Annotated in this window: 56 protein-coding genes and 1 pseudogene (2 of these 57 only partly in view); 32 read left to right on the forward strand and 25 right to left on the reverse strand. The window is 63.1% G+C overall.

Annotated elements, in window-relative coordinates; translation table 11 throughout:
* The 11 genes from ABIE40_RS26120 to ccoN all read right to left on the reverse strand — a co-directional run.
* Positions 1-639, reverse strand: partial view of a CBS domain-containing protein gene (locus ABIE40_RS26120; RefSeq protein ID WP_112712139.1) — the 5' portion only. The gene continues 51 nt to the left of window position 1, outside the view; only the first 639 of its 690 coding nucleotides appear in the window; it begins with the start codon at positions 637-639; its stop codon lies off the left edge, out of view.
* A 99-nt stretch (positions 640-738) separates the two neighbouring features.
* Entirely contained in the window at positions 739-1,458 is a 720-nt protein-coding gene (locus ABIE40_RS26125; protein ID WP_199625344.1) for a response regulator, read from the reverse strand.
* A gap of 108 nt (positions 1,459-1,566) precedes the next feature.
* Positions 1,567-1,722: a cbb3-type cytochrome oxidase assembly protein CcoS gene (ccoS, locus tag ABIE40_RS26130; RefSeq protein WP_112712143.1), complete on the reverse strand. Its 156-nt coding sequence runs from the start codon at positions 1,720-1,722 to the stop codon at positions 1,567-1,569.
* Entirely contained in the window at positions 1,719-4,007 is a 2,289-nt protein-coding gene (locus ABIE40_RS26135) for a cation-translocating P-type ATPase (RefSeq protein ID WP_199625345.1), read from the reverse strand. Before ABIE40_RS26135 ends, ccoS begins: the two co-directional genes overlap by 4 nt.
* Positions 4,004-4,489, reverse strand: a complete 486-nt coding sequence (locus tag ABIE40_RS26140; RefSeq protein WP_199625346.1) for a FixH family protein — start codon at positions 4,487-4,489, stop codon at positions 4,004-4,006. Before ABIE40_RS26140 ends, ABIE40_RS26135 begins: the two co-directional genes overlap by 4 nt.
* On the reverse strand, positions 4,486-6,054 hold the full coding sequence (gene ccoG / locus ABIE40_RS26145) for a cytochrome c oxidase accessory protein CcoG (protein WP_199625347.1): 1,569 nt from the start codon (positions 6,052-6,054) through the stop codon (positions 4,486-4,488). The genes ABIE40_RS26140 and ccoG overlap by 4 nt, the downstream gene beginning before the upstream one ends.
* A gap of 183 nt (positions 6,055-6,237) precedes the next feature.
* Complete coding sequence (locus ABIE40_RS26150; protein WP_199625348.1) at positions 6,238-6,423, reverse strand: hypothetical protein; 186 nt, start codon at positions 6,421-6,423, stop codon at positions 6,238-6,240.
* A gap of 9 nt (positions 6,424-6,432) precedes the next feature.
* The gene (gene ccoP / locus ABIE40_RS26155) at positions 6,433-7,296 is read right to left on the reverse strand and encodes a cytochrome-c oxidase, cbb3-type subunit III (RefSeq protein WP_199625349.1); all 864 of its coding nucleotides are present in this window, start codon (positions 7,294-7,296) and stop codon (positions 6,433-6,435) included.
* A gap of 1 nt (position 7,297) precedes the next feature.
* Positions 7,298-7,450 carry a cbb3-type cytochrome c oxidase subunit 3 gene (locus tag ABIE40_RS26160; protein ID WP_112712153.1) on the reverse strand — a complete coding sequence of 51 codons (153 nt, stop codon included), beginning with the start codon at positions 7,448-7,450 and terminating at the stop codon, positions 7,298-7,300.
* Positions 7,451-7,459: 9 nt separating this feature from the next.
* Positions 7,460-8,194, reverse strand: coding sequence for a cytochrome-c oxidase, cbb3-type subunit II (gene ccoO, locus ABIE40_RS26165; protein WP_130283685.1), 735 nt, complete (start codon positions 8,192-8,194; stop codon positions 7,460-7,462).
* A gap of 8 nt (positions 8,195-8,202) precedes the next feature.
* Positions 8,203-9,825 (reverse strand): cytochrome-c oxidase, cbb3-type subunit I, encoded by a 1,623-nt coding sequence (gene ccoN, locus ABIE40_RS26170; protein ID WP_112712157.1) that lies wholly within the window; start codon positions 9,823-9,825, stop codon positions 8,203-8,205.
* A gap of 240 nt (positions 9,826-10,065) precedes the next feature.
* Here ccoN and ABIE40_RS26175 point away from each other — a divergent pair, with 240 nt between their 5' ends.
* From ABIE40_RS26175 to ABIE40_RS26210, 8 genes are all read left to right on the forward strand, one after another.
* On the forward strand, positions 10,066-10,797 hold the full coding sequence (locus ABIE40_RS26175; protein ID WP_112712159.1) for a Crp/Fnr family transcriptional regulator: 732 nt from the start codon (positions 10,066-10,068) through the stop codon (positions 10,795-10,797).
* A gap of 16 nt (positions 10,798-10,813) precedes the next feature.
* Entirely contained in the window at positions 10,814-12,739 is a 1,926-nt protein-coding gene (locus ABIE40_RS26180; RefSeq protein ID WP_199625350.1) for a hybrid sensor histidine kinase/response regulator, read from the forward strand.
* A gap of 103 nt (positions 12,740-12,842) precedes the next feature.
* On the forward strand, positions 12,843-13,286 hold the full coding sequence (locus ABIE40_RS26185; protein WP_199625351.1) for a pseudoazurin: 444 nt from the start codon (positions 12,843-12,845) through the stop codon (positions 13,284-13,286).
* Between the two features lie 116 nt (positions 13,287-13,402).
* Positions 13,403-13,879 carry an adenosylmethionine decarboxylase gene (speD, locus tag ABIE40_RS26190; RefSeq protein WP_199625352.1) on the forward strand — a complete coding sequence of 159 codons (477 nt, stop codon included), beginning with the start codon at positions 13,403-13,405 and terminating at the stop codon, positions 13,877-13,879.
* Complete coding sequence (locus ABIE40_RS26195; RefSeq protein WP_354541144.1) at positions 13,879-14,781, forward strand: fused MFS/spermidine synthase; 903 nt, start codon at positions 13,879-13,881, stop codon at positions 14,779-14,781. Before speD ends, ABIE40_RS26195 begins: the two co-directional genes overlap by 1 nt.
* A 53-nt stretch (positions 14,782-14,834) precedes the next feature.
* Positions 14,835-14,984 carry a hypothetical protein gene (locus ABIE40_RS26200; protein ID WP_354541145.1) on the forward strand — a complete coding sequence of 50 codons (150 nt, stop codon included), beginning with the start codon at positions 14,835-14,837 and terminating at the stop codon, positions 14,982-14,984.
* A 3-nt stretch (positions 14,985-14,987) separates the two neighbouring features.
* A complete protein-coding gene (locus ABIE40_RS26205) occupies positions 14,988-15,815 on the forward strand; it encodes a hypothetical protein (protein ID WP_199625354.1) in 828 nt (275 codons plus the stop codon).
* A 10-nt stretch (positions 15,816-15,825) separates the two neighbouring features.
* Positions 15,826-16,182, forward strand: coding sequence for a hypothetical protein (locus tag ABIE40_RS26210; RefSeq protein ID WP_199625355.1), 357 nt, complete (start codon positions 15,826-15,828; stop codon positions 16,180-16,182).
* A 355-nt stretch (positions 16,183-16,537) separates the two neighbouring features.
* On the opposite strand, the gene ABIE40_RS26215 is transcribed toward ABIE40_RS26210, so the two are convergent.
* Positions 16,538-18,337 carry an IlvD/Edd family dehydratase gene (locus tag ABIE40_RS26215; RefSeq protein WP_199625356.1) on the reverse strand — a complete coding sequence of 600 codons (1,800 nt, stop codon included), beginning with the start codon at positions 18,335-18,337 and terminating at the stop codon, positions 16,538-16,540.
* Between the two features lie 106 nt (positions 18,338-18,443).
* On the opposite strand from ABIE40_RS26215, the gene ABIE40_RS26220 reads away from it, so the two are divergent.
* Entirely contained in the window at positions 18,444-19,370 is a 927-nt protein-coding gene (locus ABIE40_RS26220; RefSeq protein ID WP_130283667.1) for a LysR family transcriptional regulator, read from the forward strand.
* A 26-nt stretch (positions 19,371-19,396) separates the two neighbouring features.
* On the opposite strand, the gene ABIE40_RS26225 is transcribed toward ABIE40_RS26220, so the two are convergent.
* Complete coding sequence (locus tag ABIE40_RS26225) at positions 19,397-19,651, reverse strand: BON domain-containing protein (protein WP_112712175.1); 255 nt, start codon at positions 19,649-19,651, stop codon at positions 19,397-19,399.
* 142 nt (positions 19,652-19,793) lie between these two features.
* On the opposite strand from ABIE40_RS26225, the gene ABIE40_RS26230 reads away from it, so the two are divergent.
* Positions 19,794-20,285, forward strand: a complete 492-nt coding sequence (locus ABIE40_RS26230; protein WP_199625357.1) for a cytochrome b — start codon at positions 19,794-19,796, stop codon at positions 20,283-20,285.
* A 6-nt stretch (positions 20,286-20,291) separates the two neighbouring features.
* Here the strand turns inward: ABIE40_RS26230 and ABIE40_RS26235 are convergent, their stop codons facing one another.
* Both ABIE40_RS26235 and ABIE40_RS26240 read right to left on the reverse strand, forming a co-directional pair.
* Entirely contained in the window at positions 20,292-20,786 is a 495-nt protein-coding gene (locus tag ABIE40_RS26235; RefSeq protein WP_199625358.1) for a hypothetical protein, read from the reverse strand.
* Between the two features lie 113 nt (positions 20,787-20,899).
* Positions 20,900-21,403: an NUDIX hydrolase gene (locus ABIE40_RS26240; protein ID WP_199625879.1), complete on the reverse strand. Its 504-nt coding sequence runs from the start codon at positions 21,401-21,403 to the stop codon at positions 20,900-20,902.
* A 406-nt stretch (positions 21,404-21,809) separates the two neighbouring features.
* On the opposite strand from ABIE40_RS26240, the gene ABIE40_RS26245 reads away from it, so the two are divergent.
* Entirely contained in the window at positions 21,810-22,049 is a 240-nt protein-coding gene (locus ABIE40_RS26245) for a hypothetical protein (RefSeq protein ID WP_199625359.1), read from the forward strand.
* On the opposite strand, the gene hemN is transcribed toward ABIE40_RS26245, so the two are convergent.
* Entirely contained in the window at positions 22,050-23,402 is a 1,353-nt protein-coding gene (hemN, locus tag ABIE40_RS26250) for an oxygen-independent coproporphyrinogen III oxidase (protein WP_199625360.1), read from the reverse strand. It lies immediately after the preceding gene.
* Between the two features lie 184 nt (positions 23,403-23,586).
* Between hemN and ABIE40_RS26255 the strand changes: the two genes are divergently transcribed.
* Together ABIE40_RS26255 and ABIE40_RS26260 are read left to right on the forward strand one after the other, a co-directional pair.
* Positions 23,587-23,931, forward strand: coding sequence for a hypothetical protein (locus ABIE40_RS26255; RefSeq protein WP_199625361.1), 345 nt, complete (start codon positions 23,587-23,589; stop codon positions 23,929-23,931).
* A 42-nt stretch (positions 23,932-23,973) separates the two neighbouring features.
* On the forward strand, positions 23,974-24,534 hold the full coding sequence (locus ABIE40_RS26260) for a threonine transporter RhtB (RefSeq protein ID WP_199625362.1): 561 nt from the start codon (positions 23,974-23,976) through the stop codon (positions 24,532-24,534).
* A 1-nt stretch (position 24,535) separates the two neighbouring features.
* On the opposite strand, the gene ABIE40_RS26265 is transcribed toward ABIE40_RS26260, so the two are convergent.
* Positions 24,536-25,615: a LacI family DNA-binding transcriptional regulator gene (locus ABIE40_RS26265; RefSeq protein WP_199625363.1), complete on the reverse strand. Its 1,080-nt coding sequence runs from the start codon at positions 25,613-25,615 to the stop codon at positions 24,536-24,538.
* A gap of 170 nt (positions 25,616-25,785) precedes the next feature.
* On the opposite strand from ABIE40_RS26265, the gene ABIE40_RS26270 reads away from it, so the two are divergent.
* The 4 genes from ABIE40_RS26270 to ABIE40_RS26285 all read left to right on the forward strand — a co-directional run bounded on the left by ABIE40_RS26270 (position 25,786) and on the right by ABIE40_RS26285 (position 30,341).
* Positions 25,786-26,769, forward strand: coding sequence for an ABC transporter substrate-binding protein (locus ABIE40_RS26270; protein ID WP_199625364.1), 984 nt, complete (start codon positions 25,786-25,788; stop codon positions 26,767-26,769).
* A gap of 81 nt (positions 26,770-26,850) precedes the next feature.
* On the forward strand, positions 26,851-28,344 hold the full coding sequence (locus ABIE40_RS26275) for a sugar ABC transporter ATP-binding protein (protein WP_199625365.1): 1,494 nt from the start codon (positions 26,851-26,853) through the stop codon (positions 28,342-28,344).
* Between the two features lie 7 nt (positions 28,345-28,351).
* Positions 28,352-29,347 carry an ABC transporter permease gene (locus ABIE40_RS26280; RefSeq protein WP_502944819.1) on the forward strand — a complete coding sequence of 332 codons (996 nt, stop codon included), beginning with the start codon at positions 28,352-28,354 and terminating at the stop codon, positions 29,345-29,347.
* A 10-nt stretch (positions 29,348-29,357) separates the two neighbouring features.
* On the forward strand, positions 29,358-30,341 hold the full coding sequence (locus ABIE40_RS26285; protein WP_199625367.1) for an ABC transporter permease: 984 nt from the start codon (positions 29,358-29,360) through the stop codon (positions 30,339-30,341).
* On the opposite strand, the gene ABIE40_RS26290 is transcribed toward ABIE40_RS26285, so the two are convergent.
* Positions 30,338-31,063 (reverse strand): SDR family oxidoreductase, encoded by a 726-nt coding sequence (locus ABIE40_RS26290; RefSeq protein ID WP_354541146.1) that lies wholly within the window; start codon positions 31,061-31,063, stop codon positions 30,338-30,340. The genes ABIE40_RS26285 and ABIE40_RS26290 overlap by 4 nt on opposite strands.
* A gap of 236 nt (positions 31,064-31,299) precedes the next feature.
* Between ABIE40_RS26290 and ABIE40_RS26295 the strand changes: the two genes are divergently transcribed.
* From ABIE40_RS26295 to ABIE40_RS26320, 6 genes are all read left to right on the forward strand, one after another.
* Complete coding sequence (locus ABIE40_RS26295) at positions 31,300-32,358, forward strand: LacI family DNA-binding transcriptional regulator (protein WP_199625369.1); 1,059 nt, start codon at positions 31,300-31,302, stop codon at positions 32,356-32,358.
* Positions 32,355-33,659: an ABC transporter substrate-binding protein gene (locus ABIE40_RS26300; protein WP_199625370.1), complete on the forward strand. Its 1,305-nt coding sequence runs from the start codon at positions 32,355-32,357 to the stop codon at positions 33,657-33,659. The genes ABIE40_RS26295 and ABIE40_RS26300 overlap by 4 nt, the downstream gene beginning before the upstream one ends.
* Positions 33,660-33,752: 93 nt before the next feature.
* Positions 33,753-34,598: a carbohydrate ABC transporter permease gene (locus ABIE40_RS26305; RefSeq protein ID WP_076845981.1), complete on the forward strand. Its 846-nt coding sequence runs from the start codon at positions 33,753-33,755 to the stop codon at positions 34,596-34,598.
* Positions 34,595-35,428, forward strand: coding sequence for a carbohydrate ABC transporter permease (locus ABIE40_RS26310; protein WP_130283643.1), 834 nt, complete (start codon positions 34,595-34,597; stop codon positions 35,426-35,428). The genes ABIE40_RS26305 and ABIE40_RS26310 overlap by 4 nt, the downstream gene beginning before the upstream one ends.
* Positions 35,429-35,441: 13 nt before the next feature.
* Positions 35,442-37,532: an ADP-ribosylglycohydrolase family protein gene (locus ABIE40_RS26315; protein WP_199625371.1), complete on the forward strand. Its 2,091-nt coding sequence runs from the start codon at positions 35,442-35,444 to the stop codon at positions 37,530-37,532.
* Between the two features lie 10 nt (positions 37,533-37,542).
* Positions 37,543-38,601 carry an ABC transporter ATP-binding protein gene (locus tag ABIE40_RS26320; protein ID WP_199625372.1) on the forward strand — a complete coding sequence of 353 codons (1,059 nt, stop codon included), beginning with the start codon at positions 37,543-37,545 and terminating at the stop codon, positions 38,599-38,601.
* A 5-nt stretch (positions 38,602-38,606) separates the two neighbouring features.
* Here ABIE40_RS26320 and ABIE40_RS26325 read toward each other — a convergent pair whose 3' ends face one another.
* The gene (locus tag ABIE40_RS26325) at positions 38,607-39,539 is read right to left on the reverse strand and encodes a glycoside hydrolase family 25 protein (protein WP_199625373.1); all 933 of its coding nucleotides are present in this window, start codon (positions 39,537-39,539) and stop codon (positions 38,607-38,609) included.
* Positions 39,540-40,035: 496 nt separating this feature from the next.
* Between ABIE40_RS26325 and ABIE40_RS26330 the strand changes: the two genes are divergently transcribed.
* Positions 40,036-40,356 carry a hypothetical protein gene (locus ABIE40_RS26330; RefSeq protein WP_112712207.1) on the forward strand — a complete coding sequence of 107 codons (321 nt, stop codon included), beginning with the start codon at positions 40,036-40,038 and terminating at the stop codon, positions 40,354-40,356.
* A 4-nt stretch (positions 40,357-40,360) separates the two neighbouring features.
* On the opposite strand, the gene ABIE40_RS26335 is transcribed toward ABIE40_RS26330, so the two are convergent.
* Both ABIE40_RS26335 and ABIE40_RS26340 read right to left on the reverse strand, forming a co-directional pair.
* Complete coding sequence (locus tag ABIE40_RS26335; RefSeq protein WP_199625374.1) at positions 40,361-41,713, reverse strand: sigma-54-dependent transcriptional regulator; 1,353 nt, start codon at positions 41,711-41,713, stop codon at positions 40,361-40,363.
* Positions 41,710-43,563, reverse strand: a complete 1,854-nt coding sequence (locus ABIE40_RS26340; RefSeq protein WP_199625375.1) for a sensor histidine kinase — start codon at positions 43,561-43,563, stop codon at positions 41,710-41,712. Before ABIE40_RS26340 ends, ABIE40_RS26335 begins: the two co-directional genes overlap by 4 nt.
* Before the next feature lie 221 nt (positions 43,564-43,784).
* Between ABIE40_RS26340 and ABIE40_RS26345 the strand changes: the two genes are divergently transcribed.
* A complete protein-coding gene (locus tag ABIE40_RS26345) occupies positions 43,785-45,110 on the forward strand; it encodes a dicarboxylate/amino acid:cation symporter (protein ID WP_199625376.1) in 1,326 nt (441 codons plus the stop codon).
* A 70-nt stretch (positions 45,111-45,180) separates the two neighbouring features.
* Here ABIE40_RS26345 and ABIE40_RS26350 read toward each other — a convergent pair whose 3' ends face one another.
* Entirely contained in the window at positions 45,181-45,792 is a 612-nt protein-coding gene (locus ABIE40_RS26350) for a TetR/AcrR family transcriptional regulator (protein ID WP_199625377.1), read from the reverse strand.
* 99 nt (positions 45,793-45,891) lie between these two features.
* On the opposite strand from ABIE40_RS26350, the pseudogene ABIE40_RS26355 reads away from it, so the two are divergent.
* The 3 genes and pseudogenes from ABIE40_RS26355 to ABIE40_RS26365 form a co-directional block, all read left to right on the forward strand.
* Positions 45,892-46,200 (forward strand): annotated as a pseudogene (locus ABIE40_RS26355) (SDR family NAD(P)-dependent oxidoreductase); the annotation flags it as partial.
* Complete coding sequence (locus ABIE40_RS26360) at positions 46,145-46,723, forward strand: SDR family NAD(P)-dependent oxidoreductase (RefSeq protein ID WP_354541161.1); 579 nt, start codon at positions 46,145-46,147, stop codon at positions 46,721-46,723. The pseudogene ABIE40_RS26355 and the gene ABIE40_RS26360, both read left to right, overlap by 56 nt.
* 139 nt (positions 46,724-46,862) lie before the next feature.
* A complete protein-coding gene (locus tag ABIE40_RS26365; RefSeq protein ID WP_199625379.1) occupies positions 46,863-47,441 on the forward strand; it encodes a Rossmann-fold NAD(P)-binding domain-containing protein in 579 nt (192 codons plus the stop codon).
* Between the two features lie 6 nt (positions 47,442-47,447).
* Here the strand turns inward: ABIE40_RS26365 and ABIE40_RS26370 are convergent, their stop codons facing one another.
* From ABIE40_RS26370 to treZ, 3 genes are all read right to left on the reverse strand, one after another.
* A complete protein-coding gene (locus ABIE40_RS26370; RefSeq protein ID WP_130283621.1) occupies positions 47,448-48,275 on the reverse strand; it encodes an endonuclease/exonuclease/phosphatase family protein in 828 nt (275 codons plus the stop codon).
* 90 nt (positions 48,276-48,365) lie between these two features.
* The gene (locus ABIE40_RS26375) at positions 48,366-49,829 is read right to left on the reverse strand and encodes a phospholipase D-like domain-containing protein (protein WP_199625380.1); all 1,464 of its coding nucleotides are present in this window, start codon (positions 49,827-49,829) and stop codon (positions 48,366-48,368) included.
* Positions 49,830-49,906: 77 nt separating this feature from the next.
* Positions 49,907-51,682 (reverse strand): malto-oligosyltrehalose trehalohydrolase, encoded by a 1,776-nt coding sequence (treZ, locus tag ABIE40_RS26380; RefSeq protein WP_199625381.1) that lies wholly within the window; start codon positions 51,680-51,682, stop codon positions 49,907-49,909.
* Positions 51,683-51,963: 281 nt separating this feature from the next.
* Between treZ and ABIE40_RS26385 the strand changes: the two genes are divergently transcribed.
* From ABIE40_RS26385 to ABIE40_RS26400, 4 genes are all read left to right on the forward strand, one after another.
* On the forward strand, positions 51,964-52,224 hold the full coding sequence (locus ABIE40_RS26385; protein WP_130283617.1) for a DUF2934 domain-containing protein: 261 nt from the start codon (positions 51,964-51,966) through the stop codon (positions 52,222-52,224).
* Positions 52,225-52,266: 42 nt separating this feature from the next.
* Positions 52,267-52,551, forward strand: coding sequence for a hypothetical protein (locus ABIE40_RS26390; protein ID WP_210340980.1), 285 nt, complete (start codon positions 52,267-52,269; stop codon positions 52,549-52,551).
* Between the two features lie 6 nt (positions 52,552-52,557).
* Entirely contained in the window at positions 52,558-52,728 is a 171-nt protein-coding gene (locus ABIE40_RS26395) for a hypothetical protein (RefSeq protein WP_165402756.1), read from the forward strand.
* A gap of 154 nt (positions 52,729-52,882) precedes the next feature.
* Positions 52,883-54,306, forward strand: the 5' portion of a protein-coding gene (locus tag ABIE40_RS26400) for a hybrid sensor histidine kinase/response regulator (RefSeq protein ID WP_199625382.1). Its footprint extends 1,300 nt past the window's final position; only the first 1,424 of its 2,724 coding nucleotides appear in the window; the start codon lies at positions 52,883-52,885; its stop codon lies beyond the right edge, outside the window.

A 54,306-nucleotide genomic window follows, 5' to 3' on the forward strand; every position in this document is an offset into this window, starting at 1 on the left:
ATCCCGGTAGCCGCCAAGCCCGAGGGCTTCGACGAGGGTGCGGACGGCCTTGCGTTTCAGGTCGGATTCCACCTGTCCCTCCAGCGTCACCTGCCCGTTACGCACGGAGACCTGCACCTTCTGCGGCGTCAGGCCGAGATCGGAACGCAGCCGCGTGCGCACCGCGAGACGGATCGCCTCGTCCTCGCGCGGCAGCGCCGTTGTCGAGGCGTCGAGGATCATGCCGAGGATATCGCTGCGGCTGACGATGCCGACCAACCTGCCGTCTTCGACGATCGGCAGCCGCTTGATACGATGCGCCTGCAGGCTTTCGGCAATATCGGCCACTTCGCTGTCCGGACGGGCAACGATGACATCCTCAGACATCACATCCCTGACCGACCAGCCGTGGCTGGCGATATAGCGTTCGAGATCGGTCTCGGACATCACTTCCGCAGTCCGCGCCATGCGTGGCGAAACGCGGATCTCCCGGCGCAGCAGCAGATCGCCCTCGGTCAGCATGCCGCAAACCCGGCCCTCGTCATCGACGACAGGAAGACCGCTGACCCGCTTCTGCATCATGACGGCCACGGCGTGACGGATGCCGACTGCCGGGCTGATCGACACCACGTCTGTGGTCATAATGTCCTTTGCCTGCATGCCGGTGCCTCACTCGCCCTGAATATCGATGGCGTCGAGGTTAGCGGGCGTCGGAAGGCACCGCTTTGATCTCTGTCAAATGCGCGCATTGGCCGCGCGCTATTGCGGCCTGCCGGTGAAGACATAGCCGACGCCGCGCACCGACTGGATCAGCGCCGGTTCCTTGGGGTCGGTTTCGATCTTCTTGCGCAGCCGAACGATCTGGGCGTCGATTGCCCGGTCGAAGGCTTCGAGATTGCGGTTTCTGGTCTGATCCATCAGCGTTTCGCGCGACAGAACCCGGCCGCGATTGCGCACGAAGACGAGCAGCATGTCGAATTCGCCCGTCGTCAGCGCCACGTCGTCCCCGCCGGGAGAGGTCAGCCGCCGCCGGGCGACATCGAGCCGCCAGCCATCGAACTGCAGCACTTCCTCTTCGCCACCCGCCGGCCGAACGGTCTGATCGGCAGGCACGCGGCGCCGGAGCACGGTGCGCAGCCGCGCCAGCAGTTCGCGCAGGTGGAAGGGCTTGGCGATATAATCGTCGGCACCGATCTCGAGGCCGACCACCTTGTCGGTGACGTCGTCCTGACCGGTCAGCATCAGCACGGGCACATCGGACGTGGCGCGCAGCTCCTTCAGCAGCTCCAGCCCGTTCTCGCCATTGGGCAGAACAAGGTCGAGGAAGATCGCGGCATAGCTGCCCTTGGCAAGCTCGGAGCGCATCGCGGCACCGTTGCCGACGGCGCTGACCCTGTATCCGTTATCCTCGAAATACCGAACGAGCATCTGCCTGATCCGGGCGTCGTCGTCGACTACCAGAATGCGATCTGCTTCCATGTCACCCGTTCGTCCCGCTTCCATGCTTTCCATCAGAGATAACGCAGGTTTAGCGGCGGCGCTACCATGCGCGCGACAGCGATTGCGACCATGGACAGAAAAGGTTGCTTAGGCCGGCGGATTGGCATCGTCATCGGCAATCGCCCGCCAGGCGGCCCCTTCGAGATCCTCATACTGGCCGCTCTTCAGCGACCAGAGAAAAGCAGCAAGTCCGATGCCGCCCATGAAAAGCGCGATCGGGATCAGATAGATCAGCATGTTCATGCGGCTCGGGCCTCCGCCCGGGCAGCGGCAGGCGCGGGCCGGTCGTTTGCGGCCGCGCCCTTTCCGAAGGCGTTGAGCCGCAGCGCGTTGGAGACCACGATGATCGACGAGGTCGACATCGCCACCGCCGCGATCAGCGGTGTCGCCAGACCCGCAAGCGCGATCGGCACGGCCAGCACGTTATAGCCGATCGCCAACGCGAAATTCTGGCGGATCAGCGCCGCCGACCGGCGGGCGACGGCGATCGCAACAGGCACGGCATCCAGCCGGTCGTTGAAGAACACCAGATCCGCCGCCTGCCGGCCGATATCGGAAGCGGTGGCCGGGGCCATCGAGACATGCGCGGCGGCAAGCGCCGGCGCGTCATTGATGCCATCGCCGACCATGAAGACGCGGTGGCTGTTGCCATTCAGCGCCTGGCATTCCCCGACCTTTTCTCCCGGTGTCAGCCCCCCAAGCGCGTGTCCGATACCGAGCGCACGCGCCGTGTTGTCGACGACGCTCTGCCGGTCGCCGGAGAGGATTGCCGTCGCGAACCCCGCCTTGCGGAGCTCAGTGACGGCTTCGGCTGCGCCCGGCCGCAGCGTGTCGTCGAAGAAGAAGCGGGCAATCGCCTGGCCATCCCTGGAGAAGACCACCTCGGAATAGGGACCTTCGTTGGTGAGCGGTGCCTCGGTACCACCGCAGGCGAAGGCTTCGCTGCCGAGCCGGTAGAGCGCACCCGCATGGCGCGCTTCGAGGCCACCTCCCGGAATTTCCATGATCTGCTCGAAGGCCGCGGCATCGGAAGTGCCGGTGCGTGCCAGGGCCTGCGACAGCGGGTGGCGTGAATGGCCCGCCAAAGCCGCCGCCCTTACGATATCGGCCGGATCAGTGGCGTTGGCGGCAACAAGCCGCGGCCTGCCGATCGTCAGCGTACCCGTCTTGTCGAAAGCGACGGTGTCGATCTCCGCCAGACGCTCAAGCGCCGATCCATCCTTGACCATGATGCCGCGGCGGAAGAGTTCGCCGGCGGCCACGACCTGGACGACGGGAACGGCGAGGCCGAGCGCGCAGGGGCAGGTGATGATCAGCACCGCGACGGCAACCAGCATCGCCTGTTTCCAGTCGCCGCCGATGAAGCCCCAACCAAGGAAGGACGCGAGCGCCAGGAGGTGGACGACGGGCGAATAGAGCGCGGCCGCCCGGTCGGCGATCCGCCGGTAGCGGGCCCGGCCGCCTTCGGCCGCTTCCATCAAGCCGATGATTTCGGCGAGCAGTGAATCCCGCGCAAGGCGCGTGGCGCGAACCGCCAGCGAGCCGGTGAGGTTCATCGAACCGGAACTGACCGGCTGGCCGGTCCGAACCGAGACCGGGCTGCTCTCGCCCGTTACGATCGACAGGTCGAGATCGCTTTGACCGGACACGACAACACCGTCGACAGGGATACGGTCGCCTGCGGCAACGGCGATTTCGTCACCAACAGAAATTTCCTCGACCGCCACATAGCGGTGCGATCCATCCGGCTGGATCAGCAATGCACCGCGCGGCGCGATCCGCGCCAGACCGTTGATCGCAGCCCGCGCCTTCTCGCGCATGACGTGATCCAGCGTCCGGCCGATCAGCAGGAAGAACAAGAGCGAAACCGTGGCGTCGAACCAGGCATGTTCGCCATGATGCATGGTTTCCCAGAGCGAGACGAAATAGGAGAGCGTGACCGCCAGCGAGATCGGCACGTCCATATTTGTGCGGCTATGCCTCAGGGCGTTCCAGGCCGACTGGAAGAAGAAGCGGCCCGAATAGATCAGCGCCGGGGCGGCAATCATCGCCGAAATCCAGTGGAACATGTCGCGCGTCGCCGCATCGGCGCCCGACCAGACGGAGACCGAGAGCAGCATGATATTGGTTGCCGCAAAGCCGGCGACGCCGACGGCAAGCAGCAGCTGGTTGCGGGTCTTGTCGCACTCGCTAGCAAGCGGCGCGTAGAGATGCGCGCGGTATCCCGCGCCTCCGACCGCCGTGATGATCTGCGTGGGATCAGCGGCCCTGCCCCCGGCCTTCTCGGTATAGACGCAGGTGACGCGGCGCGCGGTCAGGTTGACGCGCGCCTTGCTGACGAAGGGCAGCGCCGTCAACGCCTTCTCGATCGTCGAAATGCAGGCGCCGCAGTGGACATCGGGCACGCTGAGATCGAGCTGGTGCAGCCCGCCGCCGAGCGGATGGCTGGCGAGCGCGATCTCCTCGGCACTGAAGGCCGTGGTGCTCATCGCCATCACCCCGTCGGCATCGATCGCGCAGCAGGTCATCGCACGAACTCCGCGGTATCGAAGCGGATCGCCTCATGCATGACGAGGCTGCCGCCCTTCTTCGAAATGAACTCGACAATCCAGTCACCCGCCGGGACATGGCGATCGGTCTCGAAGGCGCCCTCGCCGCGATTATCCAGCGCAACGGAAAAGTCCTCGTGGTCGCCGACCGGCCGCTTGAAATTGGCCGTGACGGTATCGACGGCGGCCGGCGATCCATCCGGATTGGCGATCCGGTAGATGAAGCGCTCATCCCTGAGCGAGATATGTCCTGCAATGCCCGAGGCGGTCATCGCCTTCATCTCGGCGGCGCGCTGATTGAACTCCTGGCTGGCAACATAGGTGTTCTCGACCACGAGCCCGCTCCAGCTCGACGACGCGAACCAGGCCATGGTGACATTGACACTGATGACCACTGCGAAGAACGAGGTGATGACGAGCAGCATGTGGCGGCCGGTGAAGCCTTGGACACGGGTGGTCATTGCGGATCTCCAGGGGCGTTGAATGCTGCCCGATAGGTCGCCCGGTCGGTGCCGCCGGGCTCCTCGATGGTGAAGAGGAACTCATCGACGGCTGCCGCCGTCGGCCTGCGGGTGATGAAGACCTTGACCGTCGTCGCCGCGTCCGGTGCCGCGTCGAGCGTGAAGCTGCGGGCATCGTCCCTGCCGATTTCGGGGATGCGCATCGTGGCGCCGTCGAGACCCGACAGCGTCAGCGCGATCCGCCGCGGCTGCGGCACCATGTTGAGGATGCGGATCGTGTAGCCGTTGCGGATCGAGCCGTCGCTTTCCATGACGAATTGCGGATTGCGGTCGTGAACGACGTTGAGCTCCAGACGCCCGCGCATCGACAGATGGACCAGCATGCCGATGCCGATCGCCGCCCAGACGGCGGCGTAGAAGACGACGCGGGGGCGGAAGATGATGCGCCAGTCGAAATGCCGGATGCCATCGATGAAGGAGCCGTCGGCATTGCGCACCTTGACGGGCTGCACCGCCGTTCGGCCGCCATCGGTGGCGATCGCCATATTGGCGGAATATTCGCTGAGCGTCGCATAGGCGATCAGGCCGCGCGGCTTTCCGATCTTGTCCATCACCCCGTCGCAGGCGTCGATACAGAGGGCGCAGGTAATGCACTCCATCTGCTGGCCGTCGCGAATGTCGATGCCCATGGGACAGACAGCGACGCAGGCATTGCAATCGACACAATCGCCAACCGCGAGGCCATCGGCCTGCGCCTTCTTGCTGTGACGCGAGCGCTGCTCGCCGCGCCAGTCGTTATAGGTCACGACCAGCGAATTCTCGTCCAGCATGGCGCCCTGGATACGCGGCCACGGGCACATGTAGGTGCAGACCTGCTCACGCAGCAAGCCGCCGAAGACATAGGTGGTGGAGGTCAGGATGGCGACCGTCGCATAGGCGACCGCGGGCGCCGCGCCGGTTGCCAGCGCGACGGCCAGAGACGGCGCGTCGGCGAAATAGAAGATCCAGGCGCCGCCGGTGGCGACGCCAATCACCAGCCAGATCGAGTGTTTCAAGACACGCTTGCGGAGCTTGCCGAGACTCCAGGGAGCGGCATCGAGCTTGATCCGGGCGTTGCGGTCGCCTTCGATGGCGCGCTCGACGACAAGGAAGAGATCGACCCAGACCGTCTGCGGACAGGCATAACCGCACCAGGCGCGGCCGACCGCCGAGGTGACGAGAAACAACCCGAACCCTGCCATGACGAGGAGCCCGGCGACGTAATAGAATTCCTGCGGCCAGATCTCGATGAAGAAGAAATAGAAGCGGCGCGAGGCGAGATCGACAAGGATCGCCTGATCGGGGGCGTAGGCTCCGCGATCCCAGCGAATCCAGGGCGCCAGATAATAGATGCCGAGAGTGATCAGCATCACGATCCACTTGAAACGGCGAAACTGCCCCTCGGCACGCTTCGGGAAAATCTTCTTGCGCGCCGCATAGAGTGGCTGACGGTTGCGCCGCGCATTCACGGGCTCGACATCGAGCCGCTCCACGCTCTTGGGATCGGGTGCGGTGAAAAGGTTCATAAGTAATGTCTTTCGCGTTCGATACGCCTGTTCTCCTCCTCGAACCGCCAAGCGTCCTTGATAAAGATCAACAAGCGCGAGCGGTCGGCAGCCGCAAAAGGACAGGCCGCGCTTCGAGGCGAAGGCGCGGCCCGGAGGAACTGCGGGGGAGAAAACGCCGCTTGGGGTGTCCTCTCCTTTTTTCTAGCGGCGCGACGGCTCGTCATCCTTGAGGGAGGTCAAACTGACGATCGCGCTGCCGATCTTTTCCGGCTCGTCGCCCTTGCAGCCGGGCGGCAGGGATTTGGCGCGCACGGAAACACGGGAATGCACGACCGAGCGCGGCATGCCGTAAAGCCCGAGAAGCGGATTGTGCCCGTGCGCCGTCATATCCCTCTCCTACTGACCGCCGCCGAGTGCGTGGACGAAGACCGTCAGTTCCTTGACCGTGGTATCGCCGAGACGCGCCGACCATGCCGGCATGACGCCGTGTTTCGGTGCGGTGACCTGGCGGATGATCGCCTCCTCGCCGCGGCCCTTCAGCCAGATCGCATCGGCGAGATCGGGTGCCCCCATCTCGGCCTTGCCCTTGGCATCCTCGCCATGGCAGGCGGCGCAATTGTCGAGGAAGATCTGCTTACCGGCCTGAGCCAGCGCCGGATCCGAAGGCGTATTCGTCAGACCCCAGACATAGGCCGCGACCTCCTTCGTCTGGTCCTTGTTGAGGATATCGCCGAAGGCCGGCATTTCCGAAACATGCGTATCGGGATCTTCCTCGAAGCGGATCCCGTGGGCGATCGTCGTCTGGATCGATTGCAGGTCACCGCCCCAGAGCCAGTCGTCGTCGTTCAGGTTGGGAAAACCCGGGCCGCCGCTGGCGCCCGATCCGTGACAGGGGGCGCAATTGACCTTGAAGGCCGAGGCACCGCCGGCGATCGCGAATTCGCGCAGCGCCGGATCGGCATCGATCTCCTCGACGCTCTTTGCCGCGATCATCTCGTGGAACTTCGCCTGACCGGCCTTGGCCTGATCGAGATCCTCCTGCAGTTCGGCGCGGCTGGAGTAACCAAAGTAGCCCTTCGTCGCCGAGGTGATCATCGGGATCGCCGGATAGACGACGACGTAGCCGATCGCCCAGAGGATCGTCACGTAGAAGGTCAAGACCCACCATCGCGGCATCGGATTGTTCAGTTCGCGGATGCCGTCCCATTCGTGTCCTGTGGTTTCGACGCCACTGATTTCATCAATATGTTTTTCCGACATCTCAATCATCCTTCAGGGGAATGTCAGCGGCCTCCCTGGCCGTCTTTTTGCTGCCGGGGCGGAGCGTGTAGACGACGGCGCCAACGAAGAACGCCGCCATCGCCAGAAGCCCCCAACTGTCGGCGAAGTGCCGCATTGCCGTGTATGTTTCCATGGGATCACCTCACCGGTAGCCGGTCGCATCGTCGTAGGTCGAGAAATCGACCAGCGTACCGAGCATCTGCAGATAGGCGACGAGAGCGTCCATTTCGGAGAGCTTCTGCGGGTCGCCGTCGAAATCGCCGACCTTGGCCTTCGGATAGCGCTGCAGCAGCGCCGAGGTGTCGGCGTTCGGATCGGCCTGCGCCTTCATGTCGGCTTCGGCATTGGCGATCATGTCGTCGCTATAGGGAACGCCGACATCCTCGTTGGCCTTGAGGTCCATGCCGATATCCTTGACCGTCACCGGCTCCTCTTTGAGGAAGGCGTATTTCGGCATGATCGATTCCGGCACCACGGCTCTCGGGTCGGAGAGGTGCTGGACGTGCCACTCGTTCGAATAGCGGCCGCCGACGCGCGCCAGGTCCGGCCCGGTGCGCTTCGAGCCCCACTGGAACGGATGGTCGTACATGGATTCCGCCGCCAGCGAGTAATGGCCGTAGCGCTCCACCTCATCGCGGAACGGCCGGATCATCTGGCTGTGGCAGAGATAGCAGCCTTCGCGGATGTAGATGTTGCGCCCCGCAAGCTCGAGCGGCGTGTAGGGACGCATGCCCTCCACCTTCTCGATGGTGTTCTGAAGGTAGAAGAGCGGTGCGATTTCTACGATGCCGCCGATCGAGACGACGAGCAGCGAGCCGACCAGAAGCAGGGTCGCGTTCTTTTCGAGGATCTTATGTTTGTCCAGTATCGATGCCATGTCTCACCTCACTCGGCAGGCTGTGCCTGGGGCACGTAAGCGGTCGGAATTGCGGCTTCGTCGCGCAGGCGTCCCCGGATGGTCATGAAGACGTTCCAGGCCATCACCAGGCCACCGGCCAGGTAGAGCACGCCACCCAGCGTGCGCAGCACGTAGTAGGGGAACATCGCCGAGACGGTTTCTGCGAAGGAATAGACGAGGAAGCCCTGCGAATTGTATTCGCGCCACATCAGACCCTGCTGGATGCCGGCGACCCAGAGCACGGCGGCGTAGACGACGATGCCGAGCGTGGCGAGCCAGAAGTGCCAGTTGACCATTCTGAGGCTGTAGAGACGTTCGCGGCCCCAGAGCTTCGGCGTCAGGTAATAGATGGCACCGAAGGTGATCATGCCGACCCAGCCGAGCGCACCCGAATGCACGTGGCCGATGGTCCATTCCGTATAGTGGCTGAGCGAATTGACCGTCTTGACCGACATCATCGGTCCCTCGAAGGTCGACATGCCGTAGAAGGCGATGGCGACGATCATCATGCGGATGATCGGATCGGTGCGGATCTTGTCCCAGGCGCCCGAAAGCGTCATCAGGCCGTTGATCATGCCACCCCAGGACGGCATCCAGAGCATGATCGAGAAGACCATGCCGAGCGTCTGCGCCCAGTCGGGCAGCGCCGTATAATGAAGGTGATGCGGACCGGCCCAGATATACATGAAGATCAGGGCCCAGAAGTGGATGATCGACAGGCGGTAGGAATAGACAGGGCGGTTGGCCTGCTTCGGAACGAAGTAATACATCATGCCCAGGAAGCCGGCCGTCAGGAAGAAACCGACGGCGTTGTGCCCGTACCACCACTGCGTCAGCGCATCCTGCACGCCCGAGAAGACCGAATAGCTCTTCGAACCCAGGAACGAGACCGGCACCGCCAGATTGTTGACGACATGCAGCATGGCGATGGTAACGATGAAGCCGAGATAGAACCAGTTGGCCACATAGATGTGCGGTTCCTTGCGCCTCAGGATCGTGCCCAGGAAGACGGCGAGATAGGCGACCCAGACGATCGTCAGCCAGACATCGACATACCATTCCGGCTCCGCATATTCGCGGGCCTGGGTAATGCCGAGAACATAGCCGGTCGCCGCCATGACGATGAAGAGCTGGTAACCCCAGAACACAAACCAGGCGAGACTGCCGCCGAAGAGACGGGCATGGCAGGTGCGCTGCACGACATAGAAGGAGGTCATGATCAGCGCATTGCCGCCGAAGGCGAAGACGACGGCCGAGGTGTGAACCGGGCGCAGCCGGCCAAAATTCAGGTAGGGCGCCAGATTGAGATCGGGACAGGCGAGCTGCGCGGCGATGATGACGCCGACGAGAAAGCCGACGACGCCCCAGAAGACGGTGGCGATCAGGCCGTAGCGGATGACCTCGTCGAAATAGCCTGAAGGCTCGACCTTGGGGACCCGGCCCGCCGGCGAGAAATCGACGCGCCGCAGCAGGATGACGGTCCCGGCAAAGAGGCAGAGACACAGGATGCCCATATGGACGGCGAAGAGGTGGTCGTGGGCGAAGGCGGCTCCCAGCAAGGCCAGGAAGGCTGCGACCGCGACCAGCACGGTCTCGGTTGAATAGTTCATGATGTCGTCCCCAGTGCGCAGCCGGCCGCATCAGGGCCGACTCTCTCGTACTTTCAGGGAAGGACTGTCACGGCGACGTGAGCGGCTCCTTGATCTACGTCAATGAGCTCAGGCAGCGACGATCCGGCGGATCGGCTGTTACCAACTGTTACACAGTCTCACCATTTGAAACGCTGCGCTCATCGCTGTGTGACTGAGCGCCTTTCTATTGTCCCCATTGCAGAACGAGGGGACTTCGCAATGCTGATGCAGAACCAACAGGCCTTTGAGCATGCCGAGACGGCAACCAACGCGGCGAAGCTCGGACATTCGCTCGCTTCGCTCTTCGATCTCTCGCCGATCGAGACCGTACCGGCGGGCAAGGCTCTCTGCTGGGAAGGCGATGCGGCAAAGCACCTCTTTCAGGTGGTCGAAGGTGTGGTCCGCCTGCAGCGCATCATCGGCGAAGGCCGCCGCGTCATCACCGCCTTCCACTTTGCCGGCGACCTGATCGGCGCCTTCCTGCAGGGCGATTTCCTGTTCACGGCGGAAGCCGTCACCGATTGCAAGATCCGCCGCGTCGCCCGCAAGACCTTCCAGGAGAATGTTGCGAAATGTGACGCGCTGCGCCCGGAATATATCGCGCTTCTCTGTCATGAGACGGCGGCCGCCCACGAGCAGATGGTGCTCCTGTCGAAGAAGAATGCCGAGGAGCGGCTCTGCAGCTTCATCGTCGAGCTGGCGCGCCGGCCCGGCGGCCAGCCGCGCCAGGGACTGCTGCGCGTGCCGATGAACCGCCAGGATATCGCCGACTATCTCGGCCTGACGATCGAGACCGTATCGCGCACCATCACCAAGCTTTCCTCGCGCGGTGTCATCGCCCCGGAGGGGCGCCACGACCTGCGGATCGTCAGCATGGGCAAGCTTGTTCAGCTTTCGGGCAATGCTGATGATTTTACGGACAAAAGCTGCCATAGGGTCAGTGTTCACTGATCGCGCAGGAGCGCCCATGCCTCACCGGCTAATTTCGCCCAGAACCGCATCGCCACAGGAGCTGGACGCGCTTGTGCATGTGCTCGATGGAGCCGATATCATCGTTCACCGGCTCGAGGGCACGATCACCCATTGGTCGATCGGCTGCGAGAACATGTATGGCTGGGCGCGCGAGGAAGCCGTCGGCGAGATGGTCGATGCGCTGCTCGCGACGCAATATCCCGAACCGGTCGAGACCATCCGCGCCCATCTCAAATCCCGCGGTTTCTGGCAGGGCGAGATCATCCACCGCCACAAGAGCGGCCACGATATTCACGTCGCGACGCGCTGCGTTCTCGTCAACCTCTCGGACGGCGACCCGGCCGTCATTCAGGCCAATAGCGACATCAGCGCGCTGAAGAAGGCCGAGGAGGCCGTGCGTTCGCGCGAGGCACATCTGAGCTCGATCCTCGACACCGTGCCCGATGCTATGGTCGTCATCGACCAGAAGGGCAGCGTGCTCTCCTTCAGCAAGGCGGCCGAGCAGCTGTTCGGGATGACCTCGGACAAGATCTGCGGCAGAAATGTCAGCGATCTCATGCCCTCGCCCTATCGCAGCGCCCATGACGGCTATATCGGCCGCTATCTGGAAACCGGCGAAAAACGCATCATCGGCTACGGCCGCGTCGTCACTGGCCAGCGCGCCGACGGCTCGCAATTTCCGATGGAGCTGCATGTCGGCGAAGCCACAGCCAATGGCGAGCGCATCTTCACCGGTTTCGTGCGTGATCTGACGAGTCGCTTCCGCATCGAAGAAGACCTTCGCCAGGCCCAGAAGATGGAAGCCGTGGGCCAGCTCACCGGCGGCCTCGCCCATGACTTCAACAATCTCCTGACCGTTATCAGCGGCAATCTCGAAATGATCGAGGACAAGCTGCAGCCGGGCCCGCTGCGCGACATGCTGCGCGAGGCCCAGGATGCGGCGACTGATGGCGCCAAGCTCACCGGCCAGCTGCTCGCCTTCGGACGGCGCCAGCCGCTGAACCCGAAACATGCCGATCTCGGCCAGCTGCTCTCCGGCTTTTCGGATCTGCTGCGCCGCACGCTCGGCGAGGACATCAAGCTCTCGACCGTGCTCTCGGGCTCGGATTTCAATGTGCTGGTCGATAGTTCACAGCTGCAGAATGCGGTCCTCAACATCGCGCTCAATGCCCGCGACGCCATGCCGAAGGGCGGCAGCCTGACGACAGAGATCTCGCGCGTGCATCTCGATGCCGATTACGCCAAGATGTTTCCCGAGGTCCGCAGCGGCAATTTCGTGCTGATCTCGATGACCGATACCGGATCGGGCATGACCGACGAGGTGAAGAAGCGGGCAATCGAGCCGTTCTTCACCACCAAGGAAGTTGGCTCCGGGACCGGCCTCGGCCTCAGCATGGTTTATGGCTTCGTCAAGCAATCGGGCGGCCACCTGCAGATCTACAGCGAGGCGGACCGCGGCACGACGATCCGCATCTATCTACCGGCGCTCACCGGCCCGAAGCCGAGCGCTCTGGAACAGGAAGGAGCGGCCAGCGAAAGCCCGCTTCCCGGCGGCGACGAGCATATCCTCGTCGTCGAGGACGATATCCGCGTCCGCCGCGTCGCCGTCGCGCGACTGGCCACCATGGGATACCGGGTGCTTGAAGCCGACAATGGCAGGCAGGCGCTGGAAATCCTGAAGGAAAGCCCGGAAGTCGCCCTGCTCTTCACCGACATCGTCATGCCGGGCGGCATGACCGGCGACGAGGTAGCGCGCGAGGCGCGGGAACTGCGCCCCGATATCGCGGTGCTGTTCACGTCGGGCTATTCCGAACCCGCGCTTGCCGCCAACGACACGATTTCCGGTGCCCGCTGGCTGCGCAAGCCCTACACGGCGCGCGAACTCGCGGCCCAGATCCGTGAGCTGCTCGACGCCGATTAAACGGCGCGCGATCCCTCCAGTTTGACCGGCATCAAAGAGCATCGCCCTCCTCCGTCGTAGAACTGTTCCGCGGCCAAATGGCCGCGCAAACAGGAGACGTCAGATGAATTTGAAATACGGTCTGATCGCGGCAACATGCGCCATGCTCGCATCGGCTGCGCCGCTGATGGCGGCCGATCACCAGGTCCAGATGCTCAACAAAGGCACCGATGGCGCAATGGTCTTCGAGCCCGATTTCATCAAGATCGCGCCCGGCGACACCGTGACCTTCGTTCCGACCGACAAGAGCCACAACGTCGAGACCTTCAAGGGCCTGATCCCGGATGGCGCAGCGGAATTCAAGTCGAAGCCGAGCGAGCAGTTCCAGGCAAAGTTCGACATCCCCGGCGCCTATGTCGTCAAGTGCACGCCGCACTTTGCGATGGGCATGGTGGCCCTGATCCAGGTCGGCGACAACCCGGCCAATCTCGACGCCATCAAGGCCGCCAAGGTTCCGAACCTCGCGCGCAAGCGTCTCGATGGCGAGCTGGCCAGATTGGCTCAGTAGCACTGACGATTTGAGGTATGCGGGCTGCAATCCCTGGATGCAGCTCGCCGCCGGCTCCCGGCGATATATGTTGCCTAGCTAATATTTTGTGGCATGCTCGATGGAAGTCCCGTTCGATGTTGGGTTCCATGGGTGGAAGAGCGGCCGAGGACACCATGACGGTGTCCGTTCATCGCAAGTCTGCAGCCTGTTACACGCCACCCATGCCTGTCGGCAGCGGTCTTGGCGCGGCAAAAACCAATGGCGAACTTCCTGGCAGGCATCTGATCGCCGACTTCAGCGGCGCCAGACGGCTCGGCGACGTCGCGCATATTGAGGCGGCTTTCCGGGCGGCCGTAAAGGCCGCGGGTGCGACGCTGCTCGGCATGAACTTTCACGTCTTCGATCCCGGCGGCGGCGTGACAGGAACCGTCTCGCTCGCCGAAAGCCACATGTCCATCCACACCTGGCCCGAACATGCCTATGCGGCACTCGATATCTTCATGTGCGGTGCCTGCGATCCGCTGAATGCCTTGCCGACGCTGGTCGAGGCGCTCTCCCCCGCCCTGGTGGAATTGCGCCAGATCATTCGCGCGGAGGCGGCGGATCTCTGATGGCGATGGTCATAGCCGACGATCCGGAAAAGAGCGCGCTTGAAGCACTGCCGGCGGTATCGCGTCCCTATCCCCTGCCGGAATTGCCGCCGGACCGTGTCTTCGTGGAAGGGCTGGATACGAGCGTGCCGCCGAGGAGCGGCAGTGTCTTCGTTCTTGAGGACGCCGATATCTTCGACGAGTACCATTACCGCGCCCAATCCATCGTCTGCTCCTTTCGAACGCCGTTTCAGAACGTGACGATCGCCGATACCTACAGTTTCGGCCGCGCCCTGTTCCTCGACGGCGCCATCCAGAGTGCCGAGGACGACGAGGCGCTTTATCATGAAATGCTCGTGCATCCGGCCATGCTGATGCATGACAATCCGAGCCACGTCCTGATCATCGGCGGCGGTGAGGGCGCGACATTGCGCGAGGTGCTTGCCTATCGCGATGTCACGCGCGCCGTGATGGTCGATATCGACCGCGACGTCGTCGATTGCTGTCGCGAACATCTCGGCACCTGGAACTACGGCGCCTTCACGGATCCACGCGCCGAACTGCACTACTGCGACGGCCGGGAATACGTGGAAACCACCGACGAGCTCTTCGACGTCATCATCATCGACGTCGTGGACATGCTGGACAATGGCCCGGCCCAGCACCTCTATACCAAGGAATTCTACCGGTCCCTGCGCGGCTGTCTGCGCGATGGCGGCATCCTGGTGGTGCAGGCGCTCGAATTCTCGTCCTGCAATTACAAGGGCCATACGGCGCTGCGCCGGACCCTTGAGACGGCCTTTACGAAGGTCAGCAGCTATCAGGTGCCGATCCCCTCTTTCCTGGCCATGTGGGGCTTCCTTCTCGCCTCCGACTGGCTCGACGCCGAAGAGGAGAGTGCTGCCCGCGCCTCGATCAGCTGATCGACACGAGGCTTGGCGATGATTGGCTCGATCACGCGACGGGCGCCTTCATTATGTCCCGCTTCTGCTTCGACAAGGAGACCGATTTTCTGCTCCGCATCGGCGGCCCCGTGCTCGAGGACGGCGTCGCCTTCATACCGCCTCCCGACGTCCACATGGTCGATGACGGGATGCGTCAGCTTCCCGCGCTGACGGACGAATAGCCGATGACGGCAAACGGCGCCCAGCATTGCCGGCTTTTCCTGCTTCCAGCCGACGAAGCCGGCCGCGCCGGCGCGGCCCTCCTCTGCAGCCTCTCCTATCCGCGTGCGGTATCGCTGCATGCGCTGATCGCGCCGCTGGAAGGCGAAGCCGTCCCCGTCTTCCCGCCCGCCGATGCCGAACAGCTTGATATCGTCTTGCTGCCGAGCGGCTCGCAAACGTCCTTCGCTTTGCAGGAGTCGGCAGCGGACTGGCTTCGGAACACCGTTGCGCAGGGGCGCTTCGAAAACCTGTCCGCCGACCTGAAGCTCCGACAGGGGCAGATCAGCATCCGCGGCCAGCAGGTCGTCATCCAGTCTGCACCGGAGCTCTTCAGGGATATGCTTGCGGGCGTCGGCGCATTCGGCTGGCTGTGGCTGAATATCGAAGATATCGAACGCGCGTTCGAGACGGCCTGGGATCAGCAGCACGATGATGCCGCACTCCTCGAGCGCTCCTCGTACAGCCGCAGGATCAGCAGCAGCCTGGCCGCCAAGGTGGCCGAAACGGCGCGCCTGCGGCAGTGGTTCCTGAAGAGCACGCTGCTTCTGGAGCGCGGCGATCGCGGCCTCCCGCCAGCCTCGCGCCGCAGCTTCTTCGAGCTTTGCCAGCAGATGGATTTCGGGCGGCGGCTCCAGCTGATCGGCGAGGTGATCGAGGCGCGAGAGACGCTCTACGGGACTGCGGCCGAGCGTAGTTTCGAATACCGGCTGTTCTTCGTGTCATGCATCATCGAGGCGGCCATCCTGGCCGGCATCCTGATCGAAATCGCAATCATGCTCTACGATCTCTGAGGAGGGACAGATGAGGTTTGGATTGTTCCTGGCCGCGATGGCGGCCACAGCAGCATCGGCACTGGCCCAGGACGCATTTCTTACCGGGGCGCAGATCAAGACCGCCTTCGCCGGCAAGACGGTATCGGGAACGGAAGATGGCTCGGCCTATCAGGAAAAGCTCCTTGCCAACGGCTCCATTCAGGGGCGATCCAATCTCGACGGAAGCTATACCGGCGAATGGGAAGTCGATGGCAATGAGATCTGCTTCTATTACGACGATGATGATGACGACGAAGACGATGATTGCTCGCGGGTCGTGCTGAAGGGCGCCAGCGTCATATTCGTCGACGATGACGGCTCCCGTTCAAGGGCGACCCTGCGCTAGAGGCCCGCAATTGTCCACCGCTGGATCCATGTCACGCCGATGTCACGCGACGGCTGCGGGGCGTTGTGGTTAGCTTCTTTTCGAGGGGCTGGGGGCCGCTCATTTCAAGGGCTTCGCCGGTGTTCCAGTAGCGAAGTCCCTGTTCAAGAGACCCGCCGGATACGGCGGGTCTTTCAGCATATGGAGGGGCCAGACGTGACCAAGCTGCACATTTCGTTCGGCATAGCTTTCCTCGTGGCGCTGACATCGATGATCATCTCGCTGACAAGCTCGCCTTTGCCGTTCTAAGCACCACCGAAAACGAAAATGGCACGGATTTCTCCGTGCCATCCAGATCTGCGAAAACAGTTCCCGCTCAGTGATTGTCGCGCGGCACACCCTTGGTCTGGGCGATGCGCTGATACTTGACCGCGGGTTCGAGAACGGCACCGGTTTCCAGCTGGCCGACGACGGAGCGCTGGATTTCCTGCCACGGCGTCTGGTGGTCCGGATAGCGGTAGCCGCCATCCGCCTTCAGCGCGGAGTGGCGCTCGGCCAGTTCGCTCTCGGAAATCAGGATATCGGCACGTCCGCGGCCGACGTCGATGCGCACCTTGTCGCCGGTCTTCAGAACTGCGAGACCGCCGCCGGCGGCCGCTTCCGGCGAAGCGTTGAGGATCGACGGGCTGCCCGATGTGCCGGACTGGCGACCATCACCGATGCAGGGCAGCGACGAGACGCCCTGCTTCAGCAGATAATCCGGCGCGCGCATGTTGACGACCTCAGCCGCACCCGGATAGCCGATCGGACCGGCGCCGCGCATGAAGAGGATCGTGTGCGCGTCGATCGAAAGCGACGGATCGTCGATGCGCTTGTGGTAATCCTCCGGACCATCGAAAACCACGGCGCGGCCTTCGAAGGCCTCCGGATCGCTCGGGTTCGAGAGATAGCGGTCGCGGAACTCCGGCGAGATGACGCTGGTCTTCATGATCGCCGAGGAGAACAGGTTGCCGCGCAGCACGCGGAAACCGGCGCGCGGCTTCAGCGGTGCGTCGAAGCGACGGATGACCTTCTCGTCCTGGATCGACTGCCCGCGACAGTTCTCGCCGATCGACTTGCCGTTGACCGTCAGCGCCTCTTCCTGGATGAGGCCCTGCCCCATCAGCTCGTTGACCACGGCAGGCACGCCGCCGGCGTGATAATAGTCTTCGCCGAGATATTCGCCGGCCGGCTGCAGGTTGACGAGCAGCGGCACCTCTTCGCCATAGGTCTGCCAGTCATCGACGGTCAGCTCGACGCCGATGTGGCGGGCCAGCGCATTGAGATGGATCGGCGCATTGGTCGAGCCGCCGATTGCCGAGTTGACGCGGATGGCGTTGATGAAGGCATCCTTGGTGAGGATATCCGACGGCTTCAGGTCTTCTCGGACCATGTCGACGATGCGCAGGCCGGTGCGATAGGAAATTTCCTGGCGGTCGCGATAGGGCGCCGGAATGGCGGCCGAACCAGGCAGCTGCATACCGAGCGCTTCGGCAAGCGAGTTCATCGTCGTCGCCGTGCCCATCGTGTTGCAATAACCGGTGGAGGGCGCCGAGGAGGCGACGAGTTTGACGAAGCCCTGGTAGTCGATCTCGCCCTTGGCGAGCAGTTCGCGGGCCTTCCAGACGATGGTGCCGGAGCCGGTGCGCTCGCCGCGGAACCAGCCATTCAGCATCGGGCCGACCGAAAGCGCGATCGCCGGAATGTTGACGGTGGCCGCCGCCATCAGACAGGCCGGCGTGGTCTTGTCGCAGCCGATCGTCAGCACAACGCCGTCGAGCGGATAGCCATAGAGCACTTCGACGAGGCCGAGATAGGCAAGGTTGCGGTCGAGGCCGGCGGTCGGGCGCTTGCCGGTTTCCTGGATCGGATGAACCGGGAATTCGATGGCGATGCCACCGGCTTCGCGAATACCTTCGCGGAGGCGATTGGCGAGCTCGAGATGGTGGCGGTTGCAGGGGGAGAGGTCCGATCCCGTCTGGGCAATGCCGATGATCGGCTTGTCCGACTGCAGCTCTTCCTGGCTGAGGCCGAAATTCATGTAGCGTTCGAGATAGAGCGCCGTCATGTCGGCATTGTCAGGATTGTCGAACCAGGCGCGGGAACGAAGGCGGGGCTTGCTGTCGTGTTGGGTCATCGCACTATCCACGTTGTTTATTGACATGCAAATATCCTAAGGCAGAGAGATTGTATAATACCGTTCTCCTATTCTGACTTAGGAAAAGCGAATATCAGAGGCCATGATGACACGTCTCGATGCCTTCAAGTTAAAGCATTTGCGCATGCTCGTCGCGCTGGAAGAGCATGGGAAGGTGGGCAGGGTCGCGGCGATGTTCGGCCTGTCGCAGCCATCGCTGTCGCGCACGCTGTTCGAGCTCGAATCGCTTGCCGGATACCGGCTGTTCGACCGGCACAATCGCGGCACGACGCTGACCGCCGAGGGCAAGGTGCTGGCGCGCTATGCCCGGACGCTGCTGTCGGAAGCGGCACGCGCCGAATACGACATGAAGGTTATCGCGTCGGGCAAACGCGGCAGCGTCAGCATCGGCACGGTAATGACCCCGGCTTCGGATGTCATCGTCCCGGCGCTGAACGATGCCCAAGCGGAGTATCAGGATCTCGACATCAACATCTCGCATGGCAGTAGCGATGCCCTGCTGGCACAGCTCAATGCCGGCAGCCTCGACTTCGCGATCTGCCGCCTGCCCGAAAACGCCAACCGGGCGATGTTCGATTATGAGCCGATCGGCGAGGAGACCTTTCGCATCGTCGTGGCGGCGAACCATCCGCTGGCGAAGAAATCGGCAGTCGAGGAAACAGATCTCGAAGGCCTCGACTGGGTGCTGCAGCCTGAGGGTTCCTACCTCCGGGACGTGATCGACGACTACCACCGCACGCATGTCATCGTGCCCCGCAGCGTGATTTCCACCTCATCGGTGCTGATGACCATCCTGCTCGTCAGAAGCGGCGGCCGCGTCGGCATGTTCGCCACGACGGTGGCGGAAATGCTCGATCAACATCACCTGCTGAAGGCGCTGCCGCTGAATGCCCGGATCGACATACCAGGCTTCGGTCTGGTGCAGCTGAAGGGCAAGGAGTTGTCGCCTCAGGCCAAAGGTGTGCTGGAGGCGTTGCGGCAGAAGGCGAGTGAGCGGAAGACGTGGGTTTGAGAGGGAATGTCTTCGCCCGGAGCCCCCTAGAAAAACCGCCCCAAAGCACGCGCCGTCGAGATATCGTTGACCACCCGGCGAACGCCGCGCACGCTGGCCGCCGTTGCACCGGCCGCCTCCCGCGTGCCGGAACTGCCCAACCGGCCCTTGAGCGTGACGACGCCGCTCGCGACGGTCGCCCTCACTGCCTCGTGGCTCAGGCCGAGTTCCAGCTGCAGCCGGTTGCGGACGGCGACCGAGAGGGCGTCGTCACCGATCGGGATGATATCATTGACGAACATCGCAGCAGCCTCCGGTTCTCACTGACGGCATCCTCCGCCCGGTGGCCGCCGCCTGCCTTGACCTAGATCAACCGGTGCGCGGCATTCACGTTCGTGTCAGCTTCGTCAGGCACGGAGGAGGGCCAACAGCCGGGAGCCGTTCATGCCGAAGACAAGCTATTCCCTCACCCAGCGCGTCCTTCATTGGAGCATGGCGCTGCTGATCTTCTTCAATCTGCTGTTCCCTGACGGCATGAACCGCTGGCACCATCTGCATAGGAGCGGCCAGCCGATCTCGCCCGACGATATCGCCGGCGCCAATATCCACGCCTATATCGGCATCCTGATCCTGGTGCTCGCGGCACTTCGCCTGATCGTGCGGGCGCTCTCCGGCGCCCCGGCCGAAGCCGAGGGATCACCGGCCGTGCTGCATCTCGTGGCGCGGGCAACCCACGCCGCGCTCTATCTGCTGCTCTTCGCCATGCCGCTGTCCGGCATTGCCGCCTATTACTTCGGGATCGACAGCCTCGGCTCGCTGCATGGCGGCCCGGTCAAGATGCTGCTCTGGGTGCTGATCTCGCTGCATGTGCTCGGCGCCTTCGCCCAGCACTTTTATTGGCGGACGAACGCGCTGCGCCGCATGACGATCGGCTGAAACCGGTCAGACGCCGTCGGCCTCGAGTTCCCGGTGCCGGACCGGCCGTTGCTCCGCCTTCGCCGCAGCCATACGGATATCGCAGAGCATCTGCCGTTCGAGCTTGATCTGCCGGCGCATCGGGCCGGAAAAGAGCCGCAGCGCCTGCCCTACGGCACCGGGTGAAAGCTGGCTGCGTCCCGCCGCAAGTCCCGTCAACGCCGCGATCGCCTGCTGTGCCGCATCGAGCTCGGCCGCGCGGCAGGCGGCGCGCAATTCCCGGAGGTTTGCGATTTCGGCTGCCTTGGCGATCAAGGGCAGCGCGGAGCAGATCAGCCGCTCTTCCAGCCGATGGGTTTCTGCCAGCAGCGGCCCGAGTTCGCGGGCCATCGTCACGCAGAGCGCATTGTCGACATGGCACGGCAGGAAGTCGGCGATCGCCTCCAGAAAATCGCACCAGGAGAGCAGTTTCGTATGGCACGCCTCCAGTTCCTCAAGCCCGCCCGGCATCACATCAGTCATCGCTACCCCCAATCAGAACGGCCGGGCAATGCCACGGCCTCCCGTCGGCGATAGACGCAGATGCGAGACCTTTCCTTGAGAGAGATCAACAAGCAAGGATTTGTTGGGCGGGATTACTTCGCCTTGAAGTCGACGAGCAGCGACTTGAGCTCGATCTCGCGCACGCGGCGCGCGGCCTCTTCGGGCTCGACCCAGGCAAGCACGCGCTGGCCACGCTCCTTGAAATCATCGACCTGTTCGAGAACCTCGACCGGATAGATATCGACGATGCAGGGGGCGACGTCGCCGTTGTCGAGCCATTTCAGATAGGTGTAGCGGCCGATCGGTTTCTTGCCGACGGTGCCGCGAACGCCCGCCTCTTCCCAGGCTTCCGTGGCGGCGGCCTCGTAGGGCTTCTTTTTCTTCATCGGCCAGCCCTTGGGAATAACCCAGCGGCCGCTGGCGCGCGAAGTCAGGATCAGGACTTCGATACCGTTAGGCCCGCGACGGAAACAGAGCGCGCCATATTGCTGCTTGAAGGCGCCGGTAAACAGCTTGTCGGGCTTGGCGGCCAACTGCTGCAGCAGCGTCTTCGGCCTTTCCGGTGGCGGCTTGCGCTCTTTCTTCTTGGGCACCATCAGCAGCGGCTGGTTCAGCCATTCGCCGCGATGCGCATATGAAGAGATAAAGTTCATGCCTGCTCCGCCGGAACGACTCAGCCGCCCGCTTCTCCGCCGCCTATGCGGCACCGGGACAAATTGCAGCCCAAGAGCAAAAGGGCAAGTGCGACCTGCAGACACTATGAGATTTTGATACCGGAGCCTCCCACCACGAATGGAATGCTTACGTGCTTGGGTCCATCTCTGGCGCAGCATGTCCGGCGGCCAAACGGCCCGCCCTTCACCCGATCACAAAACTGAAAATGGAAATGACGATGCGCCTGCAACAGCGGCCGTTCACGGTCGAGATCAAGAAGAAGCGCCCGCTTGCAAAGCCGGCACCCGCGCTGCCCGTATCGAGCATCAAGCACGGGAAGCCCGCTTGATGGTCAGCCGCAGCCTACCGCACGAATATTTCGTTCTAACGCCTGCGCAGAAGACCGGGCCTGTTATCGGCCATCTCGACCGTCGGCCGATCGCTGCGGCGGTCATCGACAGGGATGGCGGGCGCTACCGTTTCGTCGGCATTGCCGCCCGCGATCGCCGCGGCCGGCTCGACGTGACGGCGCTAAAGCCGGGCGAATGGATCGTCGCTCCCGATCTCGTCTATGCCGAAGCGGCCTAGCTACGCTGCCTTGCTATGCGTGCGGCCGGGCGCGCCGAAATAGGCATCGAAGGCGGATGCCACGGCGCGTACCATGAAGCGGGCGTCCCCGGAAACGGAGAGGCGCCCCTCCGACAAGGTCGCGACGCCATCGCGGAGCAATTGCTCCAGCCGCTCGTTGCGCTCGGTCAGGAAAGCGTGGTTATAGCCGGCCGTTTCGCAGAGGCCGGCGATGTCGACCTGGAAATCGCACATCAGCCGCTCGATCACCTTTGCGCGCAGCTTGTCTTCGTCGCTCAGCCGATAACCCTTGGCGGTCGGCAGGATGCCGGAAGCGATGCGCTCGCCATAGCGGCCAAGCGGCACCTCGTTTTGCACATAGCCGCCGGGAAGCCGCCCGATCGATGAGGCGCCGAGACCGATCAAGGTCTCGCAGTCGTCGGTCGTATAACCCTGAAAATTGCGGCGCAACGTTCCCGATGCAGCAGCGACGGCCAATTGGTCGTGCGGCAGGGCGAAGTGATCGAGGCCGATCTGGACATAGCCGGCCTCAACCAGCGCCTCGGCGATCGCTTCCGCCTGGGCGTTGCGCTGCGGCGCATCCGGCAGCACCGCCTCGTCGATCAGCCGCTGATGCTTCTTGAACGACGGCACGTGCGCATAGCCGAATACCGCGAGGCGCTCGGGGCGGAGTTCGACAGCCATCTTCACCGTCTCAAGACAGGAAGCGACCGTCTGATGCGGCAGCCCGTAGATCAGGTCGAAATTGATGCTCTCGGTCCCGTTTGCACGCAGGCCTTCGACCGCCGCCCTGGTCTGCTCAAAGGTCTGGATGCGGTTGATCGCGTGCTGCACCGCCGGGTCGAAGCTTTGGACGCCGAGGCTGGCGCGGTCGACGCCGTTTTCGCCGAGCGCGGCGACCATTTCCGCGGTGAGCGTCCGCGGATCGATCTCGATGGCGACGCTGCTTCCTGCTTCGAAGCGGAAGGCGCTGCGCAGCTTCTTCATCAGCGCTGCGAAGGCATCCGGGCGGATGATCGTCGGTGTGCCGCCACCGAAATGGACGTTCTTCACCCCAAGCCCGTTGCCGGCCGCCTGCGACACCAGTTCGATCTCCTCGGCGAGAATGTCGAGGTAGTCAGCCACCGGACCGTCCTGGCGGGTCACCGACGTATGGCAACCGCAATACCAGCACATCGCCCGGCAGAACGGGATGTGCAGGTAAAGCGACACGGGATCCGATGGGCTGAGCGCCGCCAGTCCCGCCGCGTAATCCTCTGGTCCGACAGCGGCTGAAAAGGTGGGCGCGGTCGGGTAGCTGGTGTAGCGCGGCAGGCGGGCTTCGCCATATTTGGCGACAAGGGCGTTGGACATCGTGGCTTCCTTCACAAGCAATCCCGCCCTTATGGCGCCCCGGCGAACGCATCTCCTTGTTCTAGATCAATGAACCGACCGCCATACCGAGCGCCCTGCGACTTTGATGCAGATCAAAGCGCGTGGCCGCCCGCGCGATAGCATTGCCGCGTTGCGGACCGGTGCGCGAAGGAGAGACCGTTCAATGCGATACGCCATCATCGCCGCCCGGTTCGAGGAGCGGGCAAAGTCCGGACGCATCGAGATCCACGACGGCGCGCAGGCACGAACGGTTATCGTCACCCGCCGCGCGCTTCTCAGCATCGCCTCGCCGCCGCGGGCGAACGAGGCCCGATTGCTCCAGAACCTCGATGTCTTCTGCGAGATCGCCTTGAGCCCTGAAATAGCGCCCGACCAGAAGGGCGAGGTCACCATCACCGCCAAGCACGTCAGGACATGGCGGGGCACCCCGGTTGACGAGCCCGTCTGGAGCTGGCGCGAAAGCCAGCCACCCTCAGCGGATCGAAGCGCTTTCCCGCAATCTCTATAAAGACGCTGGCGCAGGCGGCGGGCCTGAAGGATATTGCCGAAGATGACCTTGCTGACCTTCTCTCTCGGCGTTCTCGCGCTGCTGATCATGCCCGGCCCGACCAACGCGGTCCTCGCCATGGCGTCGGCAGGCATCACGGCTACCCGGTTGCTGTCGCTGCTTGGGGCGGTGCTCGCGGCCTATCTGATCGTCATCATTCCGGTCTCGGGGATTGCCGGACCCTACCTGCAGGCGCATCCCGGCGTCGCCCAGAGCGTTCGCATCGTCTCGGCGATCTGGGTGCTGTCACTGGCGCTGAAACTTTGGAAAGCCGATCCCGACGCCGGCGCCACCACGGTCGGGCCGCGGCATCTCTTCGTCACGACGCTCCTGAACCCCAAGGCGATCATCATCGGCCTGACGATGGTGCCCGCCGTTCAGGCGCCGTTTGCGCTCGCGATCCTGAGCTTTGCCGCCTGTGTCACACTGACATCGGCAATCTGGATCGGGCTCGGGTGGCTGATTACCGGAAACGGCAGCGGTATGCCCCTCTTGGCGCAGCGTTGCGGCTCCGCCGTCCTGATGGCCTTTTCGATCACGCTTGCGGTCAGCGCCGTAGCCTGACCTACGATTTCTTCTTCGCCGTCGAAGTCCGAACGACGAGCGGGCCGTCGACCTTGATCGTCATCGGCCGCAGCGACTTTTCGTGCACGGCCATGTCGATCAGCGTCTCGGCCGCCTTCTGGCCCATTTCATAGTTGGGCAGAACCAGCGTCGAGAGCGGCGGATGGGTGTAGCGCGCCAGCTCCTGGTCGTCATAGCCCATGACCGAAAGGTCCTCCGGCACGCGAAAACCCTTCTCGGCCGCCGCCTCCATCACGCCAATCGCCATCAGATCGTTGCCGCAGAAGATCGCCGTCGGCGGGTTCGGCATGGAGAGCAGATCGAGGCCGGCCTCGTAGCCGCGCAGCGGCAGCCAGTCGCCATCGCGCACCAGCGTCTCGTCGAAAGCGACATCGACCGTGGCGAGCGCCTGCTTGTATCCCTTGAGGCGATCCACCGCGGCATCCATCCACGGTTCGCCATTGATGAAACCGATGCGCCGGTGGCCGAGCGAGGTCAGATGCGCCGTGGCGGCAAAGCCGCCCGCCACTTCGCCTGGCACGATCGCCATATGCTGTCGCGGCTCGGCATAGCAGTTGAGCAGCACGGTCGGAATGTTCTTGAGCAGGTCCGGCACCTTCACCTTGCGGGTGAAGATCGTAGCGTAGATGACGCCGACGATCGTCGGATCGCGCAGGATCGAGCGCAGCACTGCGTCTTCGAGATCCGGATTGGAGCGCGTCGCATGCGCCGAGGTCAGGAAGCCCTGCTCGAAGGCGTAGTCGCGCACGCCGTCGAGGCTGACGACCGGATGCGGGCTGGTGGAGATTTCATCAACGACGAAGGCAATCGTATCCTTCTCGATTCGGGTATCCGGTTGAGCTTCATGACGGACACCAGGTAATTTATAACCAATTTTATGAGCAGCCTCCAAAACCTTGGCCTGGGTCTCCGGAGAGATGCGCGATCCCGACATTTCATTGAGTACGAGCGACACGCTGGACTGCGAAACACCCGCAATACGGGCAACATCGGTCATTGTAGGCCGCCCAGCCTCACCGCGGCGCCCTGTTTCCCCGCCGCGGCCATTCTTCTTCGCCATCCAAATATCCTCCCGATGATTTGCTGCAGCGCAAACCAAAATTTGTGCAATAGCTCATAAAATGACGCTTGACTTGCTAATATTATTAGCTGCAAGATTAGCTCATGTGAAGCAGTTATTGCTCACTGCCGGTTGGGAAGATACCGGAAAATTCGGGAGGAGAAACTGAGATGTCCGCATTCTCACGTCGCACATTCATGCTCGCTGCAACCGCACTCGGCGCCGTCGCCGTTGCCGGCAGCGTTGCCATGGCAGAAGTCCCTGCGCTGAAGCACAAGGACAAGTACAAGGTCGGCTTCGCGCAGACCGAATCCAACAATCCGTGGCGTATCGCCCAGACCGAAAGCATGAAGGCGGAAGCTGCAAAGCTCGGCTATCAGCTGGTCTATACCGATGCTGCCGGTTCCGCTGCAAAGCAGGTCGCGGACGTCAACTCGATGATCGCCCAGGGCGTCGACCTGATCTTCCTGTCGCCGCGCGAAGAAAAGCCGCTGATCCCGGCCGTCAAGGCCGCCGAAAAGGCCGGCATTCCCGTCATCCTGCTCGACCGCAGCGTCGATCCGAAGCTCGCAAAGCCCGGCAAGGACTACCTGACCTTCATCGGCTCCGACTTCATCAAGGAAGGCCAGCGCGTTGCCGAATGGCTGGCGAAGAATGCCAACGGCAAGAAGAAGATCATCGAACTCGAAGGCACGACTGGTTCCTCGCCGGCCAACGACCGCAAGAAGGGCTTCGATGACGCCATCAAGGCCGCCGGCGGCTTCGAGATCGTCGCTTCGCAGTCCGGCGACTTCGCCCGCGACAAGGGCCGCCAGGTTGCTGAAGCCCTGCTTCAGGCCCATCCGGATGCCGATATCATCTACGCGCACAATGACGAAATGGCGATCGGCGCCATCTCGGCCATCGAGGCAGCCGGCAAGGTGCCTGGCAAGGATATCCTCGTGCTGTCGATCGACGGCGGCAAGGAAGCTGTCGGCCTCGTGGCAGATGGCAAGATCGGCGCTGTCGTAGAGTGCAACCCGCGTTTCGGGCCGAAGGCTTTCGAAACGATGGCGCGCTACGCCAAGGGCGAAAAGATCGAGCCGTGGGTCATCAACGAAGACAAGTTCTATGATGCCTCCAACGCCAAGGCCGAGCTCTCCAGCGCATACTAAGCTCCCAAAGTGACCGCTCCGGCCGGTTCGGCAAATGCCGTTCCGGCCGGCTTTTCTTCTATAGATGATGGAGTGGTCGACATGCTTCTGTCGATGCAGGGTATCTCCAAGTCCTTTGCGGGGATTGCTGCGCTCCGCTCGGCTTCCCTCGATATTGCCGAGGGCGAGATCATGGCGCTCGTCGGCCAGAACGGCGCGGGAAAATCGACGCTGATCAAGATCCTCACCGGCGCCTACCAGCGCGACGAGGGATCGATCCGCTTCAATGGTGAGGACGTCGCCTTCTCGACGCCGGCCGAAAGCCAGGCCGCCGGGATCGCGACGATCTACCAGGAAATCAATCTGGCGCCGCAGCGCTCGGTCGCCGAGAACATCTATCTGTCGCGCGAGCCGAAGAAATTCGGCTTCCTCGACCGCCGCGCCATGCGCGAAGGCGCCCGCAAGGTGCTCGCCACCTTCAATCTCGACATCGACGTCGATCTTCCGGTTTCCCGCTTCAGCGCCGCAACGCGCCAGATGGTTTCGATCGCCCGCGCCGTCACCCAGAACGCGCGGCTGCTGATCATGGACGAACCGACCTCTTCGCTCGACGAGCGCGAAGTCGCCGTGCTTTTCGAGACGATCCGCACGCTTCAGAAAAGTGGCGTCGCGGTCATCTTCATCGGTCACCGCCTCGACGAGCTCTATGCCATCTGTGACCGCGTCACCATCATGCGCGACGGACAGACGGTTGCCGTCAGCGCCATGAAGGACATCCCCAAGATGGAGCTCGTGCGCCACATGCTCGGCCGCGAGCTTGCGGCCTTCGAGGCGCTGAGCCGCGATGCCGACAATGCGATCGAACGCCCAGTGCGTCTCGAGCTCGAAGGCGCCGGCTCCGGCCTGCGTGTGCGCGATGTCGATCTGCTGATCCGCGAAGGCGAGATTTCGGGGCTCGCCGGCCTTCTCGGCTCCGGCCGCACGGAAACGGCGCGCATCATCTTCGGCGTCGACAAGTTGGAACGCGGCAGCCTGCGCTTCGGCGGCACCGACCGCAACTATGCCGAACCGGCCGCGGCGATTGCCGACGGCATCGGCCTGGTGTCAGAAGACCGCAAGGTGGATGGCATCGTGCCCGACATGAGCATCCGCGAGAACATGACGCTGGCGCTGCTGCCGAAGCTGAAGAGGGCGGGCATCGTCGATCGCGCCCGCCAGGACGAGATCGTCGCGCGCTTCATCAAGTCGCTCGGCGTCAAATGCGCCTCGCCGGATCAGCCGATCAAGGAACTGTCGGGCGGCAACCAGCAGAAGGTGCTGCTGGCCCGCTGGCTCTGCACCGATCCGCGCGTGCTGATCGTCGACGAGCCGACGCGCGGCATCGATATCGGCGCCAAGTCCGAAATCCTGCGCCTGCTGCGCAATCTCGCAGACGAAGGCCTCAGCGTGCTGATGATCTCGTCGGAGCTGGAGGAGCTGCTTGCCGCGGCCGACCGTGTGACCGTGTTAAGCGATGGAGCATCGGTGGCGGTCCTTCCGCGCCGGGAGCTTTCCGAACAGAGTCTTCTCGCCGCGATGGCGCATCAGGTAGATTGATATGACGATGACGGACACTTCCCTCAAAGCCGCCGCGCCACCCCGGCCTTCCGCCCTGCAGATCGCCAGCCGCTACGGCACGTTCGCGGCCTTCCTGCTGCTGATCGCCGTCAACGTCGCGATCACCCCGAACTTCCTCTCGTGGCAGACGCTGAACGTCAACCTGACCCAGGTCGCCACCATCGTCATCGTCGCGACCGGCATGACGCTGGTGATCGCGACCGGTGGCATCGATCTCTCCGTCGGCTCGCTGATGGCGATATCGGGTGCTGTCGCGCCGATGATCTTTCTCGGCACGCTCGTGCCGATCGACAATGCGGCGCTCGCCGTCGGCCTCGCCTTTGTGCTGCCGGTGATCGTCGCCATGCTCTTCGGCTGGTTCAACGGCTTTCTTGTCACGCATTTCTCGATCCAACCGATCGTCGCGACGCTGGTGCTCTTCATTGCCGGGCGCGGCATCGCCCAGGTGATGACCAACGGCAATCTGCAGGTCTTCAAGAATCCGGCCTTCCAGTGGATCGCCATGGGCAATGTCGCGGGCATCCCGGCCCAGGTGCTGCTGATGGTCGTCATCGCCGCGCTCGCCTATTGCCTGATCCGCTTCACCGTCATCGGCCGCCAGATCATCGCCGTTGGCGGTAACGAGAAGGCGGCGCGCCTGACCGGCATTCCGGTCAAGCGGGTGAAGACGCTGGTCTATGTGATCAGCGGCGCGCTGGCCGGCATTGCCGGGCTGGTGGTCGTGGCGCGAAATTCCGCCAGCGACGCCAATCTCGTCGGCATGGGCATGGAGCTCGATGCGATCGCGGCGGTCGCGGTCGGCGGCTCGCTGCTGACGGGCGGGCGCGCCAATATCTTCGGCACGCTTCTCGGCGCCTTCGTCATTCAGCTGGTGCGCTACACGCTGCTTGCCAATGGCGTTCCCGATGCCGCAGCCCTTGTCGTCAAGGCCGGCCTGATCGTCGTCGCCGTCTTCATCCAGCAGCGCGCCGACAAGACCTGAGGACAACAAGATGCTTTCCGCTCTCATCCGACCCTTCGCTCCGAAATCCTCAGGCGATCTTGCGCGTCTCGGCGTGCTGATCGCGCTCGCGGCACTGATCCTGTTCGGCGCGCTTCGCTATGACAATTTCCTCTCGCCTTTCAATATCCTGAGCTTCCTGCGCTACAACTCGATGTTCGCGCTGATCGCGCTCGGCATGGCCTTCGTGATCATGACCGGCGGCATCGACCTCTCGGTGGGGGGCGTTGCGGCACTCGCAAGCGTCGTCTCGGCGCTGGCATCGCCCTATGGCTGGGCAGCCGGGCTTGCCGCCGGCATTGGAGCAGGTCTCGTCGTCGGCATGCTCAACGGCTTCGTCATTTCCAAGATGCGGATCCAGCCCTTTATAGCGACGCTTGCCGCGATGCTGGCTGCCTATGGCACGGCACTGCTCCTCGCCGACAATCAATCCGTTTCCGTCGACTACGACACCGCCTTCGTCTCGATCGGCCAGGACGATTTCCTCGGCTTCCCGATCCCCGGCTGGATCGCGCTTGCGGCCTATGTTGCCGGCTGGATCTTCCTCGAGCGACGCCCCTCCGGCCGCCATATCCTGGCGATCGGCGACGGCGAGCAGACGGCAGCGCTGATGGGCCTGAAAGTCAACCGCACGCTCTTTGCGATCTACGCGCTCTCAGGCGCACTCGCGGGCCTTGCCGGCGTCATCCTCGCCGCACAGTTCGGCGCGGGGCAACCGACCGAAGGTGTCGGCTGGGAGCTCTTTGCGATCGCCTCGGTCGTCGTCGGCGGCACGCTTCTGACGGGCGGCTCCGGATCGGTCGGCGCCACGCTCGCAGGCGCGCTGCTGCTCGGCATGGTCTTCAACGTGCTGAACTTCGAAAACGGCCTCGGCTGGATCTCGCTGTCCGCCTATTGGCAATCGGTGATCCGCGGCGCCTTCCTGCTCGTCGTCGTCATCCTGCAGGCAAGGCTGACCGCGAAGTCGGCCGCCTAGGAGACCGAAAGACCGCCATCGACAGGCAGCGAAACGCCGTTGACCATCGCGGCGCCGTCGCTCAGCAGGAAGAGGATCGCTTCGGCCACCTCGTCCGGGTCAAGGAAGCGGCCGAGCGGGATGCGCGCCTTGACCGGATCGGCCTTCGCCGGATCGCTCCAAGCGAGTTCGCCCATCGGCGTCAGCGTCACGGTCGGGTTAACGCTGTTGACGCGGATGCCCGACGGGCCAAGCTCCGCCGCCATCACCCTGGTCATCGCATCGAGCGCCGCCTTCGAGGCGCAATAGGCCGTGTGATTGACGACACCGCGCCTTGCCGCGTCGCTCGACACATTGACGATCGCGCCCTTGATACCGCGCGCCAGCCAGTCCTTCACGACGATCTGCGACAGAACCATCGGCGCGACGGTGTTGACACCAAGTACCCGGTTGAATTCCGAGAGATCGCTGTCGACGAAACTCTGCAATGTCGTCGTGCCCGCGCAATTGACCAGCAGGTCGATGGGGAGAGCAGGCTTCACGATTGCCTCGATCTGATCGATCGCCCCGAGATCGGCGCAAACTGTCTCGCAGCCGGTTTCCGTCTTGAGGGAAGCGAGGTCATCGGCACTGCGGCTGAGCGCCACGACCCGCGCCCCGCGTGATGCCAGCATCACGGCGGTTGCCCGCCCGATCCCCTTGCCTGCTCCCGTCACCAGAACGCGCCGTCCACTCCAGTTCATGCTCTTCCTCCGGATCATTTTCGATCGGGATCATGAAGGCTTGGGAAAGCGAAATCCACCTCATTCGCGCTTTCGCCGGAGAGAATTGCGCTGCCCGATCAATCCTTTCCGGCAGGACGCGCAGCCGCGGATTTAGAGGCCCGAAACCGCCTCGCTGGGGATCATCCAAATATTGCTATTGACTAATTGATACGTAGCAATAATTTGTTGCTACGTATCAATTAGGGTTTTCTTGCGTGAGCGGGCGACGAATTACGCAGAAAGAAGTTGCAGAAAGAGCCGGCGTTGCGCAGGCCACGGTGTCGCTCGTCCTGAATGGCGGACGCGACAGGGTGACCCCCGAAACGGCCGAGCGCATCGAGGCGGCAATTTCCGAGCTCGGATACCAGCCGAACCGCTTCGCGCAGGCGCTGCGCACCAAGCGGACCTATGTCATTGCCTGCGTCGTTCCCGATCTCGCCAACCCCTTCTACCCTTCGCTGGTCGTTGCCGTGCAGAAGGTGGCGCGCGCCGCCGGCTACGAAGTCGTGACGATCGATACCGAGGGCGAGCTTGCCAACGAGCGCCAGGTCATTCTCGCCGCGCAGCAGGGCCGCTTCGACGGCGTCGTCGGCGTTTTCTTCAAGACCAGCGCGCGCGATCTGGCGCCGCTCGGCAAAAGCGGCGTTCCCGTCGTGCGCATCGAGGTCAGCCGCAAGACGGGCGGGCCGCTGCCGATCGACAATCTCTTCATCGACAATGTCGCCGCCGCCCGGGCGCTAACGCTTCACCTTCTGGAACTCGGCCACCGCTCGATTGCCATGATCGCAGCACCCGGCGGGCCGCAGCAGGTACGTCTGCAGGGCTATCTCGAGGCGATGGCGACGATGGGCGCGGAGCCGATCGTGCTCGAAGCGGCGCATTTCACCCTGGAGGCCGGGCGCGAAGTCGCCGATCGGCTGATCGAAAGCGGCCGCTCGGTCAGCGCCGTCATTGCCGCAAACGACCTGATGGCGATCGGCGTCATGCAGGGTCTCTCGGTAAACGGCCTCTCTGTGCCCGGGGATGTCTCGGTTGCAGGCTTCGACGACATCCTGGCAGCAGCGCTCGTGACCCCGCCGCTGACGACCGTTGCGCAATTTCAGGACCGGATCGGCGCCCGCGCCGCCGAAAAGCTCGTCGAGCGCCTGGGAGGCGATGCCTCCGCACCGGGCGAGGCGGAGGAAATGGCATACCAAATCATCATCCGCGCTTCGGTCGCCCCGTTTTCGGCGCGGCCGGACCAAACGCATCCAGTAAGGGAGGAAATATCATGATCAGGCTGAAGCTCTTAGCCGCCACCGCATTGATCGCCAGCGCCGCACAGATGGCCGCCGCACAGGAGAAAGTTTCCTGGTGGTACGAGCAGGCGACGCCCGACCAGCAGAAGCTGATCCAGCAGAACATCGTCGAGCCCTTCGCCAAGGCGAACCCGGATTACAGCCTCGTCATCGACTATCGCGGCAACGAGCTCGACAAGCAGCTGCGCGTCGCGATGCTCTCCGGCAACGGCCCCGACGTCGTTTATACCGCCGGTCCGAGCTATGTCGCGCCGATGGCCCAGTCCGGCCAGCTGATGCCGCTCGACGACTATGCCGCCAAGTACAAGTGGGAAGACCGCATCCTGCCGGTGTTCCTGAAGATGGGCGAGTATAACGGCAAGATCTACGCGCTGCCCAAGACCTACGAAACCGTCGGCCTGTTCTACAACAAGACGCTGTTTGCCCAGAAGAACTGGCAGCCGCCGAAGACGCTGGACGAGCTGGAAACCGTGGCCGACGCCATGCTGAAGGACGGCATCACGCCGTTCGCGGCCGGCAACGCCGACTGGCGCGGCGCAAACGAGTGGTTCGTGACGCTGGCGCTCAACTCCGTCGCTGGCCCCGAGAACCTCAACAAGGCGCTCCGCGGCGAGATGCCCTGGACGGCTGAACCCTTCGTCAAATCGATCGATCGCCTGAATTCCTGGTGGCAGAAGGGCTACTTCGGCAAAAACTACTTCTCGATCGCCAGCGGCGAGCAGGCCGCCGATGCCATGGCGTCGGGCAAGGCCGGCATGATGCCGACGGGCACCTGGCAGTTCCAGAACGTCGACACCTACGGCAAGAAGGCCGGCAGCGAAGCAGGCTTCGTCGGCTTCCCGAGCGCTTCGGGCGACCCCGTCTTCCCGCTCGGCATCGGCTCGACCTTCTCGATCGCCACCAAGGCCAAGAACCCGGATGGCGCGGCAGCAGCGATCAACTACGTCTTCTCGCCCGAAGTCTACGGCACGATGAACTCGGCCTGGCAAGGTGAGTGGAACATCCCGCTGAAGGACATCTCCAACGTCAAGATGGCAAGCGAAGTCACGCCGCTCTTCACCGAGACGATGAAGACCCTCTCTTCCGAGGTCAACGACGGCAAATACGGCTACACGACCTGGACCTTCCTGCCGCCGGCGACCGACAGCTATGTCATCAACGGCATCGAGGAAGTGTGGTTGAAGAAGACGACCACCGCCGACTTCCTCGCCAAGATGGACGCATCCTTCCAGAAGGAAATGAAGGCCGGAAAGGCGCCCGCCGTCCCGGCCCGCTGATCATAACGACCGTGAGGGTGCGGTTCGCGCGCCCTCACCCCCCCGCTCGCGCCATCTGGCGCCCGGCGGCCCGATTGCCTCGAAAGGTAGATAATGCACCGACTTTACGTCTTGCCGACATTGATCATCAATGTCGTCATCATCGCCATTCCGGCGCTGCTGACGGTGGCTCTCGCCTTCTTTGAGTGGGACGGGATCAGTACGCCAGTTTTCGTCGGGCTCGACAATTTCCGCGCCCTCTGGGACGACAGCGTCTTCTGGACGGCGCTGACCAACAACATCGTCTGGACGCTGATCTTCCTGACGGTGCCGATCGCCATGGGGCTGCTTGCGGCGACCATGATGCTTGTCGTGCGCCGCGGCTCGAACTTCTTCCAGGTCATCTATTTCCTGCCCGTCATCATCGCGACGGCGATCACCGGCCGCGTCTGGCAGGGCATGATCTATTCGCCGGTCACCGGCGTCACCGGCCTTCTGCAGCGCCTCGGCCTCGACATCGCCAACCCGCTGACCGAGACGTCGAGCGCGCTCTATGGAATCGCCGTCGTCGACCTCTGGCACTGGTGGGGCTTCCTCTGCGTCATCTTCTTTGCCGCGCTGCGCCAGGTCCCGGCCGAGCAGATCGAGGCATCACGCATCGAGGGCGCCACCTTCTTCCAGACGATCCGTTACGTGCTGCTGCCGGGCATCATGCCGACGATCACGCTGATGATGATCATGACCGTCATCTGGTCGTTCCTGGTCTTCGACTTCGTCTACATCCTGACGCAGGGCGGCCCTGCCTATTCCTCCGAGGTCCTCTCCACCTTCGCCTATCGCTCGGCCTTCTACGACCTCGCAGTCGGCAAGGCGGCAGCGATCTCCGTGGTCATCAGCCTCTTCGGCCTCGCCGCCACGATCTTCTATATCCGCGCTCAAGCGACGGAGTTCGAACAATGAACATTTCCGAAAGCCGCCTCACCTTCGCGATCGTCTACATCACGCTCTCGGTGCTGCTGATCATCACGCTGTTTCCGATTGCGCTGACGGTTCTCAACGCGCTGAAACCGTCCGCGGAGATCGTCCAGAACCCGTTGGCGATGCCTTCGGTGATCCGCTGGGACAACTTCACCCGCGCCTGGACGGACGCCAATTTCGGCACGACGCTGGTCAACTCCGCCGTCCTGACCGGGCTGACGATCATTCTCGTCTGCTCGACGGGCTCGCTGACGGCCTATGTCCTGGCGCGCCAGAAGATCAAGCGCTGGAAGGTCCTGACGTTCTATCTACTGGCCAGCACCACCGCGCCGATCCAGCTCTTCCTCTTTCCGCTCTATTTCGGCTTTGCCCGTTTCGGGCTGATCAACAACCCGATCGCCGTCGCCTTCATCTATACGGCCGTCTATTCGCCCTTCGCGATCATGCTGCTGCGCACCTATTTCCTCGCGGTTCCCAAGGAACTCGAGGAAGCGGCGCTGATCGACGGCGCAACCCATTGGCAGGTCTTCCGCCGCGTCTTCCTGCCGATCGTTTCGCCCGGCATCCTGACAGTGGCGCTGATCATCGGCCTCTATTCGTGGAACGAGTTCCTGATCGCAACGACCTTCCTGCAGGAGCAGGACAGGCTCACCGCTGTCGTCTCCTTCTTCCTGCTCTCAGGCCAATACTCGTCCGACTGGGGTGAGATCATGGCCGCCGCCCTCATCATCATTCTTCCCATCGTAATCCTCTTCGTCCTGCTGCAGCGCCACTTCATCGAAGGAATGGCCGGCGGCTCGGTGAAGGGCTGACAAGGAGTTTCGCATGCCAATCCCCGCAGATTACACCAACCGCGTCTATGCCGGCGTTCTCGGCAAGCTGATCGGCGTCTATCTCGGCCGCCCCTTCGAGAACTGGCGCTACAAGGACATCCTGGAGAAGCTCGGTCCGATCACCTATTACGTCCACGACCGGCTCGGCGATCCGCTCGTCGTCACCGACGACGACGTTGCCGGCACCTTCACTTTCCCGCGCGCCCTCGACGATTACGGCATTTCGCCGGATCTCTCGGCCGAAGACATCGGCAAGGCCTGGCTGAACTACATCATCGAAGAGCGCTCGATCCTCTGGTGGGGTGGCGCCGGCAATTCGACTGAACACACCGCCTGGCTCAACCTGCAGCGCGGTATCCCGGCACCGGCATCCGGCTCGATCGAGGTCAACGGCGCGACCGTCGCCGAGCAGATCGGCGCGCAGATCTTCATCGACGGCTGGGCTCTCGTTTCCCCCGGCAACCCGGCGCAGGCCGCCAAGCTGGCGCGCGCTGCCGGTTCCGTCAGCCATGACGGCGAAGCCGTCAACGCCGCAGTGCTCTGGGCAGCGATGGAGGCGGAAGCCTTCGTCAGCAAGGATGTGAACCACCTGCTCGACACCGGCCTTGCCCATATCCCGAAGGACAGCCTGATCGCCAAGCTGATCGGCGATATCCGCAACTGGACCTCCGGCAATGAGGACTGGGAAGCGACGCGCCAGAAGATCGAGGACAATTACGGCTACGACAAATATCCGGGCAACTGCCATGTCGTGCCGAACCACGCGCTGATGATCATGGCGCTGCTGCATGCGCCGCACGATTTCCAGCGCGGCCAGATGATCGTCAACACCTCGGGATGGGATACCGATTGCAACGCCGGCAACCTCGGCTGCCTGCACGGGATCATGCTCGGTCTCGACGGTCTCGATGCCGGGCCGGACTGGCGCGGCCCCGTTGCCGACCGCCTCTACATGTCGACCGCCGATGGCGGCCGCTCGATCTCCGATGCCGCCGATATCTCGCTGTGGCTTGCCAATCTCGGCCGCAAGCTCGCGGGCGAGATGGCAAAGCCGGCGCCGAAGAACGGCGCGAAATTTCACTTCGCGCTGCCGGGCTCCGTCCAGGGCTTCCGCCCACAGGCCGGCCAGACGGCGCTCGACGGCCTCAAGGTCACCGGCACCGGTTCGGCTCTGGCGATCGACTATCTGGCGCTGGCGCCGGGCCGCGAGGCTGCGGCGACCACGCCGGTCTTCACGCCACACGAAGTCACCAAGATGCGAACCTACGATCTGGTCGCCAGCCCGCGTATCCACGCCGGTCAGACGCTGCGCGCCACGCTTTCGGCAGAAGCCGGAAACAGCGGCACGGTCGAGGCCAAGCTCCGCATCCGCCACTATGACGGCAGCGACAACCTCGTCGATATCGACATGCCCGCCGGCAAGCTTCTCGGTCCCGGCGGTTCGGCGACGCTCGAATGGACGGTTCCATCGACCGGCCACCAGCCGATCGCCGAAATCGGCGTCGTGCTGAGTGCCCCGCAGGGCCGTGCCAACGGCCGCGTGCTCGTCGATACCGTCACCTGGGACGGTTGCCCGGATGTCACCTTCCGTCGTCCCGAAGACGGCGGCGATTTCTGGCGCCGTGCCTGGGTCAGCAACGTGCACTTCTTCTCGAAGAATTTCCCGCAGGATTTCCGCATCAGCCAGAACCGCGGCGAGGGCATGATCTTGCAGGGCACGCGCGACTGGACGGATTACGCGATCGAAGCCGACATGATGCTGCATCTCGGCGATCACGGCGGCCTGGTGATCCGCGCCGAAGGCCAACGCCGCTACTATGCGGCCCAGGTGACGCGTCAGGGGCAGCTGCAGATCGTCTGCCGCAAGGACGAAAAGCAGACCGTGCTCGCCTCCGCGCCGCTTCGCGTCGAGTTCGAGACGCGCTTCACGATGAAGTTCTCGGCCAAGGGCGGCAAACTTTCGGTGAAGGTCGGCGATACCGTGGTCGAGGCCAATAACCAGACCTTTGCCGGCGGTTCCGCCGGCCTGATCATCCACGAGGGCGCCCTGTCGGCCACGCGCATCCATATCGGCGCGGCATAAGGAGGACTTCATGGCAAGCGTCACGATCGACAAGGTCGCCAAGCGTTTCGGCAGCGCCGAGGTCATCCACGGCATCGACGCGGCGATCGGCGACGGCGAATTCGTCGTCCTCGTCGGGCCGTCGGGCTGCGGCAAGTCCACCCTTTTACGGATGATCGCCGGGCTGGAGGACATTTCGGGCGGCACGATCTCGATCGGCGGAAAGGTGGTCAACACCCTGCCGCCGAAGAGCCGCGACATCTCGATGGTCTTCCAGAACTATGCGCTCTACCCGCATATGACCGTCGAGGAAAACATGGCTTTCTCGCTGACGCTTGCCGGCGCCAGCAAGGCTGAGAAGCAGAAGAAGGTGCGTGAAGCCGCCGAGATTCTCGGTCTGGAAAGCCTGCTACAGCGCAAGCCGAAGGCGCTTTCCGGCGGCCAGCGCCAGCGCGTCGCCATGGGCCGCTCGATCGTCCGCAATCCGCAGGTCTTCCTGTTCGACGAGCCGCTCTCCAATCTTGACGCCAAGCTGCGCGTCCAGATGCGCGGCGAGATCAAGAGCCTGCACCGGCGCTTGGGAACGACGATGGTCTATGTGACGCATGACCAGGTCGAGGCGATGACCATGGCAGACCGTATCGTCGTCATGCAGGCCGGGCGCATCGAGCAGATCGGCACGCCGCTGGAGCTTTATGACCGGCCGGCCAATGCCTTCGTCGCGCAGTTCATCGGCTCGCCGTCGATGAACCTGTTCCCGGCAACAGTATCCGCCGGACAGCTGGTGCTGCAGGGCGGGCACGCTTCCGGTCTCACTGCGCCGGCCGCTGTGAAAGACGGCCAGAAGCTGCTCATCGGCAAGCGCCCGGAGGAAATCGCCCTCGGCCCGGAAGGGTCGCTCGAGGCCACCGTCGAGAATATCGAGCCGACCGGTTCCGAAACCTTCCTTGAGCTGAAGCTCGGCAGCCAGCTGGTCTCGGCGGTTCTGCGCGAGCGGCCTTGGTTCGAGGTCGGCAGCAGCCAGAAACTGTCGCTATCGAAGGGTGCGATCCATGTCTTCGATGCCGATAGCGGCCAGCGGATCGGCTGACGGCGTCAGCGGCGCCCGTCGCCGGGGATCGCCGAGGTGATCAGCAGATCAGCGTCATATTGTTTGATATAGACGCCCGGAAGCTCGATCTTGGCGAGGATCAGCGGCGGATCAGGATCCTGCGGCGGCAACAGGCCGCCCTGGGCCCAGATCGCCTTCAGCTGGTCGCGCGGGACCGGGGCGAGATTGACGTCGATATCGGTCAGCGTTCCCGGCACGCGATAGGGACAGCGTCGCTTCGAGCAGTTCGCCGCCGAGGAGAACTGCCAGAGGAAATATTGCTGCCAGTTTCCCATCGGGAAGACGCCATCGACGCCGGGCTTGTAACGCGCATACCAGATCGGCAGCCGTGACAGGATGCGGTAGGTCTGCCGGTAGGCGGCGATATAGCGGGCGGTCACATGATTGGTGTAGAGGATCGGATAGCGGCCCGTCCGGGCGCGGATATGCCCCGCGAAGATCTGCGCATCAGCCAGCGACATATATTGATCGCCGTCGAGCCCTTCGAGGTCGAGCACCATCAGATCGTCGGGGCCGGGCTCCGCATAGTCGAGGAAATGGTTTGCCTGGTCGATCGGATTGCCGGGCCGCGCCAGATGGTAGGCGCCCCATAGCAGCCCGCTCTGCTTGGCGATGAATTTGCGCGTCTGGTAGAGCTCGCGGCTTACCGCATATTTGCGCCACATCGTCTTGCAATGGGCGGTCGTGTCGCCGCGATGTTCGCCGCTGCAATCGAACACTTCAGGCAGGCCGTCCGATGCCTTGGAGATCACGCCGGCGATCCGCTTGTCGGTGAGCAGAGCCTGCCAGTCGATCGGGTTCATCTCATAGGCGTCGACGACAAGTGCCGCGCCGGGGTTGTTCCAGGGAGCCGGATCGCGGGCGCAGGCTCCGGAAGCGGCCAGCCAGAAGCAGGCCGCGGTCAGATATGCAAACATCGATATATGCGACAGCCGCATCGATCGCCCTCTGCCTCGCACCATGTTTATATTAGCTGATTCTTGCGCGAAGCTGCGCAAGGCGTGACGCATCGAGGCTGGCGGGTAGAACGCCTACCACTTTCGGCCAGATTGCCGATCGAGCCCCGCGCGAGCATATCCAACTGGCTATGGTGGGCAGGACAGATGACCGCCACCAAAGGCGGGGCCCGTTGAACCGGAATTCGGCGGGCCTCACTTCCTCAGCGCCCGAGCGCAACACGCGAATTGCGCACCGTCCATCCAGGCGATCGCCCCCACATCCCGACATGCCACGAAAATTGCGTCACGGCAGTGTCACGCGACAGGCCAAATGCTTTGTGGTTATGTCCCGGCGCCGAGGGGCTGTGGGGGCCGCTCTCAATCCGAAAATCCGATGACGGGCTCGCCTTCGTATCGCGTGGCGGGCTCAAGACTTTTTTGTCGTGGCAGGGCAGTGCAGCGTGAGGAGGCACATATGTCCAGTACCAACGCCTTCATTACGGAACTGATCCGGGCTGCAAACCAGATCGACAGATTGAGCCATACCGATGCCCGGGGACTGATCCTCAGGGCCGTCACGATGATCCGCGACATGCGCACGCGGGTCGGCATGCCGAACAACAGCAGCTATGATACCGTGTTCGATCTCCTGAAGATCGCGTCGTCGCCGGAGCGGCACCAGCTTTCGGAACTCGCCCGGGCGCTGCTGATGGCGGCAGACATGCTGCGTACCCTCTATCTCGTGGTGGATAGCAGCCCCGAGATCACCGTGGCCGGGATCACGCAATCCCGGTGATGCCTCAGCGCTTATCTGCATAGTCGCTGCGGACGATGCCGTGGCGCTGCAGCTTGTCGTAGAAGGTCTTGCGGGGAATGCCGAGCGCCGCAATCGTCTGCTGCACATTGCCGCCGAAGAAGGTCAGCGTCTCCCGGATGATGCCGGCCTCGTAGCGGTCCAGCCGCTCCGGGAGCGGTGTGCCCTCGCCGGTAACCGGTTCGATCTCCGTAACCGGCTCCGGCGGCTGCATGCCGAGCACCGCGCGTTCGGCGAAATGGGAGAGCTCGCGGACATTGCCCGGCCAGTCATGTTCCTTCAGATGCCGGGCAATGGCGGGTGTCAGCGATGGGATATCGCGCTCGAAGCGGCGGGCGGCGCGTTCGGCGAAATAGGTGAAGAGCAGCGGGATATCATCGCGCCGTTCGCGAAGCGGAGGAATCGCCAGCGTCACGACATTCAGCCGGTAATAGAGATCCTCGCGAAAGCTCTGGCGCTGCGAGGGATCGCCGAGATCGACCTTGGCGGCGGCGACGACGCGCAGGTCGACCGGGCGGACCTCATTGGTGCCAAGCGGCGTCACCTGCCGCATCTCCAGGACGCGCAGCATCTGCACCTGTGTCGAAAGCGGCATGCTCTCGATCTCGTCGAGAAACAGCGTGCCGCCGCTCGAATGCTCTATGCGCCCGACGCGCTTCTTCTGCGCGCCGGTAAAGGCGCCCGGCTCATGGCCGAAGAGCTCGCTTTCGATGATCTGCTCCGGCAGCGCGCCGCAGTTCAGCGCCACGAAATTGCCCTTGGCGCGGCGACTCCAGCCATGCAGCAGGCTCGCGACCACTTCCTTGCCGCTGCCGGTCTCGCCGGTGACGAGCACGTCGACATCGGTATCGGCGATCTGCCGCAGCATATGGCGCAGCCGTTCGATGACAGGCGTCTGGCCGATCAGCGGCATGCCCTGCTCAGCCTGCTGCGCCGCCTCCCGAAGGCTGCGATTTTCGATAACGAGCGCCCGCTTTTCGGCCGCCCGGCGCACGCATTGAACGAGACGCTCGGTCGCGAAGGGCTTGGCGATGAAATCATAGACGCCGTCCTGGATCGCCTTGACGGCCATCGGGATATCGCCGTGGCCGGTCATCAGGATGACCGGCAGTTCGTGATCCATCTGGCGGATGCGCTGAAACAGCTGCAAGCCGTCAAGGCCGGGCATCCTGATATCGGAGACGACCACGCCAGAGAAATTCCGGTCGAGCCTGCCGAGCGCCTCGGCGGCCGACGAAAAACGGCTGACCTCGAAGCCCGCGAGTTCCAGCGTCTGGCCGGTCGCGCGCAGCAGATCCTTGTCGTCGTCGATCAGGAAGACCGGAGTTGCGCTGCTCATGTCGAAGCCTTCTTGAGGTGGACGATGAAACGGGTGCCGGCCGGGCCGCTCTCGACCTCGATACTGCCGCCATAGTCCGAAACGATATCCTTGGAGATGACGAGGCCGAGGCCGAGGCCCTTTTCCTTGGAGGAGTTGAAGGGTTCGAACAGCGCCTCGAGAATATCGGAAGCAATGCCCGGTCCGTTATCGGCAACCGCTATGGCGATATCCTCGTTGGCGGCGGTCACGGCGACATCCACGCGTCCGCCATCCTGCGCCTCCACGGCTTCCAGCGCATTCTGGAAGAGGTTGATGAAAACCTGTTCCAGCCGCAGCCGGTTGCCCATCACTCTCAGCCCTTCGGTGACGGGGGCGACAGCGAGCATATCCAGCCTGCCGGTGAAGCGGCTGCGGAGTAGCATCAAGGCACCCTCGATCACCTCGCCGACAGCGACCGGCTCGGCCACCGCCCGGCCCCGCCGCGCAAGCGCCTTCAGATCCTCGGTGATGGTGCCGATCCGCTCGGTCAAACCGGCGATGAGCTCGAGATTTTCGATTACCGGCGCCACCTGCTGACGTTCCAGATAGACCTTCGAATTGTCAGCATAGGCACGGATCGTCGCGACGGGCTGGTTGATCTCGTGAGCAACGCCGGCGGCGACCTGGCCGAGAATGGCAAGCCGGTTGGCCTGGACGAGATCCTGCTGCACGGCCTGCAGGCGCGCATCGGTCTCGCGATGCCTGACGATTTCGGCCTGCAGATTATCGCGCGTCTCGCTGAGATCGCGGGTCCGCTCGGTCACACGCCGCTCCAGCTCCTCCCGCGCCGCCTCCTGGCGCACGATGGTCATCAATGCCGCCTCGCGGCGGCGCAGCCAGATGGCCGCAATGGCGATCGCCGTCAACAGCACCAGTGCCGCGACCAGCAGAGCCTCGCGGATGGCCGCGGCCACCGGAATTTCGACCGGCAACAGGTACTCGAAAGTCCAGCTCGTCGAGGGCACCGGCGTCATGATCTTGAGGTAGGTGGCGGCGCGGCCGCCGGGAAGAATGGCGCGGATCAGCCCGGCATCGGCGCCGAACGCCTTCTCCACTTGAAACGGCAGCGGCAGGAGCGGCGCATCGCCAAACTGCAGGCTTTCGCGGATCGCCGTGAGGCCATCGGGCGACAGCGCCTCCGTCGTCATGAAACGCCAGGAGGGAATGCTGGTGATCAGTACGACATTGTGATTGTCGACGACGAAGGCCGGGCGTTGCGTATCGCTCCAGTCGCTCTCCAGCTGGTCGAATTCCATCTTGACGACGACGACGCCGAGCGGCGCAGAGGCCGGCCCGATGCGGTGCGAAATATAGAGGCCGGGACGCTTGCTGACCGAGCCGAGTGCAAAATGCTCGGCCATGCCCTCGCGCATACCGCGGGTGAAATAGTTGCGGAACGTGTAGTCGTTGCCGACGAAACTGGTCGCCTCGTGCCAGTTGCTCGCCGACACCGCGATGCCGTCGGCGCCGACGACATAGATCACCGCGGCGTTGGTGCCGTTGACCAGATCCTCGAGCTTGCGGCTCAGCGCATCCTTCTTCTCCGGCCCCGGCGTCGTCAGCGCATCCTCGACATCGCGGTCGCGCGACAGCAGCAACGGCAGCGCTCGGGGCCGCTCCAGCACGGCCTGCAGCAGCGCCACTTTCAGGTTGGCATCGGTGCGCCCCTGCTGCTCCAGCGCGGCGAGCGCGGCCGAACGGCCGTAGATCGCGGCGGCAGTCAGCGCGGCTGCCGCGATCAAGGCCGAGATCAGCGCGAAGGCAATCCACGTCCGGCGAATGCCGAGCCGCAGGCGCGCTTCTTCAGTCCGTGGGAGTGCGAGAGACATCGCGAATACTGAGCATAAATCCGCACTTTCTTCAAATCAAATCGTGCGGAATTACGCACAATGTCTAGCTGCACGTTTCATAGCCAGACAGACAACGTAACAAAAACATGACGTTACCTGTCAGTGTCGAGTTTGGCACGCCGATTGCTGTTCCCTTAGCGATGAAACGCAATTCGCCCGGGAGAGCCAGGATTCCCTGGTTGGGCGACATGGAGGATAACATGGACATTGCACACCAGGACACGCAGCCGCGTGCACCACTGCCGTTCTACCGGCATCTCTACGTACAGGTCATCGCCGCCATCGTGGCCGGCATCCTGCTCGGTCACTTCTATCCGGATACCGGCACTGCACTGAAGCCGCTCGGCGATGCCTTTATCAAGCTCGTGAAGATGATCATCGCACCTGTCATCTTCCTGACCGTCGCCACCGGCATTGCCGGCATGTCGGATCTGAAGAAGGTCGGCCGCGTCGCCGGCAAGGCGATGATCTACTTCCTCGTGTTCTCGACGCTGGCGCTTGCCGTCGGCATGTTGATCGCCAACGTTCTGCAGCCGGGCGCCGGCATGCATATCTCGGCCGCCTCGCTCGACGCCAATGCCGTCTCCAGCTACGCCAGCAAGGCGCATGACGCGACGATCACCGGCTTCCTGATGAACATCATTCCGGATACCATCGTCGGTGCCTTCGCGCAGGGCGATATCCTGCAGGTGCTGTTCTTCTCGGTCCTCTTCGGTATCGCGCTCGGCATGGTCGGCGACCGTGGCAAGCCGGTGCTCGATTTCCTCAACGCCCTGACCGCCCCGATCTTCCGCCTCGTCGCCATCCTGATGAAGGCCGCTCCGATCGGCGCATTCGGTGCCATGGCCTTCACCATCGGCAAATACGGCATCGGCTCGATCGCCAATCTCGCCTTCCTGATCGGCACCTTCTATGTGACGTCGCTGCTCTTCGTCATCGTCGTGCTCGGCGCCGTTGCCAAGTATAACGGTTTCTCGATTTTCGCGCTGATCCGCTACATCAAGGAAGAGCTGCTGCTGGTTCTCGGCACCTCCTCGTCGGAAGCTGCCCTTCCCGGCCTGATGCAGAAGATGGAACGCGCCGGCTGCAAGCGCTCGGTCGTCGGTCTCGTCATCCCGACCGGCTACTCGTTCAATCTCGACGGTACCAACATCTACATGACGCTGGCGGCCCTCTTCATCGCCCAGGCAACGGATACGCCGCTGAGCTTCGGCGATCAGATCCTGCTGCTGCTCGTCGCGATGCTGAGCTCCAAGGGTGCCGCAGGCATCACCGGCGCCGGCTTCATCACGCTCGCCGCCACGCTCTCCGTCGTTCCCTCGGTGCCGGTTGCCGGCATGGCGCTGATCCTCGGCATCGACCGCTTCATGTCGGAATGCCGCGCGCTCACCAACTTCGTCGGCAATGCCGTTGCCACGATCGTTGTCGCCCGCTGGGAAAACGAACTGGACACGAAGATGCTCGCCAGCGCCCTTTCCGGCCAGATACCCGAAGAGCAAGTTCCTGCCCTGCAGGCGGCCAAATAGTTCCTCCCAAGGAAAGAGACCGCGGTCTCCGGAAGGCCCGCCGCTTGCGGCGGGCCTTTTTCGTTCCGGCCTATGCCGTCGTCAGGCCTGGCTGATGCTGAAGGAGATCAAAGCCCTCATCGATGTAATGCGTAAGCGGCTGCGCTGCGCCTGCCTGCCGCCAGTTCTCCTTGGCGAAGCGAAGGGTTCCCATGGCGATGATCGCCGCCAGCCGCAAGCCCGGCCGTCTGGCCGCGTCCGGCCATAGTTCGCACATCGCGTCTGCCAGCACATCTTCCATCTGAATGTGCAGCGCATCCTTGCGGAGCCTCAGTGTTTCCGTCGATCGCAGGATCCGGTCGGCGAGAATGGATTCCTTGCTCTCATATCTCGAGGCCAGAATGAGAAATGTCTTGCGAGCAGCCTCAAGCGGCGGCTGTTCCGGCGACTGCGCCAGAAATGTGGGCCGCAGCATGTCGGGGATGTCACCGCTTTCGTGGGCGAGAAGAACGTCCTCTTTCGACTTCAAGTACGAGAAGAACGTCCGGCGCGATATTCCCGACGCCGCCGCGATGGCATCCAGCGTCGTGGCCTCATAGCCGTTTTCCATGAACAGTTTCAGGCCGGTCTTGGCGATGCGGTCGAGTGTCGACCTGCGTTTGCGCTCGCGCAAGCCGATGGGGGCGGTGTCAGCGGTTTCCATGACGACCACTCTTACCGCAAAAAAGGCGCCTGCCAAACTTGCACTCAGTGCGATATTTATTTTGCACTGAGTGCAATTACCTTAGCGGAGAACAGCAGGATGACATCGCCCAAAGTTTGGTTCATCACCGGCGCGGCCCGGGGATTCGGACTTGTCTGGACCGAGGCCGCTCTGCGGCGCGGTGACAAGGTCGCCGCCACCGCGCGCGACACCACATCGCTCAACGATCTCGCGGCCACCTATGGCGACGCGGTCCTCATCCTGCCGCTCGATGTCACAGATCGCAGCGCCGTCTTCGACGCGGTCGGCAAGGCGCATAGCCACTTCGGACGCCTCGACGTCGTGGTCAGCAATGCAGGCTACGGCTATTTCGGCGCCATTGAGGAGATCGAGCCTGAACAGGCCAGGGTCAATTTCGACACCAACCTCTTCGGCACGCTCTGGCCCATGCAAGCCGTCTTGCCGATCCTGGCGCGCGCAGGCCAGCGGTCACATCATAACGGTATCGAGCATCGGCGGCGTGATCGGCTTCCCGACGGGCGGGACCTATACGGCAACCAAATTTGCGATCGAGGCCATGTCGGAAGGTCTGGCTGCGGAGGTCGAGGCATTCGGCATCAACGTCACGATCCTCGAGCCCGGCCACTTCACCACGGGTTTCGGCTCATCGGCCCGCTCTGCGCCGGCCATCGAGGTCTATAATCCGATACGCCAAGCCATTCGCGCCTCGTTCAAGCCTGAGCATTTTGGCGACCCGGAAGCAACCAGCGCAGCACTCTTCCAAGCGGTCGACGCCGATAAACCGCCACTACGCCTGGCGCTCGGCACGGGAACTATCACGAAGTTCAGATCGGTCTACGAGGCGCGACTGAGTAACTGGGCTCAGTGGGAAACCGTCACCAATGCTGCTCAGGGCCGCCCCGGCGCCTAGATCGCACACGCCCCGGCGATCGCTTGACGGTTTCCGGGGCGTGGCGTTCTCTACGGGTCGTTATCTCAAGTTGTGAGAGTGGAAAATGAAGCTGTTATTGCTAGGCGCGACGGGGCTTGTCGGCAACAAGGCATTGGAGTTGGCGCTTGCCAACGCCGCAATGTCCGAGGTCATTGCGCCGGCAAGAACGCCGCTCCCCGCCCGCGACCGGTTGCTGAACCCCGTCGCAGAGCGTCTGGAGGAGCTTGTTCAAAGCTCCATCTCCCACCAGCCGGACGCGGTCTTGTGCGCTCTCGGCACGACGCAAGCCAAAGCCGGCTCGAAGGAGGCGTTTCGCTACGTCGACCACGAACTGCCGATTGCGTTCGGCAAGGCTGCGTTTGACGCCGGTATCAAAACCTATGCCCTCGTGTCCGCCATGGGCGCTTCTGCGACATCCGTCAACTTCTACACGCGGACGAAAGGCGAGGTCGAACGGGACATCCAGAAGATCGGGTTTCAATCGCTGACGATCTGCAGGCCAAGCCTGATCGGCGGCGACCGGAAGGAAACGCGGCGGGCGGAAAGAGCGGCGCTGGCATTGGTCCGGCTTCTGGCGCCGGTTTTGCCGAACAAATTCCATCTCAATCCGGCAGAAGCGATTGCCGCTGCCACGCTCGATGCGGTCATCGCCGCAAAGCCCGGCAACCACTTCATCTATGCCGAGCAAATGCACTGAAAAAGCCTATGCCGTCGTCAGTTTTTCGATCTGCTGCAGATTGACGATCGCCTTGATTGGCAGGTGGTCCGAGGCGACGCGGGAGAGCGGCGTGTCGTGGGCCTCGACCGTCGTCAGCACGCCCTTTCGGTTCGCCATGATCCGGTCGAGCGCCAGGACAGGCAGGCGCGCCGGGAAACTGGGAACGGCGGGCGGTTGCGGGCCGAAGGCCGACTGAAAGGTGTTGAGCGAGGAGCGGTCGCCCAACCGCCACTCGTTGAGATCGCCGAGCAGGATGGTCGGCATCTCGTGGCGGTCGTTCATCAATTCGACCAGCATCTGCGCCTGGCGCGCGCGCGAATGGCGCAGCAGCCCGAAATGGGCGGCGATGATGCGCAAGGCGCCGCCGCGTTCGAGTTCGATTTCGGCAACGAGGGCTCCGCGCGGCTCCAGTCCCGGCAGAACGATCTGGTGGACGTCGCGGACAAGCCCCTTCTTGAACAGCACAACATTGCCGTGCCAGCCATGCGCCTTCGCCATGCCGGAGACCGGCACCGGGATCAGCCCGGTCTCGCGCTCCAGGCGGGACAGATCGAGAATGCCGGTGCGCTCCCCGAAACGGGTATCGGCCTCCTGCAGCGCGATGACATCGGCATCAATCTCGTGGATGACGCGGCTCGTACGCTCAGGATCGAAGCGGCGGTCGACGCCGACGCATTTATGGACGTTGTAGGAGGCGATCAGCGTGCCCTCGGCGCGCGGACGCGCCTCGGCAAGCGCAGCGTCCAGCCGCTTCTTCCTGTTGCGGATCGAAGCGAGGATGTTAGCGGGGAGGCTGTCTTTTCTGGCATGCATCGGAGTGGGCATGGCTCCGTTGATCGAAAGTGGCTCTGGAAGGGATTATAGGCAGCACGCCGCGGGCGGCCATAGCTTGGATCAAGAAAATCAGAGATAGGGCGAACCGAGCCACAGCACCTTTTCGACCAGCCGCACATAGAAAGGTCTCGACCGCAGCCCCTCGAGCGTGACGGGCGTTGCCGTGCGCAGGAGTTCCTCGAGATGTTCGTCGATCTCGGCGGCAAATCCCTCGTTGAAGACTTCGAGATCGATCTCGAAATTCAGCCGCAGCGATCTGGGATCGATATTCGACGAGCCGACATAGGCCCAGGCGCCATCGACCGTCAGCAGCTTCGAATGGCTAAAGCTGCCAGTCGCCCGCCAAATGCGGCAGTAATTCTTGAGGATCTGGTCGAACTGCGCCGTCATTGCCCTGTCGACCAACATCAGATTGTTGACGGCGGGTACGACGATATCGACCTCGACGCCGCGACGCGCCGCCGTGACCAACGCGCTGATCAGCTCCCGATCCGGCAGAAAATAGGGCGACATGATGCGGATCGACTTGCGCGCCACGGAGAAGGCGCCCATCAGCATCTTGTGATTGGTCTCGACGCTGCGGTCAGGACCGGAGGCGACGACGCGCATGAAAACGGGATCGCCGGGTTCGCGCTCCGGCGTCTCGATCCGCCAGGGCTCTCCGTTCAGGAGTTCGCCGGTCGCAAAGCGCCAGTCTTCGGCGGCCACGTCGAAGAGATCGGCGACGGCGGGGCCGGTCACCGAGAAATGCGTGTCGCGGGCATAGCCCTCGCCCGATATCTCCTCGCTGAACCCCTCGCGGATGTTCATGCCGCCGGTCAGCGCCATCCGGCCGTCGACGATGACGATCTTGCGGTGGGTGCGCAGATTGGCATAGGGCAGCCGGAGGCCCATGATGACATTGCCGTTGAAGACCGAGACGGTGACGCCGCCTTCCGAGAGATAGCCGAGAATGCTCGGCACCGAGTAGCGCGCGCCAACCGCGTCGATCAGCACGCGAACCTCGACGCCGCGCTTGACCGCCGCGATCAACGCATCGGCGATCCTGAGGCCGATCTTGTCGCGATCGAAGATGTAGGTTTCCAGAAGGACGCTGCGCGCGGCGCCATCGATCGCCGTCTTCATGGCGCGATAGGCATCGTCGCCATTCTCCAACATGTCGATCGTGTTGCCCGTCGTCAGCGGATTGCGTGCGACGCGATCGCCGAGCGTCTGCAGCGCGGCGAAACGGTAGCCGAATCCGCCGATGACCGTCTCGGCGTCGGCATCGAAAGTCTCGAGTTCATCGAGTTCATCCTCGGGCAACAGCGCGTCGCGCCGCAGGCTGAGCGACTTGCGGCGAATGCGGTTCACACCCGCGATCGCATAAAGCACGGCGCCGACGATTGGCGACAGGATAATGACGCCGACCCAGCCGATCGCGGCGCGCACCTCTTCCTTGGTCATGGCAGCATGAATCGCCGCCGCTGCTCCCATGGCGATCGATATGACGAAGAGAATATGCGGCCAGTAAGTCGATATGAGATAGAACATCGGCTCGAAATATAGACGTAAAGTGGCGGCGTTCAATTCGCCGCCCTTCGCGTCCTGCGCGAATTTTTCATTAGGGATCAGGCGATCGCGAAAACAACCGTGTTCTGCGCATAGAGCCCGCTATCCGGCGGCGCGCCGTAGATCGACCGGCCGCTGGTGGCGGGTAGCGTCAACGGCTCTCCCGAAAGGTTGGCGCGCAGCTGCAGCACCGCACCCTCCATATGCCAATCGATCGCCAGGCCGCCGTCCGTGGTCTCCAACGCCTTCGCATACACCCGGCCGGTCTCCTTGATCAGCGGAACGATATGCAGCTGGCGGAGACGGGCAAGCTCGCGCACGAGATCTCTCCGGCGCCGGCCTTCCGGGCTTTCGGCGCGCTGCCATTGCAGCTTCGAGCCGTCGAAGGTCGACCGTGCATTCGGGTCCGGCAGCTCATCCTTCGAGCGGCCGTCCTTCAACCCGCCAAAACCTTCCGCCTCGGCCATGCGCCCCTTGCGGACGATCTCGCCGAGTTCTCCGGTATAGTCGCAGAAGAAATAGAAGGGCTGGCTCTCGCCATAGTCTTCGCCCATGAACAGGAAGGGTATCTGCGGCGACAGCATCATGATGGCGGTCAGCGCCTCGACCGTCTCTTGCGGGGCAAGGCTGACGAGACGCTCGCCGAAGGCGCGGTTGCCGATCTGGTCGTGGTTCTGCAGGAAGTTGATGAAGGCTTCCGGCGGCAGGTAGACGCGCTCGCCGTCAGGCAGCACAGGCGGATCGGCACGGTCCGGATAGACAAAGCCGTGCTGCAGGGCGAGCCGAGTCTTCTGCCAGAGCTCTCCGGCAAAGGCGGTGTAGTGACCATCAGCCTCGCCGGTCGCGATGATATGGGCGACGTGATGGAAGTCGTCGTTCCACTCCGCAGTGAACGCCTTGACGCCGCCGCGGGTGTCGCGTTCGAGAAGGCTCACCAGGTTTCGCTGGTCCTCGATGACCAGATGCACTTTGCGATCGGCAAAGGCAGCCCGTACCTCCTGTGCCAGCTCGTCCAAAACATGGCGGGCCGACGTGTCATGGATCTGCTCGACGGCATCGAGCCTCAGGCCATCCAGCCGGAAATCGCCGATCCAGTAGAGCGCATTGTCGATGAAATAGCGGCGCACCGCCGGTTGGCTGAAATCGATGGCATCGCCCCAGGGCGTCGCCCGGTCGGTGCGAAAGAACTCCGGCGCATAGCTGTGGAGATAATTCCCTTCCGGGCCGAAGTGATTATAGACGACATCGAGCAGCACCATGATGCCCTCGGCATGCGCGGCATCGATGAAGGCGCGGAACTCATCCGGCGTGCCATAGGCGGGATGCGGCGCATAATGCAGCACGCCGTCATAGCCCCAGCCGCGCTGACCCGCAAATTGCGCCACCGGCATGATCTCGATTGCGGTAATCCCTGCCGCCGCGAGATCGGCGAGATGTTCGGCAGCACCGGCGAGAGTGCCTGCTTGCGTGAAGGTGCCGATATGGATTTCGCTGATGACGGCCTCTTCCCAGTCGCGGCCCGTCCAGCTGTCGGAGCGCCAGCGGTAGTCGGAGGAAGCGACAAGCGACAATCCGTGGACGTCGCCCCTTTGGCGGCGGGCGGCTGGGTCGGGTACTGCGCGGCCATCCCCGGTGACGAAGGCATAGGCGTCGCCCGCTCTCACGTCGGCGATCGCCGCCTCGAACCAGCCATCCTCGAAACGCACCATCGGCATATCGCGTCCATTGAGGCGCAGCGAGACCTCGGCCTCTCCCGGCGCCCACAGACGAAAGCGCATGCCGCCATCGATTGCTTGCGGCCCCCAGGCCATCCTGCGCTTTCCCGTCTTCTGCATGCCTACCCCGCTTGATCTGATGCGACGGGTCTTGAACTGCCGGGAGCGGCCGCTTGTTCCCTGCGGCGTTGGCGTTTCTGCGCGGGATGCGCGAACGCCGTTTTATTCGGCAGAAAAGTACAAACCACTGAATATTAAAGAGGCTTCACTGCCCATTTATGTTGCAGCGCAAACAATGTTTTGCAGTGTGTCAAAATTCTTCTTGAAACTGCATGATTCCTCTGGAACCATCCCACCTAGTCTAGCGTTTGACTGCGGCATGTTGTGACGGGAGATCAGCGATGGCAGAAACTCGCGAAGAGTGGATCAAGAAGCGTGCATATGCTCTCTGGGAAGAAGAGGGCCATCCGACGGGGCGCGATTCAATTCATTGGGAGCAGGCAAGGAAAGAGCGTGAGACGCTCGAAACCTCTGCGGCCTCCAAGGACGGCACCGAAGTAAAGACCAGGGCAAAGCGGACCGCAACGACCGGCACCAAGACCAATGGCGCCGTCAAAGCTGCAGCCGCTCCGAAGAAGACGGCAAGCCGCAAGTCTGCCTGAAGGCAGACGAAGCAGCATGCCAGTCGGCGACGCGCAGACGCGATGAAAACCGCGTCCGCTGTTTCATGTCATATATCTGAATTACTTGCGTTTTATGGTGTGATTCACGGGCGGCTCGCGCCCCGGGGGGATAATTCCAGGAAAATGGCGTCAACAGCGGGGCAGCTTCAAAAAATTGCCGTGAAATGGCCACGAATGGCGGAACCAAAGATCGCCTCGAATGTTTATGGCGAGAATGGGAGAACCGCTATGAACAAAGGCTATTTCGACGTCATCCTCGTGTCCCTGATTGTAGCCAGCTGCTACATGTTCGTCGTTCCGGTGTGAGGGGAAATGCTGGTCCTGACGATCGCCGCTCTCGCCTATCTGATCCTGGCTCTCGGGCTGGTGCTTGCGATCGACAACATGGTCGGTTTCGTCTTTCCTGAACGCCGCACCACATCGGGCCGCTTCTTCGATATCGCCAAGGCGATCGCTGCGGCGCAGCGCTTCAATCGCAAGTAAAATTCTTCCACCCGGCAGTTATTCGCCTCAGCGAATAAACGCGTGTTAAGCTTATTTTCCGCAAGCCCTTTCCCTATACGTGCGACCCTCTATTTTAGCTGCAATTGGGCAGCATCGCGCCGCGTCTTCGCGGCTTGGCACGGAAGTGAAATGAATGACGGGGCAGACTGAAGGCGATTGGCCGAAAGGTGGCGGCGAAATCGGCAAGATGCTCCGGGATCCAGCATTCCACGCCTCGGGCATAGGGCCTGTCGATCAGTGGCCTGCCTCGCTGCGCTACTACGCCGACGCAATGCTGAATTCCCGCCATGCGAAGTTCGTGGCTTGGGGACCCGACCTCGCCTTCATCTACAACGATGCCTATGTGCCCGTTTTCGCGGAGCGCCACCCGCAGGCGCTCGGCCGTCCGTTCCGTGAGGTCTGGAGCGATATCTGGCAGCAGTTCGAACCGATCGTGAAGGCCACGCTGAGCGGCCAGGCACAGCTTTTCGAGGAACTTTTGGTCCCGATGCGGCGCGCCGGCAAGGTCGCCGATACCTGGTTCACCTTCTCCTACACGCCACTGCGCGATGAAACCGGCTCGATAGCCGGTATTCTCTGCGCCACCATGGAAGTCTCGGCGCAGGTGATGGCCAAGCGGCGCGAGCGGCGCGCGCTGGATGAGTTGCGGATCAAGTCCGACGCATTGTCGATCGTCAACGCCGCCGGTGCGGCGATCACCGCCGAACTCAATGTCGAGCGGCTGACGCAGACTGCCGTCGATGCCGGCGTGGCGCTGACCGGCGCGGAATTCGGCGCTTTCTTCTACAATGTCGATGACGGCGAAGGCGGCAGCTACATGCTCTACGCGCTGTCGGGCGTCGACCGGAAGAATTTCGAGCGCTTTCCGATGCCGCGCAACACCAAGGTCTTCGCACCGACGTTCAGCGGCGAGGGCGTGGTGCGCTCCGACGATATCCTGCAAGATCCGCGCTACGGCAAGAACGCGCCGCATCAGGGAATGCCGAAGGGGCATCTGCCAGTGCGCAGCTATCTCGCCGTGCCGGTCAAATCCCGTGACGGAAGCGTGATCGGCGGCCTGTTTTTCGGTCACGCCCAGCCCGGACGGTTCAACGATGCGGCCGAGGCAAGTCTCGTTAGCCTCGCCGGTCAGGCCGCTGTTGCCATCGACAATGCGCGGCTCGTTCGCGCTCAGGAGATGGAGATCAACCAGCGCCGTAATGTCGAGGAGCAGCTGCGCCGCCTCAACGAGACGCTCGAGGTGCGCGTCGCTGCCGAGATCGCCGAGCGCCAGCAGGCCGAGGCCGCCCTGCAGCAGGCCCAGAAGATGGAATCGATCGGCAAGCTCACCGGCGGCGTGGCGCACGACTTCAACAATCTATTGCAGGTCATTTCAGGCAATCTGCAGCTACTCGGCAAGGATGTCTCCAGCAATACCCGCGCCAAGGAGCGTATCTCCAATGCGCTGACCGCTGTCGATCGCGGATCGCGGCTGGCGAGCCAGCTTCTCGCCTTCGGCCGCCGCCAGCCGCTGGAGCCGAAAGTCATCAATGTCGGCCGCTTCGTCGCCGGCATGGA

This window comes from Rhizobium sp. OAE497 (assembly GCF_040546565.1).
Lineage (GTDB): Bacteria > Pseudomonadota > Alphaproteobacteria > Rhizobiales > Rhizobiaceae > Rhizobium.

What these genes read in the sequence shown, in the direction of transcription:
- ABIE40_RS26125 (WP_199625344.1), bottom strand. Translation starts at nt 1,458, where the DNA reads ATGGAAGCAGATCGCATTCTGGTAGTCGACGACGACGCCCGGATCAGG.
- ccoS (WP_112712143.1), bottom strand. Translation starts at nt 1,722, where the DNA reads ATGAACATGCTGATCTATCTGATCCCGATCGCGCTTTTCATGGGCGGC.
- ABIE40_RS26135 (WP_199625345.1), bottom strand. Translation starts at nt 4,007, where the DNA reads ATGACCTGCTGCGCGATCGATGCCGACGGGGTGATGGCGATGAGCACC.
- ABIE40_RS26140 (WP_199625346.1), bottom strand. Translation starts at nt 4,489, where the DNA reads ATGACCACCCGTGTCCAAGGCTTCACCGGCCGCCACATGCTGCTCGTC.
- ccoG (WP_199625347.1), bottom strand. Translation starts at nt 6,054, where the DNA reads ATGAACCTTTTCACCGCACCCGATCCCAAGAGCGTGGAGCGGCTCGAT.
- ABIE40_RS26150 (WP_199625348.1), bottom strand. Translation starts at nt 6,423, where the DNA reads ATGACGGCGCACGGGCACAATCCGCTTCTCGGGCTTTACGGCATGCCG.
- ccoP (WP_199625349.1), bottom strand. Translation starts at nt 7,296, where the DNA reads ATGTCGGAAAAACATATTGATGAAATCAGTGGCGTCGAAACCACAGGA.
- ABIE40_RS26160 (WP_112712153.1), bottom strand. Translation starts at nt 7,450, where the DNA reads ATGGAAACATACACGGCAATGCGGCACTTCGCCGACAGTTGGGGGCTT.
- ccoO (WP_130283685.1), bottom strand. Translation starts at nt 8,194, where the DNA reads ATGGCATCGATACTGGACAAACATAAGATCCTCGAAAAGAACGCGACC.
- ccoN (WP_112712157.1), bottom strand. Translation starts at nt 9,825, where the DNA reads ATGAACTATTCAACCGAGACCGTGCTGGTCGCGGTCGCAGCCTTCCTG.
- ABIE40_RS26175 (WP_112712159.1), top strand. Translation starts at nt 10,066, where the DNA reads ATGCTGATGCAGAACCAACAGGCCTTTGAGCATGCCGAGACGGCAACC.
- ABIE40_RS26180 (WP_199625350.1), top strand. Translation starts at nt 10,814, where the DNA reads ATGCCTCACCGGCTAATTTCGCCCAGAACCGCATCGCCACAGGAGCTG.
- ABIE40_RS26185 (WP_199625351.1), top strand. Translation starts at nt 12,843, where the DNA reads ATGAATTTGAAATACGGTCTGATCGCGGCAACATGCGCCATGCTCGCA.
- speD (WP_199625352.1), top strand. Translation starts at nt 13,403, where the DNA reads ATGTTGGGTTCCATGGGTGGAAGAGCGGCCGAGGACACCATGACGGTG.
- ABIE40_RS26195 (WP_354541144.1), top strand. Translation starts at nt 13,879, where the DNA reads ATGGCGATGGTCATAGCCGACGATCCGGAAAAGAGCGCGCTTGAAGCA.
- ABIE40_RS26200 (WP_354541145.1), top strand. Translation starts at nt 14,835, where the DNA reads ATGTCCCGCTTCTGCTTCGACAAGGAGACCGATTTTCTGCTCCGCATC.
- ABIE40_RS26205 (WP_199625354.1), top strand. Translation starts at nt 14,988, where the DNA reads ATGACGGCAAACGGCGCCCAGCATTGCCGGCTTTTCCTGCTTCCAGCC.
- ABIE40_RS26210 (WP_199625355.1), top strand. Translation starts at nt 15,826, where the DNA reads ATGAGGTTTGGATTGTTCCTGGCCGCGATGGCGGCCACAGCAGCATCG.
- ABIE40_RS26215 (WP_199625356.1), bottom strand. Translation starts at nt 18,337, where the DNA reads ATGACCCAACACGACAGCAAGCCCCGCCTTCGTTCCCGCGCCTGGTTC.
- ABIE40_RS26220 (WP_130283667.1), top strand. Translation starts at nt 18,444, where the DNA reads ATGACACGTCTCGATGCCTTCAAGTTAAAGCATTTGCGCATGCTCGTC.
- ABIE40_RS26225 (WP_112712175.1), bottom strand. Translation starts at nt 19,651, where the DNA reads ATGTTCGTCAATGATATCATCCCGATCGGTGACGACGCCCTCTCGGTC.
- ABIE40_RS26230 (WP_199625357.1), top strand. Translation starts at nt 19,794, where the DNA reads ATGCCGAAGACAAGCTATTCCCTCACCCAGCGCGTCCTTCATTGGAGC.
- ABIE40_RS26235 (WP_199625358.1), bottom strand. Translation starts at nt 20,786, where the DNA reads ATGACTGATGTGATGCCGGGCGGGCTTGAGGAACTGGAGGCGTGCCAT.
- ABIE40_RS26240 (WP_199625879.1), bottom strand. Translation starts at nt 21,403, where the DNA reads ATGGTGCCCAAGAAGAAAGAGCGCAAGCCGCCACCGGAAAGGCCGAAG.
- ABIE40_RS26245 (WP_199625359.1), top strand. Translation starts at nt 21,810, where the DNA reads ATGGTCAGCCGCAGCCTACCGCACGAATATTTCGTTCTAACGCCTGCG.
- hemN (WP_199625360.1), bottom strand. Translation starts at nt 23,402, where the DNA reads ATGTCCAACGCCCTTGTCGCCAAATATGGCGAAGCCCGCCTGCCGCGC.
- ABIE40_RS26255 (WP_199625361.1), top strand. Translation starts at nt 23,587, where the DNA reads ATGCGATACGCCATCATCGCCGCCCGGTTCGAGGAGCGGGCAAAGTCC.
- ABIE40_RS26260 (WP_199625362.1), top strand. Translation starts at nt 23,974, where the DNA reads ATGACCTTGCTGACCTTCTCTCTCGGCGTTCTCGCGCTGCTGATCATG.
- ABIE40_RS26265 (WP_199625363.1), bottom strand. Translation starts at nt 25,615, where the DNA reads ATGGCGAAGAAGAATGGCCGCGGCGGGGAAACAGGGCGCCGCGGTGAG.
- ABIE40_RS26270 (WP_199625364.1), top strand. Translation starts at nt 25,786, where the DNA reads ATGTCCGCATTCTCACGTCGCACATTCATGCTCGCTGCAACCGCACTC.
- ABIE40_RS26275 (WP_199625365.1), top strand. Translation starts at nt 26,851, where the DNA reads ATGCTTCTGTCGATGCAGGGTATCTCCAAGTCCTTTGCGGGGATTGCT.
- ABIE40_RS26280 (WP_502944819.1), top strand. Translation starts at nt 28,352, where the DNA reads ATGACGGACACTTCCCTCAAAGCCGCCGCGCCACCCCGGCCTTCCGCC.
- ABIE40_RS26285 (WP_199625367.1), top strand. Translation starts at nt 29,358, where the DNA reads ATGCTTTCCGCTCTCATCCGACCCTTCGCTCCGAAATCCTCAGGCGAT.
- ABIE40_RS26290 (WP_354541146.1), bottom strand. Translation starts at nt 31,063, where the DNA reads ATGAACTGGAGTGGACGGCGCGTTCTGGTGACGGGAGCAGGCAAGGGG.
- ABIE40_RS26300 (WP_199625370.1), top strand. Translation starts at nt 32,355, where the DNA reads ATGATCAGGCTGAAGCTCTTAGCCGCCACCGCATTGATCGCCAGCGCC.
- ABIE40_RS26305 (WP_076845981.1), top strand. Translation starts at nt 33,753, where the DNA reads ATGCACCGACTTTACGTCTTGCCGACATTGATCATCAATGTCGTCATC.
- ABIE40_RS26310 (WP_130283643.1), top strand. Translation starts at nt 34,595, where the DNA reads ATGAACATTTCCGAAAGCCGCCTCACCTTCGCGATCGTCTACATCACG.
- ABIE40_RS26315 (WP_199625371.1), top strand. Translation starts at nt 35,442, where the DNA reads ATGCCAATCCCCGCAGATTACACCAACCGCGTCTATGCCGGCGTTCTC.
- ABIE40_RS26320 (WP_199625372.1), top strand. Translation starts at nt 37,543, where the DNA reads ATGGCAAGCGTCACGATCGACAAGGTCGCCAAGCGTTTCGGCAGCGCC.
- ABIE40_RS26325 (WP_199625373.1), bottom strand. Translation starts at nt 39,539, where the DNA reads ATGTTTGCATATCTGACCGCGGCCTGCTTCTGGCTGGCCGCTTCCGGA.
- ABIE40_RS26330 (WP_112712207.1), top strand. Translation starts at nt 40,036, where the DNA reads ATGTCCAGTACCAACGCCTTCATTACGGAACTGATCCGGGCTGCAAAC.
- ABIE40_RS26335 (WP_199625374.1), bottom strand. Translation starts at nt 41,713, where the DNA reads ATGAGCAGCGCAACTCCGGTCTTCCTGATCGACGACGACAAGGATCTG.
- ABIE40_RS26340 (WP_199625375.1), bottom strand. Translation starts at nt 43,563, where the DNA reads ATGTCTCTCGCACTCCCACGGACTGAAGAAGCGCGCCTGCGGCTCGGC.
- ABIE40_RS26345 (WP_199625376.1), top strand. Translation starts at nt 43,785, where the DNA reads ATGGACATTGCACACCAGGACACGCAGCCGCGTGCACCACTGCCGTTC.
- ABIE40_RS26350 (WP_199625377.1), bottom strand. Translation starts at nt 45,792, where the DNA reads ATGGAAACCGCTGACACCGCCCCCATCGGCTTGCGCGAGCGCAAACGC.
- ABIE40_RS26360 (WP_354541161.1), top strand. Translation starts at nt 46,145, where the DNA reads ATGCAGGCTACGGCTATTTCGGCGCCATTGAGGAGATCGAGCCTGAAC.
- ABIE40_RS26370 (WP_130283621.1), bottom strand. Translation starts at nt 48,275, where the DNA reads ATGCATGCCAGAAAAGACAGCCTCCCCGCTAACATCCTCGCTTCGATC.
- ABIE40_RS26375 (WP_199625380.1), bottom strand. Translation starts at nt 49,829, where the DNA reads ATGTTCTATCTCATATCGACTTACTGGCCGCATATTCTCTTCGTCATA.
- treZ (WP_199625381.1), bottom strand. Translation starts at nt 51,682, where the DNA reads ATGCAGAAGACGGGAAAGCGCAGGATGGCCTGGGGGCCGCAAGCAATC.
- ABIE40_RS26385 (WP_130283617.1), top strand. Translation starts at nt 51,964, where the DNA reads ATGGCAGAAACTCGCGAAGAGTGGATCAAGAAGCGTGCATATGCTCTC.
- ABIE40_RS26390 (WP_210340980.1), top strand. Translation starts at nt 52,267, where the DNA reads ATGAAAACCGCGTCCGCTGTTTCATGTCATATATCTGAATTACTTGCG.
- ABIE40_RS26395 (WP_165402756.1), top strand. Translation starts at nt 52,558, where the DNA reads ATGCTGGTCCTGACGATCGCCGCTCTCGCCTATCTGATCCTGGCTCTC.